The organism is Verticiella sediminum, assembly GCF_007558815.1.
GTDB lineage: Bacteria > Pseudomonadota > Gammaproteobacteria > Burkholderiales > Burkholderiaceae_B > Verticiella > Verticiella sediminum.
The window spans coordinates 222,317-278,779 of sequence record NZ_VLTJ01000042.1 but is presented as its reverse complement, the minus strand read 5'-3'; the positions used below and the strand labels follow the sequence as shown (position 1 = coordinate 278,779).

The 56,463-nt window shown below is 69.2% G+C and carries 51 protein-coding genes, 1 other RNA gene and 1 pseudogene (2 of these 53 only partly in view); 27 read left to right on the top strand and 26 right to left on the bottom strand.

The genetic code is table 11. The features are described 5' to 3' along the window. From FOZ76_RS25530 to FOZ76_RS25500, 7 genes are all read left to right on the top strand, one after another. Positions 1-1,058, top strand: the 3' portion of a protein-coding gene (locus FOZ76_RS25530; RefSeq protein ID WP_143951103.1) for a DUF445 domain-containing protein. 253 nt of this gene lie to the left of the window's left edge; the window shows 1,058 of its 1,311 coding nt (coding positions 254-1,311); its start codon lies off the left edge, out of view; its stop codon occupies positions 1,056-1,058. 137 nt (positions 1,059-1,195) lie between these two features. Then, positions 1,196-1,816: a TetR/AcrR family transcriptional regulator gene (locus FOZ76_RS25525; RefSeq protein WP_143951102.1), complete on the top strand. Its 621-nt coding sequence runs from the start codon at positions 1,196-1,198 to the stop codon at positions 1,814-1,816. 36 nt (positions 1,817-1,852) lie between these two features. Beyond that, on the top strand, positions 1,853-3,643 hold the full coding sequence (locus FOZ76_RS25520) for an acyl-CoA dehydrogenase C-terminal domain-containing protein (protein ID WP_143951101.1): 1,791 nt from the start codon (positions 1,853-1,855) through the stop codon (positions 3,641-3,643). 22 nt (positions 3,644-3,665) lie between these two features. Next, the gene (locus tag FOZ76_RS25515) at positions 3,666-6,068 is read left to right on the top strand and encodes a 3-hydroxyacyl-CoA dehydrogenase NAD-binding domain-containing protein (protein WP_143951100.1); all 2,403 of its coding nucleotides are present in this window, start codon (positions 3,666-3,668) and stop codon (positions 6,066-6,068) included. An 11-nt stretch (positions 6,069-6,079) separates the two neighbouring features. Next, positions 6,080-7,279, top strand: a complete 1,200-nt coding sequence (locus tag FOZ76_RS25510; protein WP_143951099.1) for an acetyl-CoA C-acyltransferase — start codon at positions 6,080-6,082, stop codon at positions 7,277-7,279. Between the two features lie 46 nt (positions 7,280-7,325). Continuing rightward, entirely contained in the window at positions 7,326-8,090 is a 765-nt protein-coding gene (locus FOZ76_RS25505) for an enoyl-CoA hydratase (RefSeq protein WP_143951098.1), read from the top strand. Between the two features lie 262 nt (positions 8,091-8,352). Beyond that, positions 8,353-9,741 (top strand): MFS transporter, encoded by a 1,389-nt coding sequence (locus tag FOZ76_RS25500; RefSeq protein WP_246129784.1) that lies wholly within the window; start codon positions 8,353-8,355, stop codon positions 9,739-9,741. Between the two features lie 59 nt (positions 9,742-9,800). Here FOZ76_RS25500 and FOZ76_RS25495 read toward each other — a convergent pair whose 3' ends face one another. Then, positions 9,801-10,373 carry an SRPBCC family protein gene (locus FOZ76_RS25495; RefSeq protein WP_143951097.1) on the bottom strand — a complete coding sequence of 191 codons (573 nt, stop codon included), beginning with the start codon at positions 10,371-10,373 and terminating at the stop codon, positions 9,801-9,803. 109 nt (positions 10,374-10,482) lie between these two features. Further along, positions 10,483-11,619, bottom strand: a complete 1,137-nt coding sequence (locus tag FOZ76_RS25490; protein ID WP_143951096.1) for a PQQ-dependent sugar dehydrogenase — start codon at positions 11,617-11,619, stop codon at positions 10,483-10,485. A gap of 72 nt (positions 11,620-11,691) precedes the next feature. Between FOZ76_RS25490 and rnpB the strand changes: the two genes are divergently transcribed. The 3 genes from rnpB (at position 11,692) to lpxC (ending at position 13,744) form a co-directional block, all read left to right on the top strand. Continuing rightward, an RNA gene (rnpB, locus tag FOZ76_RS25485) (RNase P RNA component class A) lies at positions 11,692-12,105 on the top strand. A gap of 32 nt (positions 12,106-12,137) precedes the next feature. Further along, positions 12,138-12,515: a glycine cleavage system protein GcvH gene (gcvH, locus tag FOZ76_RS25480; protein ID WP_143951095.1), complete on the top strand. Its 378-nt coding sequence runs from the start codon at positions 12,138-12,140 to the stop codon at positions 12,513-12,515. A gap of 305 nt (positions 12,516-12,820) precedes the next feature. After that, complete coding sequence (lpxC, locus tag FOZ76_RS25475) at positions 12,821-13,744, top strand: UDP-3-O-acyl-N-acetylglucosamine deacetylase (RefSeq protein WP_143951274.1); 924 nt, start codon at positions 12,821-12,823, stop codon at positions 13,742-13,744. Positions 13,745-13,820: 76 nt separating this feature from the next. On the opposite strand, the gene FOZ76_RS25470 is transcribed toward lpxC, so the two are convergent. Further along, on the bottom strand, positions 13,821-14,240 hold the full coding sequence (locus tag FOZ76_RS25470) for a DciA family protein (RefSeq protein ID WP_170235630.1): 420 nt from the start codon (positions 14,238-14,240) through the stop codon (positions 13,821-13,823). A gap of 79 nt (positions 14,241-14,319) precedes the next feature. On the opposite strand from FOZ76_RS25470, the gene FOZ76_RS25465 reads away from it, so the two are divergent. Beyond that, positions 14,320-15,471: a M23 family metallopeptidase gene (locus FOZ76_RS25465; RefSeq protein WP_143951093.1), complete on the top strand. Its 1,152-nt coding sequence runs from the start codon at positions 14,320-14,322 to the stop codon at positions 15,469-15,471. 179 nt (positions 15,472-15,650) lie between these two features. Beyond that, positions 15,651-18,383 (top strand): preprotein translocase subunit SecA, encoded by a 2,733-nt coding sequence (secA, locus tag FOZ76_RS25460; protein ID WP_143951092.1) that lies wholly within the window; start codon positions 15,651-15,653, stop codon positions 18,381-18,383. 93 nt (positions 18,384-18,476) lie between these two features. On the opposite strand, the gene siaD is transcribed toward secA, so the two are convergent. From siaD to siaA, 4 genes are all read right to left on the bottom strand, one after another. Beyond that, on the bottom strand, positions 18,477-19,265 hold the full coding sequence (gene siaD / locus FOZ76_RS25455) for a biofilm regulation diguanylate cyclase SiaD (RefSeq protein ID WP_143951091.1): 789 nt from the start codon (positions 19,263-19,265) through the stop codon (positions 18,477-18,479). Next, a complete protein-coding gene (siaC, locus tag FOZ76_RS25450; RefSeq protein WP_143951090.1) occupies positions 19,262-19,639 on the bottom strand; it encodes a biofilm regulation phosphoprotein SiaC in 378 nt (125 codons plus the stop codon). The genes siaD and siaC overlap by 4 nt, the downstream gene beginning before the upstream one ends. A gap of 147 nt (positions 19,640-19,786) precedes the next feature. Beyond that, positions 19,787-20,329 carry a biofilm regulation protein kinase SiaB gene (gene siaB, locus FOZ76_RS25445; RefSeq protein ID WP_143951089.1) on the bottom strand — a complete coding sequence of 181 codons (543 nt, stop codon included), beginning with the start codon at positions 20,327-20,329 and terminating at the stop codon, positions 19,787-19,789. A gap of 9 nt (positions 20,330-20,338) precedes the next feature. Beyond that, the gene (siaA, locus tag FOZ76_RS25440) at positions 20,339-22,330 is read right to left on the bottom strand and encodes a biofilm regulation protein phosphatase SiaA (protein ID WP_143951088.1); all 1,992 of its coding nucleotides are present in this window, start codon (positions 22,328-22,330) and stop codon (positions 20,339-20,341) included. Between the two features lie 221 nt (positions 22,331-22,551). Between siaA and FOZ76_RS25435 the strand changes: the two genes are divergently transcribed. Then, positions 22,552-23,415 carry an inositol monophosphatase family protein gene (locus FOZ76_RS25435; RefSeq protein ID WP_143951087.1) on the top strand — a complete coding sequence of 288 codons (864 nt, stop codon included), beginning with the start codon at positions 22,552-22,554 and terminating at the stop codon, positions 23,413-23,415. Between the two features lie 25 nt (positions 23,416-23,440). Here the strand turns inward: FOZ76_RS25435 and argB are convergent, their stop codons facing one another. Then, entirely contained in the window at positions 23,441-24,349 is a 909-nt protein-coding gene (argB, locus tag FOZ76_RS25430; RefSeq protein WP_143951086.1) for an acetylglutamate kinase, read from the bottom strand. Between the two features lie 263 nt (positions 24,350-24,612). Between argB and FOZ76_RS25425 the strand changes: the two genes are divergently transcribed. The 4 genes from FOZ76_RS25425 (at position 24,613) to FOZ76_RS25410 (ending at position 29,930) form a co-directional block, all read left to right on the top strand. Beyond that, a complete protein-coding gene (locus FOZ76_RS25425) occupies positions 24,613-26,010 on the top strand; it encodes a phosphomannomutase/phosphoglucomutase (protein ID WP_143951085.1) in 1,398 nt (465 codons plus the stop codon). Then, positions 26,004-27,539, top strand: a complete 1,536-nt coding sequence (gene pgi, locus FOZ76_RS25420; RefSeq protein ID WP_143951273.1) for a glucose-6-phosphate isomerase — start codon at positions 26,004-26,006, stop codon at positions 27,537-27,539. Before FOZ76_RS25425 ends, pgi begins: the two co-directional genes overlap by 7 nt. Before the next feature lie 97 nt (positions 27,540-27,636). Continuing rightward, complete coding sequence (gene waaC, locus FOZ76_RS25415) at positions 27,637-28,623, top strand: lipopolysaccharide heptosyltransferase I (RefSeq protein WP_143951272.1); 987 nt, start codon at positions 27,637-27,639, stop codon at positions 28,621-28,623. Further along, positions 28,620-29,930 (top strand): 3-deoxy-D-manno-octulosonic acid transferase, encoded by a 1,311-nt coding sequence (locus FOZ76_RS25410; RefSeq protein ID WP_143951084.1) that lies wholly within the window; start codon positions 28,620-28,622, stop codon positions 29,928-29,930. The genes waaC and FOZ76_RS25410 overlap by 4 nt, the downstream gene beginning before the upstream one ends. Here FOZ76_RS25410 and FOZ76_RS25405 read toward each other — a convergent pair. Genes FOZ76_RS25405 through FOZ76_RS25395 form a run of 3 tightly spaced genes read right to left on the bottom strand, consistent with a single transcriptional unit; the run spans position 29,927 to position 32,807 of the window. Beyond that, positions 29,927-30,673: a 3-deoxy-D-manno-octulosonic acid kinase gene (locus tag FOZ76_RS25405; RefSeq protein WP_143951083.1), complete on the bottom strand. Its 747-nt coding sequence runs from the start codon at positions 30,671-30,673 to the stop codon at positions 29,927-29,929. The two genes, FOZ76_RS25410 and FOZ76_RS25405, sit on opposite strands and share 4 nt — an antisense overlap. Further along, entirely contained in the window at positions 30,670-32,067 is a 1,398-nt protein-coding gene (locus FOZ76_RS25400; RefSeq protein WP_211366532.1) for a TolC family outer membrane protein, read from the bottom strand. The genes FOZ76_RS25405 and FOZ76_RS25400 overlap by 4 nt, the downstream gene beginning before the upstream one ends. A gap of 56 nt (positions 32,068-32,123) precedes the next feature. Next, entirely contained in the window at positions 32,124-32,807 is a 684-nt protein-coding gene (locus tag FOZ76_RS25395) for a protein-L-isoaspartate O-methyltransferase family protein (RefSeq protein WP_143951082.1), read from the bottom strand. Between the two features lie 184 nt (positions 32,808-32,991). On the opposite strand from FOZ76_RS25395, the gene thiD reads away from it, so the two are divergent. Continuing rightward, positions 32,992-33,834 (top strand): bifunctional hydroxymethylpyrimidine kinase/phosphomethylpyrimidine kinase, encoded by an 843-nt coding sequence (gene thiD / locus FOZ76_RS25390; RefSeq protein WP_143951081.1) that lies wholly within the window; start codon positions 32,992-32,994, stop codon positions 33,832-33,834. A gap of 151 nt (positions 33,835-33,985) precedes the next feature. After that, positions 33,986-34,138: a hypothetical protein gene (locus tag FOZ76_RS25385; RefSeq protein ID WP_425473355.1), complete on the top strand. Its 153-nt coding sequence runs from the start codon at positions 33,986-33,988 to the stop codon at positions 34,136-34,138. Positions 34,139-34,855: 717 nt separating this feature from the next. Here the strand turns inward: FOZ76_RS25385 and lptG are convergent. From lptG to mpl, 11 genes and pseudogenes are all read right to left on the bottom strand, one after another. Further along, positions 34,856-36,043 carry an LPS export ABC transporter permease LptG gene (lptG, locus tag FOZ76_RS25380; RefSeq protein WP_143951080.1) on the bottom strand — a complete coding sequence of 396 codons (1,188 nt, stop codon included), beginning with the start codon at positions 36,041-36,043 and terminating at the stop codon, positions 34,856-34,858. Then, the gene (gene galU / locus FOZ76_RS25375; RefSeq protein WP_143951079.1) at positions 36,040-36,876 is read right to left on the bottom strand and encodes a UTP--glucose-1-phosphate uridylyltransferase GalU; all 837 of its coding nucleotides are present in this window, start codon (positions 36,874-36,876) and stop codon (positions 36,040-36,042) included. Before galU ends, lptG begins: the two co-directional genes overlap by 4 nt. Before the next feature lie 133 nt (positions 36,877-37,009). Then, a complete protein-coding gene (mtgA, locus tag FOZ76_RS25370) occupies positions 37,010-37,792 on the bottom strand; it encodes a monofunctional biosynthetic peptidoglycan transglycosylase (protein WP_143951270.1) in 783 nt (260 codons plus the stop codon). Between the two features lie 8 nt (positions 37,793-37,800). After that, positions 37,801-38,646 (bottom strand): shikimate dehydrogenase, encoded by an 846-nt coding sequence (gene aroE / locus FOZ76_RS25365; protein ID WP_143951269.1) that lies wholly within the window; start codon positions 38,644-38,646, stop codon positions 37,801-37,803. Beyond that, positions 38,646-39,593, bottom strand: coding sequence for an energy transducer TonB family protein (locus FOZ76_RS25360; RefSeq protein WP_143951078.1), 948 nt, complete (start codon positions 39,591-39,593; stop codon positions 38,646-38,648). Before FOZ76_RS25360 ends, aroE begins: the two co-directional genes overlap by 1 nt. Positions 39,594-39,652: 59 nt before the next feature. Next, the gene (locus FOZ76_RS27770) at positions 39,653-39,916 is read right to left on the bottom strand and encodes a diacylglycerol kinase (protein WP_246129782.1); all 264 of its coding nucleotides are present in this window, start codon (positions 39,914-39,916) and stop codon (positions 39,653-39,655) included. 141 nt (positions 39,917-40,057) lie between these two features. Next, positions 40,058-41,059 (bottom strand): annotated as a pseudogene (locus FOZ76_RS25355) (glycosyltransferase family 4 protein); the annotation flags it as partial. Further along, a complete protein-coding gene (locus tag FOZ76_RS25350) occupies positions 41,056-41,901 on the bottom strand; it encodes a UDP-2,3-diacylglucosamine diphosphatase (protein WP_143951076.1) in 846 nt (281 codons plus the stop codon). The pseudogene FOZ76_RS25355 and the gene FOZ76_RS25350, both read right to left, overlap by 4 nt. A gap of 140 nt (positions 41,902-42,041) precedes the next feature. Continuing rightward, the gene (locus FOZ76_RS25345) at positions 42,042-44,027 is read right to left on the bottom strand and encodes an RNB domain-containing ribonuclease (protein ID WP_143951075.1); all 1,986 of its coding nucleotides are present in this window, start codon (positions 44,025-44,027) and stop codon (positions 42,042-42,044) included. Positions 44,028-44,073: 46 nt separating this feature from the next. Further along, positions 44,074-44,652, bottom strand: a complete 579-nt coding sequence (locus FOZ76_RS25340; protein WP_143951074.1) for a YqiA/YcfP family alpha/beta fold hydrolase — start codon at positions 44,650-44,652, stop codon at positions 44,074-44,076. Next, positions 44,649-46,037, bottom strand: a complete 1,389-nt coding sequence (mpl, locus tag FOZ76_RS25335; protein ID WP_143951073.1) for a UDP-N-acetylmuramate:L-alanyl-gamma-D-glutamyl-meso-diaminopimelate ligase — start codon at positions 46,035-46,037, stop codon at positions 44,649-44,651. Before mpl ends, FOZ76_RS25340 begins: the two co-directional genes overlap by 4 nt. Before the next feature lie 66 nt (positions 46,038-46,103). On the opposite strand from mpl, the gene FOZ76_RS25330 reads away from it, so the two are divergent. From FOZ76_RS25330 to FOZ76_RS25295, 8 genes are all read left to right on the top strand, one after another. Continuing rightward, a complete protein-coding gene (locus tag FOZ76_RS25330) occupies positions 46,104-46,706 on the top strand; it encodes a hypothetical protein (protein WP_143951072.1) in 603 nt (200 codons plus the stop codon). Between the two features lie 92 nt (positions 46,707-46,798). Further along, positions 46,799-47,257, top strand: coding sequence for a TlpA family protein disulfide reductase (locus tag FOZ76_RS25325; RefSeq protein ID WP_281283045.1), 459 nt, complete (start codon positions 46,799-46,801; stop codon positions 47,255-47,257). A gap of 69 nt (positions 47,258-47,326) precedes the next feature. Then, a complete protein-coding gene (gene aroQ, locus FOZ76_RS25320; RefSeq protein WP_143951070.1) occupies positions 47,327-47,770 on the top strand; it encodes a type II 3-dehydroquinate dehydratase in 444 nt (147 codons plus the stop codon). A 118-nt stretch (positions 47,771-47,888) separates the two neighbouring features. Further along, positions 47,889-48,344 carry an acetyl-CoA carboxylase biotin carboxyl carrier protein gene (gene accB / locus FOZ76_RS25315; protein ID WP_143951069.1) on the top strand — a complete coding sequence of 152 codons (456 nt, stop codon included), beginning with the start codon at positions 47,889-47,891 and terminating at the stop codon, positions 48,342-48,344. 5 nt (positions 48,345-48,349) lie between these two features. After that, positions 48,350-49,699, top strand: coding sequence for an acetyl-CoA carboxylase biotin carboxylase subunit (accC, locus tag FOZ76_RS25310; RefSeq protein WP_143951068.1), 1,350 nt, complete (start codon positions 48,350-48,352; stop codon positions 49,697-49,699). A gap of 130 nt (positions 49,700-49,829) precedes the next feature. Next, positions 49,830-50,726, top strand: a complete 897-nt coding sequence (gene prmA, locus FOZ76_RS25305) for a 50S ribosomal protein L11 methyltransferase (protein ID WP_143951067.1) — start codon at positions 49,830-49,832, stop codon at positions 50,724-50,726. 308 nt (positions 50,727-51,034) lie between these two features. After that, entirely contained in the window at positions 51,035-52,486 is a 1,452-nt protein-coding gene (locus FOZ76_RS25300) for a DUF3426 domain-containing protein (RefSeq protein ID WP_143951066.1), read from the top strand. Positions 52,487-52,567: 81 nt separating this feature from the next. Then, on the top strand, positions 52,568-53,503 hold the full coding sequence (locus FOZ76_RS25295) for a carbohydrate kinase family protein (protein WP_143951065.1): 936 nt from the start codon (positions 52,568-52,570) through the stop codon (positions 53,501-53,503). A gap of 60 nt (positions 53,504-53,563) precedes the next feature. Here FOZ76_RS25295 and FOZ76_RS25290 read toward each other — a convergent pair whose 3' ends face one another. The 4 genes from FOZ76_RS25290 to FOZ76_RS25275 all read right to left on the bottom strand — a co-directional run. Then, entirely contained in the window at positions 53,564-54,121 is a 558-nt protein-coding gene (locus tag FOZ76_RS25290) for a YggT family protein (protein WP_143951064.1), read from the bottom strand. A 161-nt stretch (positions 54,122-54,282) separates the two neighbouring features. Beyond that, complete coding sequence (locus FOZ76_RS25285; protein WP_143951063.1) at positions 54,283-54,777, bottom strand: histone H1-like DNA-binding protein; 495 nt, start codon at positions 54,775-54,777, stop codon at positions 54,283-54,285. Between the two features lie 291 nt (positions 54,778-55,068). Next, complete coding sequence (locus tag FOZ76_RS25280; protein ID WP_143951062.1) at positions 55,069-56,238, bottom strand: ribonucleotide-diphosphate reductase subunit beta; 1,170 nt, start codon at positions 56,236-56,238, stop codon at positions 55,069-55,071. Positions 56,239-56,255: 17 nt separating this feature from the next. Next, on the bottom strand, positions 56,256-56,463 hold the 3' portion of the coding sequence (locus FOZ76_RS25275) for a ribonucleoside-diphosphate reductase subunit alpha (RefSeq protein ID WP_143951061.1). Its footprint extends 2,702 nt past the window's final position; the window shows 208 of its 2,910 coding nt (coding positions 2,703-2,910); its start codon lies off the right edge, out of view — the gene reads right to left on this strand; it ends in the stop codon at positions 56,256-56,258.

Here is a 56,463-nt window from a genome sequence, read left to right as displayed (position 1 = left end):
ATACCGCCATCATCCCGCGCAGCAAGGCGCGCATCGCGGACAACCTTGCGGTCTTCGTGCGCGATCATTTCCTCAGCCGCGATGCGTTGCTGGCGCGCCTGCAGGTGTTCGACCCCGCAGCCAGGCTGGCGCAATGGCTGGGCGACGCCCGGCGCATGCGGGCGTGGGCCGTGCTCGGCCGTGGCTGGGCCCTGCAGATGCTCGAGCTTTTCGACGACGAGCGCCTGCAGTCCGCCTTGCGGCGCACGCTCATCGAGGCGCTGACGCGCTGGGATGCTGCGCGCTCCGCGGGCGACGTGCTCACTTTTCTCACCCGCGGCGGGCGGCACCAGGCGCTGCTCGACATCGCGCTCGAACGCCTGGGCGGCTACCTGGGCCAGGAATCGGTGCGCGCCCGCGTGGCCGCCGTGATGCTGCGCATCGCGCGCGAGGAGCATCCGCGGGTGGTCAAGGCCGTGGACCTGGTCACCTCGGTGGAGGACATCGCCGACGCCCTGGCCCGGCGCGTCGCGCGTGCGCTGGTCGATGAGCTCAAGGCCGTCCTGGAGAATCCCGAGCACCCCGCGCGCATCGAGTACGAGGCGCAGGTACTGCGCTTCATCGACCGGCTGCGCGAAGATCCGGAACTCGTGGCTCACGTCGGCCAGCTCAAGCAGCGGCTCATCGACAGCCCCGCGGTGCAGGACTACGCGCGCCAGCTCGCCGGCGACGTGCGCGACTGGCTGCACCGCGATCTGGCGCGGCGCGATTCGCGCCTGGCCCGCTACTGGCAGGATGGCGCGGTGGCCTTCGGCCGGCGGCTGGGCCAGGACGCCCGGCTGCGCGCGGCCATCAACGAGCACGTGCTGGCCGCGGCCGCGCGCATGGCGGAAGACCTGCGCGCCGGCGTCACCGAGCACATCGCCAACACCGTCAAGGGCTGGGACGACCGGCAGCTCGTGCGCGAGCTCGAACTGAGCATCGGCAAGGACCTGCAGTACATCCGCTTCAACGGCACGCTGGTGGGCGGGCTGGTCGGGCTGGCCCTGCATGCGCTGCTGAGCGCGCTGCCGGCGTAAGCCGGGCGCACGCTCCAGAGCTGGCAGGCTTGGCTGCTCGGAGCCCGGCGCGTGCGACTCAGGGGAAAACCCTGATAGCCCGCCTGTGGCCTGGTGCTTCAAAATAGCACGATCGTTCGTTTTATTTCTCGAGTCCCGTGTCCCCGCCGTCCCGCCACGCCTCCCGCAAGGGAGAACACACCCGCGTCATCATCCTCGACCACGCTCTGCGCCTGGCCGGCGCCGGCGGTATCGACGCGCTCACCATCGGCACCCTGGCCGAGAGCGCCAGCATGAGCAAGAGCGGCGTGTTCGCGCACTTCGGTTCGCGCGAGGACCTGCAGATCGCCGTGGTGCAGGAATACCACCAGCGCTTTCAGCAGCGCGTATTCGAGGCCGCCATGCGCGAGCCGCGCGGCCTGCCACGGGTGCAGGCGCTGTTCGACGGCTGGATTGCCCAGGCGACGGACGAGATCGAGCAGGGCTGCATCTATCTCGGCGGCGCCTTCGAGTACGACGACCGTCCGGGCCCCGTTCGCGATGCGCTGGCCGCTTCGATCACCGTCTGGCGTGGTGCCCTGGTGCGCGCCTGTGCCCAGGCCGTTGCCTGTGGACACATGCGCACCGATACTGATACCGAGCAGCTCGTGTTCGAACTCATGGGGCTGATCCTGGCGCTACACATGCATGCCCGCTTTCTGAAACACGCCGACGCGCTTGCCCGCACACGCCAGGGCGTGGCGCACCGCCTGGCCCAGACCCTCGCCACGCCGGCCTGACGGCACGGCGCAATCCATTCATCCCAGGAGACATTCATGCCGGTTTACCAAGCCCCCCTGCGCGATCAGCAGTTCGTGATCCATGAGCTGCTCGACGCTTGCGCCCAACTGGCCGCGCTGCCGCCCTATGCCGAGGTGGATGCCGGCACGATCGACCAGGTGCTTGAGGAAAGCGGTAAGTTCTGCGCCGAGGTGCTGTTTCCGTTGAACGCCAGCGGCGACGTCGAGGGCTGCCGCTATGACGCGCAAGCCCGTAGCGTGACCACGCCTCAGGGTTTCAAGCAGGCCTGGCAGCAGTTCCGCGATGCGGGCTGGGGTGGGGTGGCCGGCGATCCCGAGTTCGGCGGCCAGGGGCTGCCGGCGCTGATCCACACCGCGATCGGCGAAATGCAGTGCAGCGCCAACCAGGCCTGGGCCATGTATCCCGGCCTGACGCTGGGCGCCTACGAATGCCTGCACGCGCACGGCACGCCCGAGCAGAAGGCGCTCTACCTGCCCAAGCTGCTGTCGGGCGAGTGGGCCGGCACCATGTGCCTGACCGAGCCGCAGTGCGGCACGGACCTCGGCCTCATCAAGACGCGCGCCGTGCCCACCGGCGACGGCGCCTACAAGATCACCGGCAGCAAGATCTTCATCTCCGCCGGCGAGCACGACCTCACCGAGAACATCGTGCACCTGGTGCTGGCCAAGCTGCCCGACGCGCCCGAAGGCTCGCGCGGCATTTCGCTCTTCATCGTGCCCAAGTTCCTGCCCACGGCCGAGGGCGGCGTGGGCGAGCGCAACGGCATCTTCTGCGCCGGTATCGAACACAAGATGGGCATCCACGGCAACAGCACCTGCCAGATGGTGATGGAGAACGCCACCGGCTGGCTGGTGAGCGAGCCGCACCAAGGTCTGGCCGCCATGTTCGTGATGATGAACGGCGCGCGCCTGGGCGTGGGCATGCAGGGCCTGGGCCTGAACGAAGTGGCCTACCAGAACGCCGTGGCCTATGCCCGCGAGCGCCTGCAGAGCCGTGCGCTCAAGGGCGCGGCGGCGCCCGACAAGCCAGCGGACCCGATCATCGTGCACCCGGACGTACGGCGCATGCTGCTCACTGCCCGCGCCTATGCCGAAGGCGGGCGCGCGCTGGGCTACTGGGCCGGGCTGCAGATCGACATCGCCCACGCGCATCCCGACGCCGCGGTGCGCGAGGAGGCCGGGCAGATGCTTGCGCTCATCACGCCCATCGTGAAGGCCTTTCTCACCGACAACGGGCTCAGCTCGGCCATCGAGGCGCAGCAGGTGTTCGGCGGACACGGCTACATCCGCGACAACGGCGCTGAGCAGTACGTGCGCGATGCGCGCATCACCACCATCTACGAGGGTACCAACACGATCCAGGCGCTGGACTTGCTGGGACGCAAGGTGCTGCGCGACAACGGCGCGGCGCTGCGCAGGTTCGGCGCCAAGGTGCAGGCCTTCGTGCAGGAGCACGGCACGCGCGAGGACATGAACGAGTTCATCACGCCGCTGGCGGACCTGGGCGACAAGTTCACCAAGCTCACCATGGAGGTCGGCATGAAAGCCATGGCCGATCCGACCGAGGTGGGAGCGGCGGCGACGGACTATCTGCGCGTGGCCGGGCACCTGGTGTTCGCCTACTTCTGGGCGCAGATGGCGCGCGTCGCGCTGGACAGGCAGGGCAGTGGCGATCCGTTCTACGCCGCCAAGCTCGCCACCGCACGCTTCTATTTCGCGCGCCTGCTGCCCGAGGCGGGTGCGCGCATGCGCGCCCTGCGTGCCGGCAAGCAGTCGCTGATGGCAATGGACGCCGACTGGTTCTAATTCCCGCATTCAAGGAGACGACATGTCCCGATTCGTCATACGCAAGGTCGCGGTGCTGGGCGCTGGCGTGATGGGTGCGCAGATCGCCGCGCACTGCGCCAATGCCGGCGTGCCGGTGGTGCTGTTCGATCTGCCGGCCAAGGAAGGCCCGCGCAACGGCATCGTCGACAAGGCGATCGCAAGCCTGAAGAAGCTCAACCCGGCGCCGCTGGGCGCTGCCGATCTGGCCGATCGCATCGAACCGGCCAACTACGAAGACCACCTGGACCGGCTCGCCGGCTGCGACCTGGTGATCGAGGCGGTGGCCGAGCGCATGGACATCAAGCACGGCCTGTACAAGCAGGTCGCGCCGGTGCTGCCCGCGCACGCCATCTTCGCCACCAACACCTCCGGCCTGTCGATCACGGCTTTGTCCGAGGGCTTCGACGCGGATCTGCGCGCGCGCTTTTGCGGTGTGCACTTCTTCAACCCGCCGCGCTACATGCCGCTGGTCGAGCTGATCCCCACCGCCGATACCCGCCCGGACATCCTCGACGAGCTAGAGACCTTTCTCACCACCACGCTGGGCAAGAGCGTGGTGCGCGCCAAGGACACGCCGAACTTCATCGGCAACCGGGTCGGCATCTTCGGCATGCTCGCCACCATGGTCGAGGCCGAAAAGTTCGGCCTGAGCTACGACGTGGTGGACGATCTCACCGGCGCGCGCATGGGTCGCGCCAAGTCGGGCACCTTCCGCACGGCCGACGTGGTCGGGCTGGACACCATGGCGCACGTCATCCGCACCATGCAGGACAAGCTGCCGGACGACCCCTTCGCCGCGCATTTCGCCACGCCGCCGGTGCTGGCGGGCCTGCTCGACAAGAAGGCGCTGGGTCAGAAGACCGGCGCGGGCTTCTATCGCAAGCAAGGCAAGGACATCCTGCGGCTGGACCCGGCCAAGGGCGAGTACGTACCTGCCGGTGGCAAGGCAGACGAACTGGTCGGCCGCATCCTCAAGGTGAAGGATGCCGGCGAGCGCCTGCAGAAGCTGCGCGAATCGGGCAACCCGCAGGCGCAGTTCGTCTGGGCCATCCTGCGCGATACCTTCCATTACATCGCCGTGCACCTGGCGGACATCGCGCCCACGGCGCGCGACGTGGATCAGGCGCTGCGCTGGGGCTTCGGCCAGCAGCAGGGGCCGTTCGAGCTGTGGCAGCAGGCCGGCTGGGCGCGGGTGGCCGGCTGGATCGCCGAGGACATCGCGGCCGGCAAGACGCTGGCCGACACGCCGCTGCCCGACTGGGTCGCCTCAGGCCCGGTGGCCGAGCGCGGCGGCGTGCACACGCCCGAGGGGTCGTGGAACCCGCGCGAGGGCCGCTTCGAGCCGGTGCGCGAGCTGCCGGTCTACGCCCGCCAGGTCTTTCGCGAACGCCTGGCCGGCGAAGGCGGCGAGAACCCCGCCACGGCGGGCGCCACGGTCCACGAGGACGACGCCATCCGCCTGTGGACGGCGCCGGGTGAGGAACGCGTACTGATCGCCTCGTTCAAGACCAAGATGCACACCATCGGCCAGGCCATCGTGGCCGGGCTGCACAAGGCGGTCGGCCTGGCCGAGTCGGACTACGACGGCCTGGTCATCTGGCAGACCGAGGGCGCGTTCTCGGCGGGCGCTGACCTGGAGTCCATGCTGCCGGTCTTCATGAGCGGCGGCGCCAAGGCCATCGAGCCCGAGGAGCGCAAGCTGCAGCAAGCCATGCTGCGCCTGCGCTACGCCAACGTGCCGGTGGTCGCGGCGGTGGCCGGGCTGGCGCTGGGCGGCGGCTGCGAGTTGGCCATGTACAGCGCGCGCCGCGTCGCCTCGCTCGAGAGCTACATCGGCCTGGTCGAGGTCGGCGTGGGCCTGGTGCCGGGGGCGGGCGGCCTCACCTACGGCGCGCGGCGCGCGGCCGAGCTGCACCAGGCGGCACCCGACTCCGACCTGCTGCAGTTCCTCAAGCGCTTCGTGCTGCAGGCGGCCACTGCCGAGGTGTCGAAGTCGGCGATCCAGGCCGAACGCATGGGCTATCTGCAGCAGGGCGACGTGATCGTCATGCATCCGCGCGAGCTGCTGCATGTCGCGCTCGGCCAGGCCCGCGCCATGGCCGACGCCGGCTATCGGCCGCCTGCCCGGGAACGGTTCCCGGTCGCCGGGCGCGACGGGCTGGCCACGATCACCGCGCAGCTCGTCAACATGCGCGACGGCGGTTTCATCTCGGCCCACGATTTTCACCTCGGCCGCTCGATCGCCGAGGTCATGTGCGGCGGCGACGTCGATCCGGGTTCCGTAGTCGACGAGGCCTGGGTGATGGGGCTGGAGCGCCGCGTGTTCGTGAGCCTGCTCGATCACCCCAAGACGCAGGAGCGCGTCATGGGCATGCTGCAGACCGGCAAGCCGGTGCGCAACTGAAGGAGAACACGATGTCCCGACAAATTCAGGAAGCCTACATCGTCGCGGCCACGCGCACGCCCATCGGCCGCGCGCCGCGCGGCGTGCTGCGCCACACCCGGCCCGACACGCTGCTGGTGCATGCGATCCAGTCCGCGCTGGCCCAGGTGCCGGGCCTCGACCCGGCCCGCATCGAGGACGTGGTCGCCGGCTGCGCCATCCCGGAGGGCCCGCAAGGCATGAACGTGGCGCGCATCGGCGCACTGCTCGCCGGCCTGCCGCAGAGCGTGGGCGGCGTTACCGTCAACCGCTTCTGCGCTTCGGGCCTGACGGCGCTCGCCATGGCGGCCGACCGCATCCGCGTGGGCGAGGCCGACGCCATCATCGCCGCCGGCACTGAATCCATGAGCCAGGTGCGCATGGACAAGCTGCTGCCCTCGTTCAACCCGGCCGTCTTCGAGGGCGACGAGAACATCGGTATCGCCTACGGCATGGGCCTCACGGCCGAGAAGGTGGCCGAGCGCTGGAAGGTCTCGCGCGAGGATCAGGACGCCTTCGCCCTGCAGTCGCACCAGCGCGCGCTGGCGGCCCAGCAGGCGGGCGAGTTCGCGGACGAGATCACGCCCATCGAGGTCGTGCGCCGCACGCCCGGCCTGGACAGCGGCGAGGTGCGCGTCGACCGTATGGAGGTCGCGCTCGACGAGGGCCCGCGCGCCGATACCAGCCTGGAAGCGCTCGCGCGCCTGCGTCCGGTGTTTGCCGCCAGGGGCAGCGTGACGGCGGGCAACAGCTCGCAGACCTCGGACGGCGCGGGGGCGCTGATCGTGGTCTCGGAAAAGGTGCTCAAGGAATTCAACCTGACGCCGCTCGCGCGCTTCGTCTCGTTCGCCGTGCGCGGCGTGCCGCCGGAGATCATGGGCATCGGCCCGAAGGAAGCGGTGCCGGCAGCGCTCGCCAGGGCCGGCATCCGCCAGGAGGACCTGGGCTGGATCGAGCTCAACGAGGCGTTCGCCGCGCAATCGCTGGCGGTGATGCGTGATCTCGGCCTGGACCCCGCCAAGGTCAATCCCCTGGGGGGTGCGATCGCCCTGGGCCACCCGCTGGGCGCGACCGGCGCGATCCGTGCCGCCACGGTCGTGCACGGCCTGCGCCGCCGCCAGCTCGAATACGGTATGGTCACGATGTGCGTGGGCACCGGCATGGGCGCGGCGGGCATTCTGCAGCGCGTCTGAGCGCCCTGCAACGAGCGCGCTTGCATTCAACCAGGAGACTTCGTTCATGAGCATCGCAACCCGTACCGAAAACCGTGTGGCCTACATCGAGATCGCGCGGCCCGAGAAGAAGAATGCCCTGACCGGCGCGATGTACGGCGCGCTGGCCGACGCCATCGAGGCCGCCGAGGCCGACACCGACGTGCGCGCCATGGTGCTGCACGGCAGCCGCGCCATCTTCACGGCCGGCAACGACATCCAGGATTTCCAGGCCGCCGGGGGCGAGCGCACCGGCGAGCCGCCGTCGCGCCGCTTCATGCGCGCGTTGACGGGCGCGACCAAGCCGGTGATCGCCGCGGTCAACGGCCCGGCCATCGGCATCGGCACCACACTGCTGCTGCACTGCGACCTGGTCTACCTGGGCGAGGACGCCCAATTGAAGATGCCTTTCGTGTCGCTGGGGCTGTGCCCCGAGTTCGGCTCCAGCCTGGTGCTGCCGGCGCTGGCCGGCCACGCCCGCGCCGCGGAGAAGCTCATGCTGGGCGATGCCATCGCGCCGCAGGAAGCGGTCGATATGGGCATCGCCACGCGGGTGCTGCCGGCCGACGAGGTGCTGGATTTCGCCCGCCAGCAGGGCGAGCGCTTCGCCGCGCTGCCGCCCGAGGCCGTGCGCACCACCAAGCGCCTCATGCGCGGGCCGCGTCATGAGGCGATCTGGGCGCAGATCCTGGTCGAGTTCAACGATTTCGGCGAGCGCCTGAAGAGCGGCGAGGCGCAGGAGGCCTTCGCGGCCTTCATGGAGCGCCGTAAGCCCGACTTCAGCCGCTTCTGAGAGAGGTGGGACGGTTGCGCCGGGCGGCCGCGCCGGACTGCGTTGCGCGTCCGGCGCTGTCGCCTGCCGCGTTGTAAGGTATCCTCACGGGATGAATCCCGCGTCGTCATCCTCCAACGCTCACCCCGCCTCACCCCCTCCTCACAGCGGTTCGCCGCACACGCCGCGCGACACCGACACACCGGCAGCCGCGCCCGGCGACGATCCGATCTACGCCGACGAGGCGGGCCTGCAGCCGCCGAAAGAACTGCCCCCGACGGACATGCCGCCGCCCGAGCCGGTTGGCGCTGAGCGTTCCTCGCGCGACATCCTGTTCGCCATGCTGGGGGTGGCCGCGGTGTGTGTGCTGGTGGCCTTTGACGCAACCATCGTCAGCACCACCTTGCCGCGCGTGGCCGAGGCCCTGGGCGGGATGTCGCTCTATGCCTGGGTCGGTTCGGGCTACCTGCTCGCCACCGCCGTCACCATCCCGGTCTTCGGGCGCATCGGCGATCTCTTCGGACGCAAGCGGCTGATGCTGGCGTCGGTGATCGTGGTCGCGGCGTGTTCGATCGCCTGTGGTCTGGCGCAGAGCATGGCGCAGCTCGTCATCGCGCGCACGCTGCAGGGCGTCGGCGGCGGCATGATGATCGCGACCGCCTTCGCCGCGCCCGCCGACCTGCTGCCCGATCCCAGGCGCCGGGTGCGCTGGCTGGCCCTGCTGTCGGGCTCGTTCGCCCTGGCAAGCGGCGTCGGCCCGGTGCTGGGCGGCACCATCACCGAAGCCTTCGGCTGGCGCATGGCGTTCGCCGTGTTGCCGATCGCGGCGGTGCCGACATTCTTCACCATCCTGCGCTACTTTCCCGACCTGCGACCCGAGAAGCGCGCCTCGCTGCGCCAGCTCGACTGGCTGGGCGGCGTGTTGCTGGTGCTTGCGCTGGGTGCGCCGCTCATGGCCCTGCAGTACGGTTTTTCCAACGAAGGGCATCCGGTCGCCGGGCTGGCGCTGCTGGCGGTCGGCGTGCTGGCCCTGCTTGCGCTGGTGCCGTACGAAAGGAAGGTCAGTGTGCCGATGCTGCCCATGCGCGTGCTGGCGCAGCGCGACGCGCGGCTGCTCAACGTGGCCGGCCTGCTGGTCGGCGCGGTGATGTTCATCATGATCTATTTCGGGCCGTTGCTGCTGCAGAACGTCCTGCTGGTCACGCCGGCGGCCGCCGGTTTGCTGATGACCCCGCTGGTGCTGTGCATTCCCATTGCCAGCATGCTCAACAGCTACCTGTTCCCGCGCCAGTCGCAGCCGCAGCGCCTGATGGTCGCGGGCGCCGTGCTGCTCGCGCTGGGCTGCGCCGGCGCGATGGCGCTGAACGTGGGTGTCTCGCCCAATTGGGCCATGCTGGCGTTCGCGCTGTCCGGCCTGGGGCTGGGCCTGCTGCTGCCCAATCTCACGCTGTTCATGCAGATGATCGCCGACCGGCGTGACGTGGGCGTGGCCTCGGCGCTGATCCAGACCACGCGCGCGGTGGGCAGCGCGGCGGGCATCGCCGCCGTGGGGGTCATGGTGTCGCGCTGGTCGGTGCTGGGCGGCGTGCGCGCCGGCATGCTGTGCTGCATCGTGGCCTGCCTAGTGGTCGCCTGGCTGACCTACAACGTGCGCATGCGCAACCTGCGCTGACAACACGGGGCCTGCGCGCCCGTGGCCGGGCGCGCGCGCCTCGCGTCGCCGGCCCGTGGTCAGCGCAGAAAGGCGTAGTACAGCACCACCACCGTGACCACCGCGAGCAGGCCGATCCAGGACAGTGCGGTGCTGCCTTGCAGGGAATGGCCTTCCGCCTGGCCGCCGGCCAGCGCCGGCTGCAGCGACGGCGCGCGGGTCATGTCGTCCACGAAGCGGGTGAAGAAGTCGTCGATCATCCGCTGCACCGCCTGCTGCGCCGCGCGGGCACCGATCTCGCACAACTCGCCCGAGGCCGCGCCGTGCACCGTGTAGCGGATGCGAGTGCCGCCTTGCTGCGCCGGCTCGAGCTGGATCTGCACGTGGCCCAGCGCCATGCCGGCGTGTTCCTCCAGGCCTTCGAAGGCGAGATCGGCGCGGTTCGGCGCCTCCTCCTCGGTCACCAGAAGCCGGCCCTTGAAATGGTGGGTCGCGCCGGCCAGGCGGGCGTCCAGCTCCACCGCGTATTCCTGCGGCCGGACGCGGGTGACCTGGCGGCTGCCGAGGCAGCGGCGCAGGGTATCGGGGTCATGCAGGGCTTCCCAGGTCTGGGCAGGGGAAGTGGGCACCCAATGGCTGTCGGACAATTGCATGATGCGCTCCTCTCGTCGTTATTGTCATCGTCTGCACTCGTCGGGCGACGGCTCGCGCCGGCGTTGCTTTCGCAGGGCGCTCTTGGGCGCCTCAGGGCCTGTCAATGCACTAGTTCGGCTCCACGCGCAGCAACCGGCCGTCATCGGCGTCCGTCAGCAGGTACAGGTTGCCGTCGGGGCCGAAGCGCACGTCGCGGATACGTTCGCCGAGGCTCTGCAAGAGACGTTCCTCATGCACGATCTTATCGCCGTCCAGCTCCAAGCGGATCAATTCCTTGGTGGCCAGCGCGCCGACGAAGAGATTGCCGTTCCAGTCGGCGAGCTTGCCGTCCTGGTAGAACGCCATGCCGCTGATGGCCGGCGACTTTTTCCACACGTAGTGCGGCGGTTCCGTACCGGGCGCCTCCTCTCCCTTGGCCTCCGGAATAGGCAGGCCGGAATAGTTGATGCCGTGGGTGGCGAGGGGCCAGCCGTAGTTCTTGCCGGCCTCGGGCAGGTTGATCTCGTCGCCGCCGCGCGGGCCGTGCTCATGGGTCCAGATCACCCCGGTGGCGGGATGCAGGGCCATGCCCTGCTGGTTGCGGTGGCCGTACGACCAGATCTCCGCGCGCGCACCCTCCTTGCCCGTGAACGGGTTGTCGTCAGGAATGCTGCCGTCGGCGTTGATGCGCACGAGCTTGCCCGACAGCTTGTCCAGCTCCTGCGCGGTGGGGCGCTGGTTGTTGTCGCCCAGCGCGACGAACAGATGGCCGTCGCGGTCGAACGCCAGGCGCACGCCGTAGTGCTGGCCGGACGAGAGCTTGGGCTCCTGGCGAAAGATGACTTCGAAGTCCTCGATCGCGGTGCCAGCCTCGTTCAGGCGCCCGCGGCCCACGGCGGTGCCCGAGCGGCCGTCGCCGGCCTCGGCGTAGCCCAGGTAGACGAGCCTGTCCTGCGCGAAGCCGGGCGAGAGCGCAACCTCGAGCAGGCCGCCTTGCCCCTGGGCGTGCACGGCGGGCAGGCCCTGCAGGGGAGCGCCGACCTCGCCCGTGGCCGACACCTGGCGCAAGGCGCCCGGGCGCTCGGTGATCAGCATGTCGCCGTCCGGCAGGAAGGTCAGGCTCCAGGGGTGCGCCAGGCCGCTGGCGAGTTCTGTGACGCGGACCTCGCCGCGTTCGGTGGAGACGGTCTGGGCTTCGGCGGCGTAGGCCGGAGCGGCGAATACGGCGCCAGCCGCGAGGGCCAGGGTGGCGGCATACGGAGTCATAGATGCTTCCTATGGACAGAATTGGAAAGTGTTTCCCTGTCGACCATGAGTCCGGGCTAAAATTCCCGCCGCAGAGCGGGCCAGGCAATCGCGGAGCGCAAGCTTCGAGGAAGGTCCGGACTCCACAGGGCAGGGTGACGGCTAACGGCCGTCCGGATATAAACGCCGGTTCGCCGGCGGGAAACCGAGGAACAGGGCCACAGAGACGAGTCTGCCAGGCGGGCGGCACGCAAGTGCCGCACCCGTACGGCCATCTCCGTACGGCGCCGCGCGAAGCGCGGCGGCATGGCAGGGTGAAACGCGGTAACCTCCACCCGGAGCAACATCAAATAGGCATGCGCACGGCTTCGTGCCGGAAAGGGCGGCCCGCCCGAGCATGCGGGTAGATGGCCAGAGCCCGTCAGCAATGGCGGGCCCAGATGAATGATTGCCGGTGCGCGCTTCGGCGCGCATCTACAGAATCCGGCCTATCGGCGCGCTCTGCACGAATTCGCCTTCGACGCTCACGGAAACGCCACATGAACCTGCCCGACGATCTTCAATATGCCCCGACGCACGAATGGGTGCGCCCGCAGGGGGACGTGCTGCTGGTGGGCATCAGCGATCCCGCGCAGGACATGCTGGGCGACGTGGTGTTCGTCGAGGCCAGGGTAGGCGCCCGGCTGGGCGCCGGCGAGGTGGCCGGCACGGTCGAGTCGGTGAAGGCCGCCTCCGACATTCATGCGCCGGTGGCGGGCGAGATCGTCGCATTCAACGATGCGCTGGCCGCCGAGCCCGGTCTGCTGAACGGCGATCCCTACGGCACCTGGATCTTCCAACTGCGTCCGGACGACGCCGCTGCGCGCGCCGGGCTGCTCGACGCCGCGGGCTATCGCGCGGTCGTCGAGGCGGCCTGAGGCCTGTCGCTCGGCGTCCCGAGGCGCCCGAGCCGGCATTCCGGGGCGGGCCATTGATGCACAGCAGCAACGGTCTGTTTCCGCGCTGGTCGTTCCCCCCGGGGAACCACCGTACCCTGGCCGGGTCCGTTACGACATTTACGTTTCGTCAGTTGGCAGTCAGTTACACTACCGGCTGAGAGTGACCGCGAAACACCCGGGCAAAAGCTGGGTGCCAGCGGAGCCGGCGTACGTGTTGCGCCGCGGGGCCCGGGCAACGTCCGCGCTTCCATTGCAATCGATTCTCATTGACATATCCATCTGCCATGTTCCGTCAGCGCACCATCAAGAGCGTCATCCGCACGACAGGCGTCGGAGTCCACTCCGGCCGCCGTGTCGAGATCACGCTGCGCCCGGCCGCCGCAGACACCGGTATCGTGTTTCATCGCATCGACCTGCCGCAGGTCGTCGACCTGCCCGCCTCCGCGACGCAGGTCGGCGACACCCGCATGGCCTCGGTGCTGCAGCAGGGCGACGTGCGCGTCTCCACCGTGGAACATCTGATGTCGGCCTGCGCCGGCCTTGGCATCGACAATCTGCACGTCGACCTCAACGCCGAGGAAGTGCCGATCATGGATGGCAGCGCGAACACCTTCGTGTATCTGCTGCGCTCGGCCGGCCTGCAGGAAGTACCCGCGCCCAAGCGGTTCATCCGCGTCAAGCGTGCCGTCGAAGTGCGCGAAGGCGAGGGCAGCGCCGCCAAGTGGGCGCGCCTGGAGCCGCACGACGGCTTCGCCCTGGCCTTCTCGATCGACTTCCATCATCCGGCCATCGACGCGACGGCGGGCTACGCGGAAGTCGATTTCGCGCGGGATTCCTACACCCGCGAGATCGCGCGCGCGCGCACCTTCGGTTTCGTCAACGACGTGGAAGCGCTGCGCGCGGTAGGCCTGGCCCGTGGCGGCAGCCTGGACAACGCCATCGTCATGGACGAATACCGCGTGCTGAACAGCGACGGCCTTCGCTACGACGACGAGTTCGTCAAGCACAAGATCCTGGACGCCATCGGCGACCTGTATCTGATCGGCCGCCCGCTGATCGCCCGCTACGTCGCCCACAAGTCGGGACACGGCCTGAACAACAAGCTCGTGCGCGCCCTGCTGGCGGCGGAGGATGCCTGGGAAACGGTCACGTTCGATTCGCCGGCGCAGGCGCCGGCGGGCGTGCGCCTGGAGTGGCAGCCGGCCTGAGGCCGGTTTCACCCGGGTCGGGATTGCGCATATTCACCACGCTTTTTTGCGTTGGTGGCCTATTCTTCGGTAGCGCTCAGGCACGGCCCCGGCGTTGAAGCAATTTGTCCAGCGCGCGCGCCAAAGGCCCGTCAGTGCTGAGGTTTTTTCTTAGTGCTACAAAGGATTCCAAGCCGTTCTCATGGATTTCCGGCCGAGGGTCGCGCGGCGGAACGGGCACGTAGGGGCGTCCGCCATCGGCTTGTACGCGTACCCGGATTTCGTTAAGCTGCCAGCCGCTGCTCTGCAAAGACGCCGCCAGCCGGGGCAGTAGCTGCCTCAGCTTGGCGGAATGTGCCGAGGTCGGCACGCCCAGCGTCAATGTATCTTCCTGCCAGCGCAGCACTTGGCAGGACTCATTCAGCGGAGTCGGCAGCACCTTGCGGAGCTGCCCCTGCACTTCGAGCAGGCGCTGTGCCGTCGCCACCACGCTGGCGCCGCGCGTCGTCTGATTCAACCAGGATAGTGCGTCCGGCGATCCCGATCGTCGGCCCGCACGGCGTGTTTTTGCAGTTTTTTCCAAGGCAACCTACCGCGTGCAACTCATCATCAAGCATACACGGCGAGGCGAAGATCGGGAGATCCGGCTTCAGCCGCGCCACGCGATCTTGCTGACCAAGGCTTTGCTCATGACGGGCGGCGTCCTGTGGCTGCTGCAGCAAACGGTGCCCGCCTCGCCCCTGCCTGCCGAACTGCGGGTGGCGAACCCGCCGGCTTCGCTGGTCGCCCAGGCCCCCGCTGCCCAGCCCCAACTCGCAAACCCCGTGCCCGGGGGTACCGTACTCGAGGTTCCGGCCGACGAGCCGGTGGTCCAGGGCGAGACGCAGGACAACTGGCTGGTCGGCGCCACGCAGGCCTGGCTGGAGCGTACCGCACCGCGCCACGAACTGCCGCTCTCGGCGCACGATCCGAGCTTCGACGGCGGCGCAGCCGCTACGGCCGACGGCAAGGAAACCGAAGAGCGCCTGCGTGAGCACATCGACGTGCTCGCCCGCAAAGTGGGCGAAATGGAAGCCCGCCTGACCCAGATCGACGCATTGGGCGAGCGGCTCGCCGACATCGCCGGCGTGGAGCCGGAGGCTTTCGACTTCCGCCACGTGCCGGGGCAGGGCGGCCTGCTGGTCGAACCCTCCTCGCTGTCGGTCGCCGAGCTCGACCGCGAAATCGACACCCTGCGCGACCGGCTCTACGACCGCGGCGATTATCTCGACGTACTGGAGGCGCGATTGCGCTCGGAGATGGCCGAACGGGCGCGGACCCCATCGGCCATGCCGATCCGCGGCTACGCCTACAACAGTTCGTCCTACGGCCCGCGCGTCGACCCGATCACCGGGCGCCGGGCCTTTCACGAGGGTCTGGACTTCGCCGCGCCGCGCGGCACGCCGATCGTCGCCGCCGCGGGCGGCGTGGTCGTCTCCGCGCGTTACCAGACGGGGTATGGCCGCATGGTCGAGATCGATCATGGCAACAAGCTGGTGACGCGCTACGCGCATGCCCAGCAACTGCTGGTCAAGCCGGGCGACCTGGTCTATCGCGGCCAGCGGATCGCCACCGTGGGCTCCACGGGCCGCTCGACCGGGCCGCACCTGCATTTCGAAGTGCGTGTCGCCGGCCAGGCAGCCGATCCGCGGCTCTTCCTGGCCGGCGAGGTCAGCGCCGAGCGGCTGGCCGAACTCTCCACGCGCTGACGCTTTCTTCCCGCCCCCGCGGGCCTGGGACGCCCGGTAGCGCGCGAGCGAATCGTGCGCTACCGGGCGTTGCGTCGGCCCGGGCGCCGTTCGTTCAAGGGCCTGATACGGCCCAGCACGCGGTGCTACACTCGAACACTTGGTCACTGGAGCTTCGGCTGTGCCGGGGCGGTTCATAGATGGCATTCAACCTGCTCAAGAAGATTTTCGGTAGTCGCAACGACCGCCTCGTCAAACAGTTTCGCGGGCAAGTGGCCCGGATCAACGCGCTCGAACCGCAGATCGCTGCCTTGACGGACGTCGAACTCGCGGCCAAGACGGTCGAATTCCGCGACCGCATCGCCAAGGGAGCCACGCTCGATTCCCTGCTGCCGGAAGCCTTCGCCGTCGTGCGCGAGGCGGGCAAGCGGGTGCTGGGCATGCGCCATTTCGATGTCCAGATGATCGGCGGCATGGTGCTGCACAGTGGCCGCATCGCCGAAATGCGCACCGGCGAGGGCAAGACGCTGATGGCCACCCTGCCCGCGTACCTGAACGCGCTGGCCGGCAAGGGCGTGCACATCGTCACGGTCAACGACTACCTCGCCGCGCGCGATGCCGAGTGGATGGGCCGGCTCTACCGCTTCCTCGGCATGGAAGTCGGCGTGGTGGTCTCGCAGCAGCCCAACGACGCCAAGCAGCAGGCCTACGCGGCAGACATCACCTACGGCACGAACAACGAGTTCGGTTTCGACTACCTGCGCGACAACATGGAGTACCGCGTCGAGGATCGGCGCCAGCGCGGCCTGTTCTACGCCATCGTCGACGAAGTCGACTCCATCCTGATCGACGAAGCGCGCACCCCGCTCATCATCTCCGGCCAGGCCGAGGATCACACCGATCTCTATCGCGCCATGAACGCCGTGCCGCCGCTGCTCGCGCGCATGGCGAGCGAGCCCAAGCCGCAGGAGCCCGAACCCGAGGGCGACTACTGGGTCGACGAGAAGAGCCGGCAGGTCTATCTCTCCGAGGCCGGCCACGAGAAGGCCGAGGGCATCCTGGTGCGCATCGGCCTGCTGCCCGAGAACGAATCGCTGTACGAGCCGCGCCACATCTCGCTGGTGCATCACCTGATGGCGGCCCTGCGCGCCCACGCGCTGTACCACCGCGACCAGCACTACGTGGTGCAGAACGGCGAAGTCGTCATCGTCGACGAGTTCACCGGCCGCCTGATGGTCGGCCGCCGCTGGTCCGACGGCCTGCACCAGGCGGTCGAAGCCAAGGAAAACGCGAAGATCCAGAACGAGAACCAGACGCTCGCGTCGATCACGTTCCAGAACTACTTCCGGATGTACGAGAAGCTTGCCGGCATGACCGGCACGGCCGACACCGAAGCCTACGAATTCCAGGAAATCTACGGCCTGGAAACCGTCATCGTGCCGACCAACCGGCCGATGATCCGGATCGACCAGAACGATCAGGTGTTCAAGACCGATCGCGAGAAGTACGACGCGATCATCAACGATATCCGCGACTGCCACGAGCGCGGCCAGCCGGTGCTGGTGGGCACCACCAGCATCGAGAACTCCGAGCTGATCTCCGATCTGCTCACCAAGGCCAAGCTGCCGCACCAGGTGCTCAACGCCAAGCAGCACGCTCGCGAAGCCGAGATCGTCGCCGAGGCGGGCAAGCCCGGGCGCATCACCATCGCCACCAACATGGCCGGCCGCGGCACCGACATCGTGCTGGGCGGCAGTGTGGACAAGCAGATCGACCTGCTGCGCGCCGACGATGCGCTCGCCGCCGAGCAGCGCGAGGCGCGCATCGCCCAGGTGCACGAGGAATGGCGTCCGCTCAACGAGCAGGTCAAGGCCGCCGGCGGCCTGCGCATCATCGGCACCGAGCGCCACGAATCGCGCCGCATCGACAACCAACTGCGCGGCCGGGCGGGCCGCCAGGGCGATCCGGGTTCCTCGCGCTTCTATCTCTCGCTCGAAGATCCGCTGATGCGCATCTTCGCGGGCGATCGCGTGCGCGCCATCATGGAGCGCCTGAAGCTGCCCGAGGGCGAGCCGATCGAAGCCGGCATGGTCACGCGCTCCATCGAAACCGCGCAGCGCAAGGTCGAGGCCCGCAACTTCGACATCCGCAAGCAGTTGCTCGAGTACGACGACGTCGCCAACGATCAGCGCAAGGTGCTCTACGCCCAGCGCAACGAAGTGCTCGAAGCGTCCAACATCGGCGACACCGTGCGCGCGCTGCGCGACGCGACGTTCACGGAGGTCGTGCGCACCTATGTGCCGGCCGAGTCGATGGAAGAGCAGTGGAACCTGCCCGGCCTGGAGGCGACCCTGGCGGCCGACTGGCAGGTCGAGATTCCGCTCGCGCAAATGCTCAAGGACGAGCCCAATCTCACCGACGAGCAGGTGCTCGATCGTGTGCTGGCGGCTGCCGTCGAGCTCTACGATGCCAAGGTCGAGCGTGTGGGGGCCGAGAACTGGGCCAACTTCGAGCGCTCGGTCATGCTGCAGTCGATCGATACACAGTGGCGCGAGCACCTCGCCTCGCTGGATCACCTGCGCCAGGGCATCCACCTGCGCGGCTACGCGCAGAAGAATCCCAAGCAGGAATACAAGCGCGAGGCCTTCGAACTGTTCTCGGACATGCTCGAACGGGTGCGCAACGAGGTGGTGCGGGTGCTGATGACGGTGCGCATCCAGACCGCGGAACAAGCGCAGGAAAGTCAGGCGCCGGCACCGATGCAGAACGTGCAGTACCAGCACACCGACTACGATACGGCGCTGGCCACCAACGCCAGCGAGCAGGGTGCAGCCGAGCCGCAGCGCAACGCGCTGCCCAAGGTCGGCCGCAACGACCCGTGCCCCTGCGGCAGCGGCAAGAAGTACAAGCATTGCCACGGCGCCTTGAGCTGAGCACGCGCGCGGGTGCCACGACGGCGGCCCTGGGCCGCCGTCGTCGTTTCAGGGCGGCGCATCGCGCGTCGGCCGCCCTTCGTCCCGCATCGGCTAGGCCGCGATGACGATGCGGTCGCGCCCTTCGTGCTTGGCCTGGTAGAGCGCCGCGTCGGCCCGCTCCAGGGTGCTCGAGATGGGTTCGTCGACGCGGTGTGCGGTCAGGCCCGCACTCATGGTGAGCGACAGCTCGCCGGCATCGGTGCCGACGCGCAGCAGGCGCACGGTGTCGAGCTTGGCCTGCAGGCGCCGGCGGGCGGCGGCGAGGTCGGTGTCGCACAGCACCATCAGGAATTCTTCGCCGCCCCAGCGGCCGAGAATCTCGGTGGCGGCCAGTTCCTGGCCCAGCGACTGGGCGACGGCGACGAGCAGGCGGTCGCCGGTATCGTGGCCATGCTGATCGTTCACCTGTTTGAAGTAGTCCACGTCGAGCATGGCCACCACGACACGCGTCTCCCCGCGCGCGGCCCGTCGGCATTCATGGCGCAGGCGCTCCATCAACGCACGCCGGTTGGGTGCGTCGGTGAGGGGGTCGCGGTTCGAGCTGTCGGCCAGGCGGTTGTTCGCCTCGCGCAGCATGATCTGATACTTGTCCGAGATCCGCACGATGCGCGAGACCCGGCGCAATTGCCGGTCCAGGCGATCGTGCAGGCCGCGCTCGCGCTCGAGCACGAGCGACTGGTAGGAGTCGGACAGCGAGGTGACGCGTTCGAGCCGGTGCAGGTAGTCCTGCAGCAGATCCCACACCTGTTCCAGGGTCTGTCCCAGAGGCGAAGCCGCCTGCTCGGGATCGGCCAGCAGTTGTTCGACGCGTGCTTCGAGCGCGTTGCGGCGCTGTTTCATGATCGCGGGATGATGGCGAAGGGAAACGTGTAGTCTTCCTTGAATTCCTCGGCCAGTTCGCCCACGCGGCCGTTCTCGGCGTCGAAGTACCAGTTCACGGCCACGTCCCCGTCGCACCCGTGGGCCTCTTCGAGCAGGTCGAAGATGTCCATCATGGCCTTGATGCTGCTGGTGTTGAGATACATCAGCTCGAGTTCGAGCACCAGAGGGGCGTTGCTGGCTTGCAACTGGGCCTCGACCCACTCGATGATCGGTCCGAAGAGTTCGAGCGCGTTCTCGGGGTAGGAATCCCCGCGCATCGTCAGCGTGCGGGTTTCGCTGCTGGCGATGATGGACGGCGTGGAACGGCCGCCGATGATGTTGAGGTCCTTCATGTTGAATCCAGTCTGCGCTGTCTGTGGGTCACTCCCGCTGGAGGGCGGGGCTGGCCCGCCACCAGAAGGGGGCGCCTGCGGCGCCAGGGGGTAGGTCTGCCTTGCTCGAGCCCGCCCCGAAGGGCGAGGCCTGCGCTGGGCCCGTGGTCAGATCGTGACGCTCAGCCCGAAGAATGCTTCGTCGCCCGGCTGCTCGACCAGGGTGGCCTGCATCGGGGCGGTGGCGCGCCGTGCGATCTCGAGCAGGCCGAGGCCGGCCGAGTCGGGGTTGGCAGGGTCGCGCGGTTCGCGCCGCTGCTGCTTGTAGAGTGCCTTGAGTTCGGTCTTGTCGCGGCCGGCGAGCGTCTCGATGCGCTCGACCAGCGCCCGGCCATGCTGCCGCTGCACGATGTTGCCGGCGGAAATGACGTAGTGGCCGTCGGCCGCACGGGAGATCACGACCGTCGCCGCTCCGCGCGCATCTTCATAGTTCTGTGCGGCCACATAGCGGCGGATGTTCTGCGTGATCTCGATGTAGACGGAGAACACGTCCATGGCCTCGGCCGACTTGCCGGCGTCGGTGGCGAGATAGCTTTTCAGCGCCAGGCCGAACTCCTCCAGCAGGCTGCGCGAGATGGGCCCGTTGAAGCACAGCAGCGTCTTGGCTTCGAACAGGCGGGTACGCAGGGCGTACAGGTCGTTGGCATTCATGACATGGGCTCAATGGAAGCGGAACGACAGCAGCGTGATGTCGTCGCGTTGCGGGTTGTTGCCCTGGTAGGCCGCGAGTTCCCGGGTGAAAGCCTCGGCCTGTTCCGCGGGCGGGCGCCCCGCGTTGCGGCGCAGCAGCGCTTCGAAGCGCTCGTCGCCGAAACTCCAGCCGCGTTCGCCGCCGGCCTGGTCCAGGAAGCCGTCGGTGACGAGGTAGTACGTCCACTCGGGTCGCAAGGGAAGTTGCAGGTTGGTGTAGGCGCCCTGGCGCCGGTCCATCAGTGCTCGCCGCGCGGCGCGATGGCGCTGCACGTCGGCACCATCGCTGGCGTACAGGTCGATGCGCGCGCCTGCATAGACGAGCCTGCCGGCGGAGCGGTCAATATATACCAGCGCGGCGTCGGCGTTGGTGGCGAGCGCGCGCGGCAGATGGGCGTCGGCCAGCATGGTGCGCATCACCGCATCGCAGCGGGCGAGGATGCCGGCCGGATCGGCCGGGCCGGCGGCGTGGATCGCGTGGTCCACCGCCGCCCGCGCGAGCATCGTCATGAGCGCACCCGGCACGCCGTGTCCGGCGCAGTCCATCAGGCCCAGCAGGCAGTTCTCACCGTCCTGGTGGAAAATGTAGAAGTCGCCACCGACGACGTCGCGGGGCCGCCACATGACGAAATGCTGCTCGCCCAGGAACTGCGTGAGCTGGCGGTCGGGCAGGATGGCGCGCTGGATCAGGCTGGCGTAGTCGATCGATGCATTGATCTGGCGCTGGGCGGCCGACATCGCGTCGTTGGCCTGCTGCAGCGCCAGCGTGCGCTCGCGCACCCGGCACTCCAGATCCTCGGTGTGCGAACGCACGCGGCGGGCCATCTCGCCGAAGGCGCGGCCCAGATCGCCGATCTCGTCGTCGCTCGCGTCGGGCAGCTCGACTTCGTAGCGACCGTCCGCCACGGCGCGGGCGGAGGTCTGCAGTCGGCGGATGGGCCGCAGCACCAGGCGCTCGGCCAGCAGCGCGGCGATCAGGAGCAGGGCGAGCAGGGTCGCGGCGAGCGCGCCGAGCGCCGGCCACAGCCACTGGCGCATGGCGTTGCCGCTCCAGCGCGCCGGGTCGACGGCGACCGCCGCATACCAGTCCAGACGCGGGATGTAGGCGAGCGCAACGTGCTGTCGCTCCCCGTGCAGGGCTGCGTGCAGCTCGACGGCGTGGCTGGGGTCGCGCGCGGCTTGCTGCATCGCCGTGCGCACCGCATCGGCGCCATCGGCATCGAGCAGCGAATACACCGTGTGCTCCCCGTCGCTGCCGCTGGCGCCGGAGTTGTATGCGATCAGCGCCGGGTCGGGGTGGGCCTGTATGGCCCCCATCCTGTCGAACACGATGGGCGTGACACCGTCCTCGTCGCGGCCGCGCAGCCCGTCCAGAAAGCTCGTCAGGTTGATGCTGGAGCCCGCCACGCCCAGCGGCGTGCCGTCCTCGTCGCGCACGGGGACGTTGATCCACACGCGCGAGATCTCCAGGATGCGGTCGGGGTTGACGTTGACGTTGTATTCGGCGTTCGATGCCAGCGTGTCGTAGAACCAGGCGTCGGCCGGCTCGGTCGGCGAGAGCACGTAGCGCGGCTGCCGGTCGGCGAGCGCATCGCCGTCGCTGAAGTAGTAGTTGCCGCTCGCGAGGCTGGAGATCGAGTAGGTCTGATCGTGCACCGCGCGCCGATAGGTTTCCGCCTCCAGAAAGAACAGCCGGGCGGCCTCGGGGTCGGACTCGTTGCGCAGCCAATGGCGCGTTGCTGCCGAGGCAGCCCATTGGCGCGAGAGCGCAAGCTCCACCGATAGCGGCGCCATCATGTGCTGCTGGTTGAGGATGGCGAGGTTCTGCGCGTGCGCCGAGCCGAATTCCTCGCGCAGCCGATCCACGCCCAGCCAGACGATGACCGCGGCAGGGACCAGTACGATGAGGCAAGCGAAGGCCAGCGCCGCCAGCGACTTGCCGCGCAGACTGAAATGAGCCATGAGGAATTCCGGAGCAGACGCTCGTCGGGCGCCCAGGGGGTAGGCGCGAGGCGCAAAGTTAAAGCAAATTCTGTTGCGAATGCAATATTTGTTACGCCATTCTGTATGGCTTTGTAATGCCGCGCCCGAGCCGTCAGGCGCCTGCCAGGGAACCATGGGCTACACTGGCATCGAGCTTGCAAGCAACGCAAATCTCTTGCGTCGATCCGTCACCCCATGCCATGAGCCCTGCACCTTTTCCTTCATTCGCTCTCTCCCTGTCGGATGCGTTGGATGCCGCGGTGACGGCGGCGCATTGCGCCGCGGGCGTCCTGCAGTCGTACGCCCGCAACCGGGGCCAACTGGTGATCGACCACAAGGCGCGCAACGACCTGGTGTCCCAGGCGGACCGCGAGGCCGAATCGGCCATCCTCGAGGTGCTGCGCGAACGCACGCCGGAGTTCGGCATCGTCGCCGAGGAGTCGGGCGGCAGCGAATCGGGCCCGGCGAGCTGGTACATCGATCCGCTGGACGGCACCACCAACTTCCTGCACGGCCTGCCGCACTACGCGGTCTCGATCGCTCTGGTGGCCAAGGCCGGCACGGTGCTGCCCCCGGGCGAGGTGCTCAGCGAGGACACGCCGGTGGTCGCCGTGGTGTACGACCCCTCGCGCGAGGAACTTTTCACAGGGGTGCTGGGCGGAGGCGCCTGGCTCAACGGGCACCGCGTACGGGTGTCGCGCCCCGCGGGCTTTGCCGACACCTTGCTCGCCACCGGCTTTCCGTTCCGCGACTTCTCGTTTGCCGAGGAGTACATGCCGATGTTCCTGCACGCCATGGAATCCACGCGCGGCGTGCGCCGGTTCGGCTCGGCGGTGCTGGATCTCGCCTGGACCGCCTGCGGTCGCTACGACGGCTACTGGGAGATGGGGCTGGCGCCCTGGGACGTGGCCGCCGGCGTGCTGCTGGTGCGCGAGGCGGGCGGTGTGGCCTCCGACCTGCGCGGTAGCCAGCCCTGGCCGCGCGGCGGCAACGTGGTGGCCGGCTCGCGCATGGTGGCCGGCGAGATGCTGGCGCGCTTCGCGCCGCACCTGGCCGGCGGCTGAGCCCGGGGCCCCGGCCCTGGCGGGCTCAGGCCGAGCGGATCATCGTGCCCACGCCCTGATCGGTGAGGATCTCGAGCAGCAGGCAGTGCTCGACCCGGCCGTCGACGATGTGCACGGTGTTCACGCCGTTCCTGGCGGCGGCGAGAGCCGACGAAATCTTGGGCAGCATGCCGCCCGAGATGGTGCCGTCCTCGAACAGCTCGTCGATGCGGCTGGCGGTCAGGCCGGTGAGCAGATTGCCTTCCTTGTCGAGCACCCCCGGCGTGTTGGTCATCATGACCAGCTTCTCGGCGCCGAGCACTTCGGCCATCTTGCCCGCGACCACGTCGGCGTTGATGTTGTAGGCCATGCCGTCGTCCTCGCCCACGCCGATGGGCGAGATCACCGGGATGAACTGGTCGTCCTGCAGCGCCTTCACCACGGCGGCGTCCACGCGCACGATGTCACCCACGAAGCCGATGTCCAGTTCCTTGCCGGGGTTCTCGCGGTCGGCCATCAGCAGCTTGCGCGCGGTGATGAGCGCGCCATCCTTGCCGGTCAGGCCGACGGCCTTGCCGCCGAACGAGTTGATCATGGTGACGATGTCCTGCTGGACCTGGCCGCCCAGCACCCACTCGACCACTTCCATGGTTTCCGCGTCGGTGACGCGCATGCCCTGCACGAAGGTGCCCTGCTTGCCCAGGCGCTTGAGCGCGGCGTCGATCTGCGGACCCCCGCCGTGCACGACCACCGGGTTCAGACCGACCAGTTTCAGCAGCACGACGTCATGCGCGAAGCCGCGTTGCAGGTTCTCGTCGGTCATCGCGTTGCCGCCGTACTTCACGACGATGGTCTTGCCGTGGAAGCGGCGGATGTACGGCAGAGCCTCGGCGAGTACGGCGGCCTTCAGGCTGGGGGAGAGCGTGGCGAGCGCGGTGGCGGTGTTCTCGGACATGGCGGCGGGTCTGTGAAGAAGGGCGCGCACGGGGCGCGGTCAGGTACAGATTGTAGCGGCGTCGCCGTCCAGCCTCGCGGCGTATCGGTGATAATGCGCAGCAATGCCCCGGCACCGTCGGTGTGCCGGGGCATCGGGACGGCGTACTCCTTGCGAAGCGCCCGCCCGTGCCCGCATGCCCGGGATTTCTGTATGCCGCCGCGACCGTTGCCGGGGGGGTCCGCTACGTTCGCGGCCGGCGCTCACCATGACAGGATGATGCTGTGACAACTGGCAATTCGCCCCGCCCCGCGTGGCCCGCTTCGGTCTTCAAGGCCTACGACATCCGCGGGATCGTCCCCGACACCATCAACGCCGGCTTCGCGCACGCGCTGGGCCAGGCCCTCGCCGCGCATGCCCGCGACGCCGCCGTGCGCGCCATCGTGGTCGGCCGCGACGGCCGGCTCTCCGGGCCCGAGCTGTCCGAGGCCCTGCAGAACGGCATTCTGTCCGGCGGCGTGGACGTCATCGACATCGGCATGGTGCCGACGCCGCTGGTGTATTTCGCCACCAACACGCAGAACACCGGCTCCGGCGTGGCGATCACGGGCAGCCACAATCCGCCGCGCTACAACGGCTTCAAGATGATGCTGGCCGGCGAGACGCTGTATGGCGACGACATCCAGAAGCTTGCCCAGACCATGGCCGATCCCAAGGCGGCCGCCACGCCCGGCATCCGCCGCGAACTCGACGTGGTGGGCGACTACATCGCGCGCATCACCGGCGACGTGAAGCTCGCCCGCCCGCTCAAGATCGCGGTCGATTGCGGCAACGGCGTGGCCGGCGGCGTGGCGCCGCAGCTCTTTCGCGCGCTCGGCTGCGAGGTCGTCGAACTGTTCTGCGAAGTCGACGGCAACTTCCCGAACCACCACCCCGATCCCGCCGATCCGCACAACCTGGAGGACGTCATCCGCGCGGTCCAAGAGCAGGGCTGCGACCTGGGCCTCGCCTTCGACGGCGACGGCGACCGCCTCGGCGTGGTCACCCGTTCGGGCGAGATCATCTGGCCCGATCGCCAGCTCATGCTGTTCGCGCGCGACGTACTCTCGCGCAATCCCGGCGCGCAGATCATCTACGACGTCAAGTGCAGCCGCTACGTCGCCGAGGTCGTGAAAGAGGCCGGCGGCGTGCCGCTGATGTGGCGCACGGGCCACTCGCTCATCAAGGCCAAGCTGAAGGAGACCGGCGCGCCGCTCGCCGGCGAGATGAGCGGCCACGTGTTCTTCAAGGAGCGCTGGTACGGCTTCGACGACGGCCTGTACGCGGGCGCGCGCCTGCTCGAGATCCTGTCGCGGCACGACGACCCCTCGGCCGTGCTCGAAGGCCTGCCGCAGGCCGTCTCTACGCCGGAACTCAAGCTCGAGACGCAAGAGGGCGGCCAGTTCGAGCTGGTGAGCGAGCTGCAGGAAAAGGGCGAGTTCCCCGACGCGCGCGAGGTCGTCACGATCGACGGCGTGCGGGTCGAGTACGCCGATGGCTTCGGCCTTGCCCGGCCGTCCAACACCACCCCCGTGGTCGTGCTGCGCTTCGAGGCAGACGACCAGGCCGCCCTGGCTCGCATCCAGGACGATTTCCGCCGCCAGATCCTCAAGGTGGCGCCCAACGCGGAGCTGCCATTTTGAAAGGATTCGCCCAGACACCCCAATGGAAGGCCTTTGCCGAGGCCGCATACAGCGCCGATAGCCGCGCGAGCAACGTGCGCGTGCTGGACGCCGCTGGTCTGAAGATCGACGTCAGTGCGCAGCGCATGTCGCCCGAGCTCGACCGGGCCGCGGCCGAACTGCTGGGCTTTCGTGGCCTGGACGCCGCGCGCAAGGCGCTCTTTGCCGGCGAGAAGGTCAACAGCACCGAGGATCGCGCCGCCTGGCACACCATCCTGCGCGATCTCGCGCCGCCGCCCGCGGTCGCGCTCGAGCGTGAGCGGGTGCGCGCCTTCGTGCAGCGTGCCGACACCGAGCGCCGCTGGCGCAACATCGTGCACATCGGTATCGGTGGCAGCGACTGGGGGCCTCGCCTGGCGGTCGAAGCCTTCGGCTACACCGGCCGCTGGCGCTCGATCCGTTTCGTCGCCAACATCGACGGCCATGCCATCGAAGGCGGCCTGGCCGGCCTCGATCCGCACGACACGCTGGTGGTGGTGTCGTCCAAGTCGTTCACCACGACCGAGACCCTGCACAACGCCGAGCGCGCGCTGGCCTGGCTGCGCTCGGCCGAGCTGCCTGATCCCTACCAGCACTTCGTGGCGATCACCGCCAATCCCCAGCGCGCCATCGAGTGGGGCGTGCCGGAAGCCCACGTATTCCGCTTCTGGGACTGGGTCGGCGGACGCTATTCCCTGTGGTCGTCGATCAGCCTGCCGGTGGCGCTGGCTGTCGGTTCCGAAGTGATCGCCGGCATGCAGGCGGGCGCGGCCGAGATGGACGAGCATTTCCGCCAGGCCCCGCTGCTCGAGAACGCCCCGGTGCAGCTCGCGCTTGCGGGCGTCATCAACCGCAGCGTGCTCGGCTACGCCTCGCTGGCCGTCGTGCCCTACGACACGCGCCTGTTCTACCTGGTCTCCTACCTGCAGCAGCTCGAAATGGAGTCGCTCGGCAAGTCGGTCGACAAGGACGGCGATGCGGTCGATCTGCCCACCGGCTCCGCGGTCTGGGGTATGCCGGGCACCGATGCGCAGCACACCTTCTTCCAGTGGCTGCACCAGGGCAGCGACGGGGCGCCGGTGGATTTCATCGTCTGCCGCCATCACGACCATCGCTGGCCCGAGCACCATCGCCAGCTCCTGGCCAATTGCCTGGCCCAGCGCGCCGCGCTGCTGCGCAGCAAGACGGTCGAGGAGTCGCGCGACGGCGTCACGCCGGACGAGCTGGCCATGCACAAGGCCACGCCGGGCGGCCGGCCGTCCAACCTCATCGTGCTCCCGCGCCTCACACCGCACGCGCTGGGCGCGCTGCTCGCCCTCTATGAGCACAAGGTGTTCGTGCAGAGCGTGATCTGGGGTATCAACCCCTTCGATCAATGGGGCGTGGAATACGGCAAGACCATGGCGAACGGCGTGGCGCGCGAGCTGGCGGGCGATCGCCAGCGGCCGGGCCAGCACGACCCGTCCACCGCGTTCTGGATCCAGCGCCTGGCCGCCAAGTCCGGATCATGATGTTGCGCCCGTTCGACGCGGGGCCGTCGACGGCCCCGCGTGTCGCGAGGGTACCCCGGTGAGCGTTCGTCGCATTCTGCTCGTGCGCACCACCTCGATGGGCGATCTCATCCATACGCTGCCGGCGGTGTCCGACATGGCCGCGCATCTGCCGGGCGTGCGCGTCGACTGGGTCGCCGAGCAGAGCTTTGCCGAAATCCCCACTTGGCACCCCGCGGTCGAACGCGTGGTGCCGGTCGCCCTGCGGCGCTGGCGCAAGGCGTGGTGGACCAGGCCCGTGCGCACCGAATGGAAGGCCTACCTGCGGCTGTTGCGCGAGCGCCGCTACGATGCGGTCATCGACTCGCAGGGCCTCATCAAGTCCGCCGCCCTGGTGGCCGCTCGCGCGCACGGCCCGCGCCATGGGCTCGATTGGCATTCGGCGCGCGAACCGCTGGCCTCTGTGTTCTACCAGCACAAGCACCGCGTGGAGCCCATGCAGGCCGCGGTGACGCGCTACCGCAAGCTCGCCGGGTTGGCGCTGGGCTACGCACCCAGCGGCCCGCCGCAGTTCTCGCTGCAAGCCTTGCAGGAGCCGCCCACGCCGCTGCGGCTGGACGACGGCCGGCTATGGCCGGGGCCCGAGGGCGTCGGCGAGTTCGCCGCGATCATGCCCTCGGCCAGCCGGGACCCCAAGCTCTGGCCCGTGGACGATTGGCGCGCGGTGCTGCGCTGGCTCGCCGGCGCCGGCTGCCCGCCGGTGCTGTTCGCCGGCAACGCCGAGGAGCGCGCACGCGCGCAGGCGCTCGCCGAAGGCATTGCCGGCGCCTGGGTCATGCCGCGCATGCCGCTGGCCGATACGGCGCGCGTGGTCAACGCCGCCACCGTGACCGTGGGCCTGGACAGCGGCATCACGCACCTGTCCGCCGCGCTCGGCCGGCCGACGGTCGGCATCTATTGCGCCACCCCGGTGGTCCGCACGCCCATGACGGGGCCCGGCTTCTGCCTGAGCCTGGGCGACCGCGGGCGGCCGCCCAGCCGCGCCGAGGTGCTTGCCGGCGCCGAGCAGGCGCTGGCCACGGCGCGCGGCCAGGCCGCGGCATGATGCGTGCGCTTTACTCGGCGGCGCTGGCGCTGGCCGCGCCGCTGCTCTGGCTGGGCCTGGCCCGTCGCGCACGGCGCGAGGGCGGCGACTGGCAGATCCTCGGCGCCGGCCGCTTCGGCCGCTACGATACCCCTGCCGAGCAGGGCCGCTTGTGGGTCCATGCGGTCAGCCTGGGCGAAACGCGGGCGGCCGAGCCCCTGCTGCGCCTGCTGCTCGATGCTGGGGTGCGTGTGCTGCTCACGCAGACCACGGCCACCGCGCGCGGCGAGGTTCGGCGCGGTTTTGCCGCCGAACTGGCCGAAGGCCGGCTCGCCGTCGCCTGGCTGCCCTATGATTTCCCCGGCGCGGTGCGGCGTTTCCTGGCGCATTTCCGGCCGTGCGCCGGCGTGCTGATCGAGCGCGAGATCTGGCCCAACCTGATGGCGGCGGCCGAGGCCGCGCAGGTGCCCGTGCTGCTGGTCAGTGCGCGCCTGTCCGCGCGTTCGCTGCGTGGCATGGCGCGTCTGGCGCCGCTGATGCGCCCGGCCTTCGCGCGCCTGTCCGCCACCCTCGCGCAAACCCCGGCCGATGCCGAGCGCCTGCGGGCGCTGGGTGCCCGCGATCTGTCGGTGATGGGCAACCTGAAGTTCGATCTGGCTGCGCCGCCGGCGCTGCTGGCGCGCGGCCAGGCTTGGCGCGCGCATTGGCGCCGGCCGGTGATCGTCCTCGCCAGCACGCGCGACGGCGAGGAGGCCATGTTCATCGATGCCTGGCAGCAGCAGCTCGCCGGCCACGCATGCGCGCCCTTGATGCTCCTGGTGCCACGGCATCCCCAGCGCTTCGACGCCGTGGCGGCCTTGCTCGCCCAGCGCGGCCTGCGGTTCCATCGACGCAGCCAGGCGCAGGCCGATGCCGCGCCGCAGGCCGACGCGTCGATCGACTGGCTGCTGGGCGACAGCGTGGGCGAAATGCCGGCCTATTACGCCAGTGCGGACGTGGCCGTCATCGGCGGCAGCTTTGCGGATTTCGGTGGTCAGAACCTGGTCGAGGCGAGCGCGGTCGGTACCCCCGTTCTGGTCGGGCCATCGACCCGCAATTTCGCGCAGGCGGCCGAGGACGCCATCGCCGAAGGCGCGGCGCAACGCGTGCCGGACGCGGCGGCGGCGCTGGCGCGCGCGCGCGAACTGCTGGCCGACGATGCGGCGCGCGCTGCCATGCAGTCCGCCGCGGCGCGCTTCATTGCGGCGCACCGGGGGGCCAGCGCGCGAGCCTGCGCAGCGATCCTGGCGCAAGTGCCCACGGGATCGAAGCCGCCGGGTAGCCGCTAGGTGCCACGCCCAGGCCAGGCCGTCAGGCCGCCTGCCGCCTGCCAGCCGTCCTGCACCCGGGCATAGGCGGCACGGCCTTGCCTCTCGCCTCCCAGTTTGACCAGCGAGCGCGCCAGCCGCTGCAGATTGGCCTGCGCCCGCCGGGCGTCGGGCCGGCCCAGCGTGCAGCGGTCGAAATCGATCAGCCACAGCGCGCCTTCGGCGTCGCGCATCAGGTTGTTCGCGTTGAGGTCGGCGTGGTCCAGCCCCACCGCGTGAAAACGCGCGATCAGGGCGCCAACCGCGCGCCAGGGCAGATCGGGCGCTCCGTGCCGGAGCAGGGCACCCAGGGGTTCGGCGCCCGGGATGCGGCCGGTCAGCAGGGCTTGTTCGTAGACCGGGCCGTGGCGCCACCAGGCGGCGGCCAGGGGCGCGGGCACGGGCAGGCCGAGCTCGCGCAGGCGCAGGGTCAGGCGAAATTCGCGCACGCAGCGGCTGGCGTGCACGCCGCGCCAGAGGTAGCTGCGGCGCACGAACCGGCCGAACAGGCCGCCGCGCCGATACTCGCGCAGCACCGCCTCGCCGCAGGCGCTGGGCACGATCCAGGCGGAGCCGCGCCCGCCGGCGCCGATGCGCTGCGCGGCGTCACCGTAGTGCGCCGCGCGCAGGGCGTCGGTGGTGTCGATGGCGCTGCAGGCCGCAGCGACGAGCAGGCCGCCGCCGGCCTGGCGGCGCAGCGTCGGTGCGCCCGGCGAGCGGCTCATCGCACCAGCGGCCGGGGCGGGGGAGGCGGGCGCGTGTCCACCTCGCTGGCCGGCCGCAGCAGGCGGTTGAGCGCGTCGATGTCGTCTTCGGCCAACTGGCCTGCGGCCGCCTTCAGACGCAGGCCCGCGAGCAAGGTGTTGTAGCGGGCGGCCGCCAGGTCGCGCTGGGTGGCATAGAGCTGCTGCTGGGCGTTGAGCACGTCCAGGTTGATGCGCACGCCCACTTCGTAGCCGGTCAGGTTGGCCTGCAGCGCCTGGCGGCTGGAGGTCTCGGCCGCCTCCAGGGCGCGAATCTGGGCCAGGCCGGTGTTCACGCCCAGGAAGGCCTCGCGCGTGGCGCGCACCGCCTCCCGGCGGGCGTCCTCGTAGTCGTAGCGCGCAGCCTGTTCGCGGGCGGCTTCCTCGCGCACGCGCGAGGAGACGTAGCCGCCCGTATACAGCGGGATCGACACCTGCACGCCGATGCTGCTGGCGGTGTTGCGCGCGCGCCCGTCGCTGATGCCCTGGGCGGCCTGGGCCGTTTCAGGCCGGTAGCGGTTGTCGGCCTGGCCGAATGTGCCGACAAGGTCCACCTGCGGATAATGCGCGGAACGCGCGATGTCGACCTGCTTGGACGCCAGCGCGGTCTGGATCTGCGCCTGCACCACGCCCAGGTTGTCGGTTTCGGCGCGTTCGAGCCAGGCTTGCGCTTGGGCGGGCTGCGGCGGCGGGGCCGGCGTGCCGGCCGGCAGCACCGACAGCGTGCCGGCCGGCTCGCCGATGATCTTCTCGAGCGCTGCGCGGCGCACCTGCAGGCTGTTTTCCGCCTGCAGCAGTTGGGCGCTGTTCAGGTCGAAGCGCGCCTGCGCTTCATAGGTGTCGGTGATGGTGGCCGTACCGATCTCGAAGTTGCGCCTGGCCGATTGCAGTTGCTCGCCGATCGCGCTGCGCTCGGCCTCGAGCGCGGTGAGCACATCCTGCGCGGCCAGCACATCGAAATAGGTCTGCGCCACGCGCAGCATCAAGTCCTGGTGGGCGTACTGCAGGCCGAGCTCGGTCAGCGTCACGCCGAGCTTGGCCGCCTCGTACGTCTGCCAACTGGTCCAGTCGAACAGCGGCTGGCTGAGCACGAGCTGGTAGCCGTAGTCGTCGGTGTAGACGTTGCGGCGCGGCAGTTGATTGGTAAAGCGCGTGCGCGTGTCGTTGTAGGTCGCACTGGCGCCCGCGGTGACGAACGGCAACAGCGCCGAGCGGGCCTGCGGAAGCTGCTCCAGCCCCGCCGTGTACTGCGCGCGCGCCGACGCGAATATCGGGTCGTTGGCGAGCGCGGTCTGGTAGGCCTGGACCAGGCTCAGGGCGGCCGCACTCTGGCCGAGGCCGAGTGCGACGAGTGCGGCGGCCAGACGCAGCCGCAGCATGGCGCGGCGCCCGGGCCGCTGACTGCCAAAGCGCTTTGCCATCCTGGACTTCCTCAGAACTTGAACTTGGAGGCCGTGACGCCGCGCAGCGGACGGATCAGGGTTTCGAAGAGATTTTCGGTCTCGAAGGTGGCGGCGCTGGTGCGCGTCACGCGCTTGACGGTCATGACCGGCGCCGTGCCGACCACGATCACCAGGCGGCCATTGACGCGCAACTGGTACTTCAGGCCGTCCGGAATGGTCTCGGGGACGGAGCCCGTGACCAGGATGGCGTCGTATTCGTTCGAGCCCCAGCCGTTGTGGGCGTCGCCGGTCTCGACGTGCACGTTGGTGACGCCGTTGCGCTGCAGGTTCTGCGCGGCAAAGGCGGCCAGGCGCGGATTGATCTCGACGGACGTGACCTGGTAGACATGGTACGCGAGCAGCGCGGCCTGGTAGCCCGAACCCGTGCCGATCTCGAGCACGCTCTCGGTGTGCGAGAGCTTCAGGGCTTCGGTGAGCTGGGCTTCGAGCTTGGGGGTGAGCATGCTCTCGCCGGTGTCGGCGCCATCGAGGCGCAGCGGGATCTCGATATCGGAGAACGCAAGCGCGCGCATGGCCGGTGCGACGAACTGCTCGCGCCGCACGGCGAACAGGGAGTCGAGCACGGCCTCGTCGAGCACGCCGGCGGGGCGGATCTGTTGCTCGACCATGTTGAAGCGGGCTTGTTCGATATCGGAAAGAGTGGCGGCGTTCATCGTGGTTCCGGTGACAGACAGGGACCGGCCAGGCTGGCGGAGCAATGGCCCCGGCCAGGCGGGGCGGCGGCGGACTGCGCCGGATTTTAGCCTTTGGACATCGTATAGTGTGGGCTGCCGGGCGCTGCGCCGGCACCGCCCTGTGGGCGGCAGCGCCACCCTCCGCACCTTCCGGTCGTCCCGCATGATAAACGATTCATCCTCACGCGCGCCGCGCGCGATCCCCAACGTCCTGACCATCGCCGGCGTCGACCCGTCGGGGGGCGCCGGCGTGCTGGCCGACATCAAGGCGATGAGCGCCCTGGGAGCCTACGGCTGCGGCGTCGTCGCGGCGCTCACCGCGCAGAACACCCAGGGGGTGACCGGCGTCATGCCCGTGCCGCCGGCGTTCGTGCGCCAGCAGATCGAGACCCTCTTCGCCGACGTGCGCATCGACGCCGTCAAGCTCGGCATGCTCGGCCAGGCACCGGTGATCGAGACCGTGGCCGACAGCCTCGTGCGGCACATCCCCCCGCACCTCGTGCTCGACCCCGTCATGATCGCCAAGAGCGGCGACGCCCTGCTCGAGGACGACGCCGTCGGCACCCTGCGCGAAGCCATCCTGCCGATCGCCACCGTCATCACGCCCAACCTGCCCGAGGCCGGCGTGCTGCTCGGTGGCCGCCAGGTCGAGACCCTGCCCGAAATGCGCCGCGTCGCCGAGCGCCTGCGCGAAGCCATGGGCACTCACGGCCACCGCTGGGTGCTGCTCAAGGGCGGCCACCTGCCCGGCGACGCCGCCATCGACCTGCTGCACGACGGCGACCGCATGATCGAAATGGCCGCTCCCCGCGTGGACACCAAGAACACCCACGGCACCGGCTGCTCGCTGGCCTCCGCCCTCGCGGCCCTGCTGCCGCAGGCGCCCGACGTGCCCGCCGCCGCGCGTGCCGCCAAGGACTATCTGACACAGGCCCTGAAACATGCCGACCGGCTCCAGGTGGGCAGCGGGCACGGGCCGCTGCAGCATTTCTGGCGGTGGTGGTAGGGGGGCGCTTAGTGATGGCGAGGCGTCGCGTGGTAGCCGTTTCAGGCGTCCGGCGTTTTTCGTCGCTGGCGCCGGGAGCCGGAAGTGGAGACGTTGGCCTGACGTAAATCCCCTGTGCCGGCTATGTGAGTTTGTGCTACATAGCTGAGGCATGGACGACATTGCCGCCTCCGATCTCAAGACAATCCTGCATTCGAAGCGGGCCAATATCTACTACCTGGAGCATTGCCGGGTGCTCGTCAATGGTGCTCAGAAAGATCTGCGCATTGCTCAGCGTGTGTCCGATCTGTTCGCTGCCGCATAGGCAGCTCAGAAAAGGACATCGTCGTGCTCGATCGCCTGCCACACGTTCGCTGCCGCATAGGCAGCTCAGAAATCTACCGGCGGCGCGCCAATCGCATCACGGATGTTCGCTGCCGCATAGGCAGCTCAGAAAAGAGAGCGGCCTGTCCCATGAGATATCGTTTTGTTCGCTGCCGCGCAGACAGCTCAAGAAGCGCCGAGCCGGACGGGGGCAGCCACCCCTGCGCCGCTCCAGCCAACGCAACACACTACAAGGCCAGCGCCAGCAGCCCGCCTCCTGCCTGGCCGCGTTCAACCAGGCCTCAACTCTCGCCCCATATAACAAGCCCCTTCCCCGTACCCCGCGAGCTTCTTCTGCAGAGGCTGCGTCAACCCCGGTTCGGCGGCGGCATAGCCCAGTTGCTTCCGGAACCCGGCGGCGTCGGCGAGGGCGACCAGGGCGGCGCGCTGCAGGCCGTGCTGCGCGGCCTCTGTGCGGCGGTGGTGCGCCACCGGCCCAGGCCCAGGTCGCGGCCGTCACGGCGCGCCGCCGTGCCGCCACGGATAGGACACGAGGTAGGCGACGACGCTGCCGCCGCGAGAGCCGATCCAACAGTGGGTGGCGGCGAGCTGTAGGCGGTTGCGGTAGAAGGCTGGCTTTCGAGCAGGCTGCCCGGATAGACCTGGGCCTGGATGTCGAGGATGTCCGGGATGTCGTCCGCCCGCATGGGGCGCACGTTCACGCCCCGACTTCCCCCGGCACCCGCGCCCAGGGCCACCAGTATCGCCACACCAGGCTCAGGCGGTTGCGGTTGTCGAGCAGCAGCAGGGCGGCCAGGGCGATGCCCAGGGCCAGCAGGTTGGGCACCAGGGCGGTGGTCCAGGGCTGCCAGCCGTACAGCATGCCGGCGTTCAGCGAGAGCTGGTTCGCCATGAAGTAGGTGACGCCGGCGAGGATGCCGATGAACACCTTGCCGCCGACGCCGCCGCGGCGCGTCTGCATGACGCTGATGGGCGCGGCGATGGCGATCATGATGAACAGGGTGAACGGGTAGACGGCCTTGCGCCAGAGGGCCACCACCTGGCGGTCGGCCACCAGTTGGTTGTCTTCGAGGTAGTCGATGTAGCGCCACAGGTTGAACATCGACATGCGCTCGGGGGTGAGCACGCGCGAGAGCAGAAGTTCGGGCGTGAGCCCGGTCTGCAGGTCGCGTGCGTCTTCCTGGACGAGGCGCACGGGACTGTCCTGGGTGGGCTGGCCGTCGGACAGCGCGCTGGCCGCGTCCGCGGCGATCTCGTTCGCACGCACGTCTGCCAGTGTCAGGACGCCGTTCGCGAAGGTGCCGCGCTCGGCCTGCATCAGGGCGCGCAGGTGCTGGCGGCGGTCGAATTCGTAGATCACGACGTCGCGCACGTTGCCGCTGGGCAGCAGGGTGGCGACGTTGATGACGCGCTCGCCCTCGGGCGTGCGCTCCTTGAACCAGTAGCCGCTCTCGAGGCGTCCGCTGGTGCTGCGTCCGAGCATGGTGAGGTTGGCTTCGCTCAGCTTGATCTCGGTGGCCGGCACGATGAACTCGGCGAGCAGCACGGCGATGATCACGAGAGGCAGCACGATGCGCCAGAGCATGCGCATCAAGCCCATGGCGCTCACGCCGGACACGCGCAGGATGACCAGTTCATGCCGCTGGGCGAGCCCGGCCAGTGCCAGGATGGCGCCGATGAGCAGGCCGATGGGAAGCAGGTCGTACAAGCGCGTCGGCAGGTCGAGGACTTCCAGGTAGAGCAGGTGGATCAGGCGGAAGTCGTCGCCCACGCGGTCGAGCTTGTCCACCAGGGAGAAGAAGGTGAACAGCCCGACCAGCGCGACCACCACCACCGCGCAGGAGCGATAGATCTCCTTTGCGATGTAGCGGCGGGAAGTTCTCACACTGTCAGTCCGTGGTACTTGCGGCCGATGGCCACGGTGGCCTCGAAGAAGCCGGCCTTGCTGCCGCAGTCGTAGCGCGTGCCTTCGTAGCGGTAGGCGAAGACCTTGCGTTCGTTGAGCAGGGCGGCGATGGCGTCGGTGAGCTGGATCTCGCCGCCCACGCCCTGCTGGGTGCGCCGCAGCATCTCGAAGATCTGGGGCTCGAGCACGTAGCGGCCGACCACGGCGAGGTTGGACGGCGCGTCCGCGGGCTTGGGCTTCTCGACGATGCTGGTGATCTGCTCGGTGCGCCCGTCGACCGGCTCGGCGGCGACGATGCCGTACTTGTCGGTGTCCTGCTTGGGGACTTCCTGCACGCCGATCACGCTGCCGTTCTGCGCATGCGCGGCCTGGATCAACTGGCGCGTCACCGCCACGTCGGCGTCGATCAGATCGTCGGCGAGCAGCACGGCGAAGGGTTCGTCGCCCACCACCGGGGCGGCGCACAGCACGGCGTGGCCCAGGCCGAGCGGGCTGGCCTGGCGGATGTAGATGCAGTTCACGTGCGGCGGCAGGATGTTGCGCACCGAGTCCAGCAGTTCGTGCTTCTGCTTGGCCTCGAGCACGGCCTCGAGTTCGGGGGCGGAATCGAAGTGGTCCTCGATGGCCCGCTTGTTGCGGCCGATGATGAAGATGAGGTCGGTGACGCCTGCCGCGACGGCTTCCTCGACGGCGTACTGGATCAGCGGTTTGTCAACCACCGGCAGCATTTCCTTCGGGCTGGCTTTGGTCGCGGGAAGGAACCGCGTGCCCAGGCCGGCCACGGGAAAAACGGCTTTGCGAACAGGTTTCATAGTCTAGTGTCGGATGGTCGTCGGAATCGGGAGGCGCCTGCCCAGGGCCGGCGCGAGCGCGCAACGCAAGATTGTCGCAGAAGCGGGTCGGACGGGAACGCAATTTTCCTGCCCGGCCTTCTTCTATCCTACCTTACGGAATGCTGACTTGTCGCATGCGCAGCATAATCGTATTGGTACGAGAGTTCAGATAGCGGGTTGCGCCGCGCTGGTCATAGAAGCGCGGGTTGGGCAGCATGGCCGCGAGCTGCGCCGCCTGGCGCTGGGCCAATCCGGACGCATTCGTACGGAAATGGTGCTGTGCAGCAGCCTGCGCGCCGAAGACGCCTTCGCCCCATTCGGCCACATTCAGATACAACTCCAGGATGCGTTCCTTGCTCATCACGTGCTCGATCATCCAGGTGATGACCAGTTCCTGCCCTTTGCGCGCATACGAGCGCGAGTTCGACAGGAAGAGATTCTTCGCCAGTTGCTGGGTGATCGTGGAACCGCCGCGCATCACGCCGGATACGCGTGCGCCCTCCCCGGCGCCGGCGCGGCGCTCGGCCAGCGTGCGGTTGTGCTCCCAGGCAGCGCGCACGGCGTTCCACTCCACGCCGCCGTGGTTGACGAAATTGCTATCCTCGGCGGCCACCACCGCGCGCTTGAGCGAGCTCGATATGCGCTCGTAGGGCACCCACTGGTAGCGCAGCTCGGCATCGGGCCTGGTGGTGTGCAGCTCGCGCATGGCCGAGCGCATGATGGGCGTGCTGGCGGGCGGGTTGCTGCTGTACCAGACCACCCAGCACAAGTACCAGAACTGGGCGAGCAGGATGAACGCGAGTACGGCCATCACGGTGCCGAGCACGACCTTGCCCCACGGGATGTCGCGCCCGCGCACGCTGCCGCGGTTGCGTGTATTGCGCGCCTTGGCCATGCGCGCCGTCAACGGGCCAGTTCGGCGCGCAGGCGGGCGATGGTCTGGGCCGTGCTCGGCCGCACGCCATGCCAGATCGCGAAGCTCTCGGCAGCCTGTTCGACCAGCATGCCCAGCCCGTCGGCGGTCCGCGCGCCGTGCTGCGACGCCTCTCGCATGAAGGCGGTGGGCTGGGCGCTGTAGACCATGTCGTAGGCCAGGACGCCGGGCCGGTAGACGCCCTCGGGCAGCGCGGGCAGTTCGTCGGCCAGGCTGCTTGCCGTGGCGTTGATGACGATGTCCCAGCCGGTGGGGTCGGCCGCGGCGCCGAAGCCGCCGGCCTCCAGTGTGGCGTTGTGCGTCTCGCTGGCGAAAAGGCGCGCCAGTTCGACCGCGCGGCTTTCGGTGCGGTTGGCGACGCGCACGCGCGCGCAGCCCGCTTCGATCAGGGCGGGAATCGCGCCGCGCGCGGCGCCGCCCGCGCCCAGTACCAGGATGCTTGCGCCGGCCAGCGGGGCCTCGAGCCGTTCGAGATCGCGCACCAGGCCGATACCATCGGTGTTGCAGCCGTAGAGCTCGCCGTCCTGCCACCACAGCGTGTTGACCGCGCCGGCCAGGCGGGCACGGGGCGACAGGTGGCGGCTGGCGCGCTGCCAGGCCTGTACCTTGAAGGGGACGGTCACGTTGGCGCCCGCTCCGCCCGCGGCATGCAGGCGGTCCAGGGTGTCGTCAAAGCCGTCGAGCGGTGCGAGCAGGCGTTCGTACTGCAGCTCGACGCCGGTCTGGCGCGCGAAGTCGGCATGGATGGACGGCGATCGGCTGTGCGCGATCGGGTTGCCGATCACAGCGTAGCGCTTGGGCGGGCGGGCGGCCATCAAGGGGTCTCCGGGTTGTTGCTGGGTAGCGCCGGGGGCGTTGCGGCCGCGGCGCCGGGTGATGCGGCGTCCGACGCCTGACTCGTCGTCACTGCATCGTTCTGGAAATGCCAGGTCCGCGTGATCGCGATGACGTCGGTGTCCTGGCGCACGGCATCGGGAAACGGCGCGAACGGCGCGGCGCGCTCCACGATGTCGCGCGCGGCTTCGTTGAGCACGGCGTGCTCCGAGGGCTGATCGATCACCATGCTCTCCACGCTGCCGTCGGCGCGCACGAACACCGTCATGCGCAAGGACCCGTACAGCCGGCCGCGGGCCGCCTCCGGGTACTCGCGGTTGCCCACCTCCTCGACGCGCTCGCGCCAGGCTTCGACGTAGGCGGCGTAGGGCCAGGCCGAGGCCGAAGGCGCGAAGTAATGGCGCCGGGGCTGCCGATTGTAGGCTTCGATGCGCGCGGCGATGGCGGCGTATTGCTGCGCGAGCTGCGCCATCGTGGCGTCGTCCTGGCCTTCGGCCGAGCTGGCGCCGCCGCCGGCGCCCGCGCGCTGCTCGGCGGCCTGCGCATAACCCGCACGCAGCGCCACCATGAGATCGCGCTGCAGGGCTTCGAGTTCCTGCTGGCGTGTCTGCTCGCGGGCCAGCAGGATGCGCGTCTCCTCGGCCTGCGCGGGCAGGGGCGAGCGCGCGGCGCCGGCGCTGTGCTCGCCGCCGCCGTCCATGTCGGCCTGCGCGAGCACGGTCGGCTCGACCGGCTTGTCCTGCGTCAGGGTGTTGAGCAGGACCACGTCCAGGCGCGCATCGGCCGGGCTGCGCGGCGCGGCCGGGGCATGAAAGCGCAGCGCCAGGACGAGGATGTGCACGGCGAGCGACACCGCCACGCCGATGTACAGATAGCGGCGTGCGGCGGCTGGCCAGTGCGGCCCGGAAAGGGGGGCGGCGTGAATCACGCCGGCATTGTATGGCGAGAGGGCGGCCGCCTCCAGCGCGAGGAGCCGGCGGGCGCGCCTCAGAGCAGCAGTGGGCCGGCCAGCGTCAGCCAGGTCGTTGCGCACAGGGCCAGGGCGAGCAGCACGGCCGCGCTGCCATAGTCCTTGGCGCGTCCGGCGAGGCGGTGCGATTCCAGCGAGATGCGGTCCACGGCGGCCTCGATGCCGGAGTTGAGCAGTTCGACGATCAGCACGAGCAGCACCGAGCCCGCCAGCGCGAGCCGGGCCACGGGCTCGATCGGCAACAGGGCCGCGACCGGCAGCAGCACCGCCGCGAGCGTCACTTCCTGACGGAACGCGCTTTCGTGGCGCCAGGCCTGGCGCAGCCCGCGGCGCGAGTGATGCCAGGCGTTGAGGATGCGGCGCAGTCCGCGCGCGCCCTTGTACGGGCTGACGTCCTCGCCACCGCCCGGCGCGTCCGGGTAGCGGATGGGTTGCAGGTTGGCGACGAAGGTCTCGGCGGCGGCGCGCCAGGAGAAGGTTTCGGCATGCGCCCGGGCGCGCTCGCGCGGGATGGTGAGGGCCTGCAGACAGGCGCTGCGCAAGTCCTCGGACAGCACGCCGGCGTCGGAGTCGCCGATCACGTCCACCGGGCCGCTCACCGGATAGGCCGCGACCGGGCAGCCGCAGGCCATGGCTTCGAGGAGCACCAGGCCGAAGGTGTCGGTGCGGCTCGGGAAGACGAACACGTCGGCGGCGTTGTACAGGCTCGCCAGTTCGGCTTGCGAGAGCACGCCGGTGAAACGCGCCTCGGGATAGCGCCGCCGCAGATCGGCCAGGGCCGGGCCGTCGCCGGCGACCCACTTGGTGCCCGGCAGCTCGAGCGACAGGAAGGCGTCGAGGTTCTTCTCCACGGCGACGCGGCCCACGCACAGGAAGACCGGCGGCTTGGCGTCGTTGGGCAAGGGTGGGCCCGGGCGGAAGATCTCCAGGTCCACGCCGCGCGACCAGATGACCAGGCGGGCCGGATCGAAGCCGTGGCGCGCAAGATCCTCGCGCACGACGCGGGTGGGCACCAGGACCGCGCTCGCCGCGCCATGGAACCAGCGCAGAAAGCGGTAGCTCACCGTCAGCGGCAGGCGGATGCGCGCGTGCACGTACTCCGGAAAGCGGGTGTGGTAGGCGGTGGTGAAAGGCACCTTCAGGCGGCATGCCCAGGCGCGGGCCGCCAGGCCGAGCGGGCCTTCGGTGGCGATGTGCAGCGCATCCGGACGCTGCTCGTCGAGAAAGCGCCGCACGCGCTGCCCCGGGAACAGGGCCAGCCGGATGTCCGGGTAGGTCGGGCAGGGCAGGGTTGTGAAGTCCAGCGGCGTCAGCAGCCGTACCTCGTGGCCCATGGCTTCGAGCTCATGGCGAGTCTGCTTGAGCGTGCGCACGACGCCGTTGACCTGCGGCTCCCAGGCGTCGGTGACGATGACGATCTTCATTCGTGCAGCGCTCCTTCCGGCAAGGCATAGGGAGCGCTCTCGAGCGAAGGCGTGGCGCGCAGGGCCGGCGTGCCGACCCAGTGCACGATCTCCAGCCGGCCGTCCCAGTGTTCGACCAGGGCGGTCAGGCTCTCCACCCAGTCGCCGTCATTGCAGTAGAGGATGCCGTCGATCTCGCGGATCTCGGCCTTGTGGATGTGGCCGCACACCACGCCGTCGAAGCCGCGCCGGTGCGCCTCCTGCATCAAGGCCTCCTCGAAGGCGGTGATGAAGGCCGCGGCGTCCTTGACCTTGTGCTTGAGGAACTGCGAGAGCGACCAGTACTCGAGCCCCATGCGCGCACGGGCGCGGTTGAACCAGGCGTTGGCGAGCAGGGCGGACTGGTAGAGGCGATCGCCCAGGTAGGCGAGCCAGCGCGCGTAGTGCATGACGCCGTCGAACAGGTCGCCGTGGGTGATCCACAGGCGCTTGCCCTGCAGCGTGGTGTGCTCGGCCTCGTACTGCACGTCGATGCCGCCGAACTGCAGGTCGACGTAGTCGCGGGCGAAGGCGTCGTGGTTGCCCGGGATGTAGACGACCCGGGTGCCGCGGGCGGCCTTGCGCAGGATGTTCTGCACCACGTCGTTGTGCGCCTGCGGCCACTGCCAGCGGCGTTTCAACTGCCAGCCATCGACGATGTCGCCCACCAGGTAGAGCGTGTCGGATTCGTGTGACTGCAGAAAGTCCAGCAGGGGCAGGGCCTGGCAGCCGGCGGTGCCCAGGTGCAGGTCGGAGATCCAGATCGCGCGATAGCGGCGCGTCGTGGCGGCGGAAGGATCGGCAGCTATCCTGGCGTCGTGCATGGCACCTCTCTGGGGTTGCTCGGCGCGCAGCCCCCTGGCGGGGCTGCGTCGCATTGCACGCCATTACGCCATGCCCTCTTGACGGCCGCGTGACAGTGTCGCGGCGGCGCGACGCGGCGGGCGGCGCCCGCCGCTCGGGCTCAGACCGCGGTGTCCGGGCCGTGCACCGGGCTCTCGCCCTGGCCGGCTTCCGCCGTGGCGCTCATGGCCACTTCGAGCGATGCCGCACCATCCAGCAGCGCGCTGGCCGCGCCGTCGCCCAGATAGCGGCATTCCAGCGTCAGCTCGACCTCGTCCATGCCGAGGATTTCGAGCGCGACCACCTCGCCGCGTTGCAGCATGGGCATGCCGGCCACCCGCGTGTAGAAGGGGATGTCGGCCAGGCGGACCACATCGTCGCGCACGACCACCGCGTCGCTGCGCGTCACACCGTGCTGGCGCAGCCAGCGCAGGCACCAGTAGCGCTCCATCGAATCCTGGAAACTCTGGTAGGCGGTGTACTTGCTCTCGAAGGCGCCGATCACCGCGAAGAGATCGGCGTCCTTGGGCTTGTAGGGCGCGGCCAGGCGCGCCGAGACGCCGTGCTCGGCGATGGCGATCAATTGCTGCTGGTTGACCAGGTCGACGTAGCGGCGCAGCGGCGAGGTGCACCAGGCGTACTGCGGCACGCCCATGGCCTCGTGCGGCAGGGCGTGGGTGCTCATGCGCACACGCCCCATCTGCTGCGAGCGGTAGATGCCGGGCACGCCGTGCTGCGCGAGCATGCCTCCCCACACGCTGTTGGCGAGGATCATGTATTCGGCGACCATGCGGTCCAGCGGTGCGCCGCGCTGGCGCGGCACGATGCGCACGACCGACTCCGGGTCGGTGGGATCGCCGTCGACGTAGAAGCTGTACTCCACGCGGTTGTTGAGCTCGGGCCGCCCGCGCACGGTTTCGCGCACGCGCAGCAGGGCCTTGGCGCCGCGCCAGAGCGGGCGCAGCAGTTCGGCGTAGGGCAGCTCGCGCGTGTCGTCCTCCATCGCGGCCTCGGTCACCAGCGGCTCCAGCTCGTGGTGGCGCAGGTTGGCCGCGATGGTGATGGTCTCCAGCCGGGTGTCGGTCTCCAGCACCTCGCCGCTCTGGGTGTCGATGGTGGCGTACAGCGAGAGCGCGGGCACCGGCTTGCCTTCGTCCAGCGAGAAGGTGCGGATGACCGGATCCGGCTGCATCGGGATCTTGTCACCCGGCATGTAGACCGTGGACATGCGCTGGCGCGCGATCTGGTCGAGTTCGCTGTCGCGGCTCACCGCCAGGGCCGGCGCGGCGATGTGCACGCCGACCCGGATGCGGTCGGCGGCGAGATCCGTCACCGAGAGCGCATCGTCGATCTCGGTGGTCGAGATGTCGTCGAAGGAATAGGCGCGCACCTGGGCCGCCGGCGGCGCCGCGAAGCTGGGCGCAGCCATGTCGGCGAAACCGGTGCCCTTGGGAAACTGCTCCAGCAGGAAGCGGCGGCGCAGCAGCGCGAGCGGGCTGGCCCAGGCGCCCAGCTCCAGCAGCAGGCGCACCGGGTTCTTCTGCGCCTGGGTGCAGGCGAGATCGAGCGCCTTCCACTCCATGCTGTTCTTGTCGGGGCGAAACGCCAGCACGTCGGCCTGGCGCGCGATGGATTCGGGCAGCGTGCCGGCAAGCATCTGGTCGGCCCAGGCCTGCTGCTGCTCGGCCTGCAGCCGTTTCTTCTCGAGCGCGGCAAGGGCGGCCTGCAGGATGTCGGGCGGGGCCGGACGATAGCGCCCGCGCCCGCGGCGGTGAAAGTACACCGGCGCGCCGTGCAGGCAGAGCAGCAGGGCGGTTTCCTCGACGGCGCTGGGCGCGTGGCCGTGGTATTCGGCGGCGAGATCGGTCACGCCGAATTCTTCCTGCGGCGCGACTTCCCACAGGAACGCGGGGTCCAGTTCAGCGCCCGCGGCCTCGGCCTCGCGCATCAGCGTGGCCGGGTCCGGGTTGGCAAAGCGCAGCACGACATTCGACTTCTTGATCTTGCTGCGCTTGCCGCTGGCGGCCTCGACCTGGAGGCTGGCCTCGGCTTCGCTGAAAATGGTGGCGGCCTTGAAGCCGCCATCGTCTTCGTACAGAACGTGCATGGATGGTGTGCGGGGCCCGCGTCGAGGCAGGCCCGGGTATCGGTTGTCAGGAGGCGCGTTCGCGCACGCCGGCAAAGGCCAGGACTTCGGGCATCCAGCGCGCGAAGCCGGAGATGGCGTGGTCGCCGCCCTCGATGATGCGCTGGCGGGCGCCAGGATAGAAAGCGACCATGTCCCGGAAGTCGAGCACTTCGTCACCGGTGGCGGCGACGAGGAAATACCGTTCGGGCCGTGTGATGCGATCCACCGCCAGCGCCGCGAGCTCGTCGACGTATTCGGCCCGGAATACGAACGGCGCGTCGCTATGGTACATGGCGTGCTCGCCGACGTGGGCCGCCAGCTCGCGTGTGGGATGCACCGCCGGATTGAGCAGGACGGCGCGGCAGCCCAGGCGTTCGGCCACCCAGGTCGCATAGTAACCGCCCAGCGAGGAGCCGATCACGGTGATCGCGCTGCCGTGCGGCTCGGCCAGCGAGAGCGCCAGCGCGGCCGCTTCGCGCGGGCTGGCCGGCAGTTGCGGACACATCCATTGCGCGAGCAGGCCGCGCTCGCGCATCGCTTCGGCGAGCAGGCGGGCCTTGTACGAGGCCGGGCCCGAGCGAAAGCCGTGCAGGTAGAGGATCATCGCGCGTCTCCGTCCAGCGCCGCGAGCAGGCGTTCGTGGACGCCGCCGAAGCCGCCATTGCTCATGACGAGAACGTGATCGCCGTCGCGCGCCGCGCGGGCCACCTCGGCGACCAGGGTATCCAGGTCGTCGAAGGCCCGGGCGCGCTCGCCCAGCGGCGCCAGGGCCTCGGCCGGGTTCCAGCCGAGCGCATTGCGGCCCTCGCGGGCGCCATAGCAGAACACTTGGTCGGCCGCCTGCAGCGCGTCCGGCAACTGGGCCTTCATGGCGCCCAGCTTCATGGTGTTGGAGCGCGGTTCGAGCACGGCGAGGATGCGCGCCGCGCCGACGCGCTCGCGCAGACCCGCCACGGTGGTGGCGATCGCGGTGGGGTGGTGTGCGAAGTCGTCGTAGACCGCGACCCCGCGCACGGTGCCGCGCAGCTCCATGCGGCGGCGCACGCCGACGAAGGCACTGAGCGCTTCGATGCCCACCCGGGCATCCACGCCCACGTGCTCGGCCGCCGCCAGGGCGGCCAGCGCATTGGCCCGGTTGTGTTCGCCCTGATGGGCCCAGCGCACGGTGCCCAGCTCGGCGTCGCCGCGCAGCACGGCGAAGCTGCCGTCGGCTGCCACCGGCCCGGCCTGCCATTCGCCGCCCGCGCCCGTGCGCACCAGGCCGGACCAGCAGCCGCGGGCGAGCACCCGCTCGAGTGCGGCGTCGGCCGCCGGCGCCACGATGCGGCCGCTCGCGGGGATCGTGCGCACCAAATGATGGAACTGGGTTTCGATCGCGGCCAGATCCGGAAAGATGTCGGCGTGATCGTATTCCAGGTTGTTGAGCACGGCGGTGCGCGGGCGGTAGTGCACGAACTTCGAACGCTTGTCGAAGAAGGCGGTGTCGTACTCGTCGGCCTCGATCACGAACAGGCCGCGCGAACCCTCGGCCGGCGCCGGGCCCAGGCGCGCGGATACGCCCAGGTCCAGCGGCACCCCGCCGATCAGGAAGGACGGCTCGCGTCCGGCGTGCGCCAGGATGTGCGCCAGCATCGACGAGGTGGTCGTCTTGCCGTGCGTGCCCGCGACCGCGAGCACGTGGCGCCGGCCGAGCACGTGTTCGCCCAGCCATTGCGGGCCGGAGGTGTAGGGCAGGCCGGCATCCAGGACGGCTTCCATCAGCGGGTTGCCGCGCGTGACCACATTGCCCACGACGTACAGATCCGCGCCCAGGCCGATCTGCCCGGCATCGAAGCCGTCGATGAGGCCGATTCCCTGTTCCTCGAGCTGGGTGCTCATGGGGGGGTAGACGCCCGCGTCGCAGCCTGTGACGCGATGGCCGGCCGCGCGCGCGATCAGCGCGAGCCCGCCCATGAACGTGCCGCAGATGCCGAGAATGTGTAGGTGCATGGCGCGCATTGTAGACCGGCCACTTCGCGCCCGGGGCCCGCGCGCCGCGCGTGGCACAATACCTCCATGGCCTTACCGAATCTGCGCGACGAGATCGCCCATGCTGCCGCCCGGATGATCGCCGAGGACGGCCTCGACTACAGCACCGCCAAACGCAAGGCCGTGCGCCAGTTGCTTGGCCAGTCCGCGCCGCCGCGGCGCGAATACATGCCCGACAATACCGAGGTCGAGGAGGCCTTGCGCGACTATCTCGCCATCTACATGGGCGATACCCAGCCGCAGCGCCTGCGCGAGCTGCGCGAATCGGCGCTCGGCCTGATGCAGTGGCTCGAATCGTTCCAGCCCTATCTCACCGGCGCGGTCTGGAACGGCACCGCGGGCGAGCACAGCGACATCGTGCTGCAGTGCTTCACCGATTCGCCCAAGGACGTCGCCATCTTCCTGCTCAACGAGGGCATCGACTTCGACGTCGAGGAGCGCCCCGATTTCCGCGGCCGCGGCACGGTGGAAGCCATGCATTTCGAGCGCGACGGCGAAGGCGTCGTGCTTGCGGTGTACGACCACGACGCGCTGCGCGGCGCGCTCAAGCCAGGCCCCGACGGCCGGGCCGAGCGCGGCGACACGCGCGCGGTGGGCCAGTTGCTGGCCGTGGACGAGGGGCAGGCGTGATGGCGGGTGAACGACAGGATGCGCCGCGCCGCGGCGCAGCTTGGTCGCGCCGGGCATGGCTGGGCGCGGCGACGGGCCTGGCATGCCTGGCGGTGGCCGGCTGTTCGGGGAAGGCCGACGAGGCGGCCGGCGCCGACGCCTTCTTCGAGCGGCGCTTTGCCGATCTGCAAGGCGTGTCCGCCGCCATGTCGGACTATCGCGGCAAGCCCGTGCTGGTGAATTTCTGGGCGACCTGGTGCGCACCGTGCGTGAAGGAAATGCCCGACCTCGATGCGCTCCAGAGCGAATTCCCGCAGGTCGCCTTTGTCGGGATCGGCATCGATTCTGCGGCGAATCTCTCGCAATTTGTGCAGAAGATTCCAGTGCGCTACGATCTGTACGAAGCTCAGGCCAGCGGCCTGGAGCTGATGCGGGCGCTGGGCAGCAATACGGGCGGCCTGCCCTATACCGTGCTGATCGGCGCAGACGGCCGCATCCTGCAATCTTTTGCCGGGCAGATATCCAAAGAAGCGCTGCGGCCGCAGTTGCGGCGCATGGCCGCCGGCACCTGACGGCCGCGTCATTGGACAAGAGCGCCGTTTTGGCGCGAAAATCGCGGCCTTTGATCTTTTTAGTGCGCTATGGCCAGGAACATCCTCGTGCTGCATGGCCCCAACCTCAACCTGCTCGGCACGCGTGAGCCCGAGGTGTATGGCTCCTTGACCCTGGCCGACATCGACGCGCGCCTGGGCGGTATTGCCGACGAGGCGGGCGCGCGCCTGAGTACGTTCCAGAGCAACCACGAAGGTGCGCTCGTCGACCGTATCCAGGCGGCACGCGGCGATGGCACGGATTTCATCGTCATCAACCCGGCAGCCTATACGCATACCAGCATTGCCATGCGGGACGCCCTGGCTGCCGTGGAGATCCCTTTCATCGAAGTTCATCTGTCCAATATTCACCGGCGCGAGCCGTTCCGGCACCACTCCTACTTTTCCGACCTGGCGGTCGGGGTGATCGTGGGCCTGGGCGCGGACGGCTATGTGGCGGCCCTGCGCTGCGCGTTGGCGCGAGGCGCGGCCTGAGGGCGCGCCGATGGGCACAGGTTTGGTCCTCGCCCGTCGTTTTCATCGACCAAAAACACCCAGAGCTGCGCGCCCCGGCGGTGCCGCGGAATCTATCGAACCGGGAAGGTAACAACCCATGGATCTCAGAAAACTCAAAACGCTGATCGACCTCGTCGCAGAATCTGGCATCGCGGAACTCGAAATCACCGAGGGCGAAGGCAAGGTGCGCATCGTCAAGAACACCCAGCCCACCGTGACGCCGATGCAGTGGGCGCACGCGCCCACGCCGGTCGAGGCGCAGGTGCCGACGGCGCCGGCCCAGGCCGCTGCCCCGGCGCCCGCGCCTGCGGCGGTGTCGGGCCACGTGGTCAAGGCGCCGATGGTCGGCACCTTCTACCGCGCGCCCAACCCCGGCGCCGCGCCGTTCATCGACGTCGGCCAGGCGGTCAAGGAAGGCGACACCCTCTGCATCATCGAAGCGATGAAGCTGCTCAACGAGATCGAGGCCGATCAGGCCGGGGTCATCAAGGAAATCCTGGTCGAGAACGGCCAACCGGTCGAATACGGCCAACCGCTATTCGTCATCGGCTGAACGCTATGTTCGAAAAAGTCCTGATCGCCAACCGGGGCGAGATCGCCATGCGCATCCAGCGCGCATGCCGCGAGATGGGTATCAAGACGGTAGTCGTCCACTCCGAGGCCGATCGCGACGCCAAGTACGTGCGCCTGGCCGACGAATCGGTCTGCATCGGTCCCGCTCCGTCGCGCGAAAGCTATCTCAACATGCCGGCCATCATCTCGGCGGCGGAAGTCACCGACGCCGAGGCGATCCACCCGGGCTACGGTTTCCTGTCCGAGAACGCCGACTTTGCCGAGCGCGTCGAGCGCAGCGGTTTCGTGTTCATCGGCCCCAAGTCCGAGACCATCCGCCTGATGGGCGACAAGGTCAGCGCCAAGCAGGCCATGATCGCGGCCGGCATCCCGGTCGTGCCCGGTTCGGACGGCGCGCTGCCCGAGGATCCCAAGGAAGTCATCGAGATCGCGCGGCGGGTCGGCTATCCGGTCATCATCAAGGCCGCCGGCGGCGGCGGCGGGCGCGGCATGCGCGTGGTGCACACCGAGGCTGCGCTGCCCAACGCCGTGCAGATGACGCGTTCTGAAGCCGGTGCGGCCTTCAACAACCCCGAGGTCTATCTCGAGAAGTTCCTCGAGAACCCGCGCCACATCGAGATCCAGGTGCTGGCCGACGGCCAGAAGAACGCCATCTGGCTGGGCGAGCGCGACTGCTCCATGCAGCGCCGCCACCAGAAGGTGGTCGAGGAGGCGCCCGCGCCGCACATCGCGCGCCGCCTGATCGAGCGCATCGGCGATCGCTGCATCGACGCCTGCCGCAAGATCGGCTATCGCGGCGCCGGCACTTTCGAATTCCTGTACGAGAACGGCGAGTTCTACTTCATCGAGATGAACACGCGCGTGCAGGTCGAGCATCCGGTGTCCGAGATGATCACCGGCGTGGACATCGTGCGCCAGCAGATCCTGATCGCCAGCGGCGAGAAGCTCGCGCTGCGCCAGCGCGACATCCAGTTCCGCGGCCACGCCATCGAGTGCCGGATCAACGCCGAGGACCCGTTCCGCTTCACCCCCAGCCCGGGGCGCATCACCAACTGGCACATGCCGGGCGGGCTGGGCATCCGGGTCGATTCGCACGTCTACAACGGCTACTTCGTGCCGCCCAACTACGACTCCATGATCGCCAAGATCATCGCCTACGGCGATACGCGCGAGCAGGCGATCGCCCGCATGCGCGTGGCGCTGTCCGAGGTCGTCGTCGAAGGGATCGTCACCAACGTGCCGCTGCATCGCGAACTGATGCAGGATGCGCGCTTCGTCGAAGGCGGCACCAGCATCCACTATCTCGAGGAGCGCCTGGCGCAGCGCCCGGCCTGAGCCGTGGTGCTTCCGGCGCGGGCCCCTCGCCCGGCGACGGGACCAGATCCATCCAGCGCCCACCGGCGCTGCCCCGGGTGGCGCAACGCCGCGCCACCCGGCTTTCTAGAGTCATTGGAGTGTCGTAGCCATGCGTGAGCTGGTCTTCGAATGTCCGCAGGAGCAGGCCGAGCCCTGGTCGGAAGCGCTGCTCGAAGCCGGCGCGCTGTCGGTATCGGTAGCGGATGCCGACGACGGTACCGACGCGGAAAAACCGTTGTACGGCGAGCCGGGCCTGGAGCCCGAGACGAATGCCTGGGATCGCAACCGCGTGGTGGCCCTGCTCGACGACGAGGAGGACGCCGGCGCCCTGGTGTCCACCGCCTGCGCGGCGCTGGGCCTGGCCGCCGCGCCGTCCTGGACGGTGCGCGAGGTGGCCGATGAAGACTGGGTGCGCCTGACCCAGGCGCAGTTCGACCCGATCGCGGTCGACGGCCGCATCTGGATCGTGCCGAGCTGGCACGAGGTGCCCGCGGACGCCGCCGGCGCCGACGTGTGCATCCGCCTGGACCCCGGGCTCGCCTTCGGCACGGGCAGCCATCCCACCACCCACTTGTGCCTGGGCTGGCTCGCCGAACATCTCACGCCGGGCGCCAGCGTGCTCGACTACGGCTGCGGCTCCGGCATCCTCGCCATCGCCGCGGGCAAGCTGGGGGCGGGCGCGGTACTGGGCGTGGACATCGACGCCCAGGCCGTGCAGGCCACGCAGGACAACGCCCAGGTCAACGGCGTCGCGCTCGACGCCATGCTGCCGGAGGCCATGCCGGCGGGCCAGTTCGAGTTCGTGCTCGCCAACATCCTGTCCAACCCGCTGAAGGTGCTCGCGCCCATGCTCTGCGGCCGCGTGGCTCCGGGCGGGCGCTTGGTGCTGTCCGGCGTGCTCGAGCGCCAGGCCGAGGAAGTCGCCGCCGCCTATGCGCCGTGGATCACGCTGTCGGTCTGGCGCGCGCTCGACGGCTGGGTCTGCCTGCACGGTCAGAAACCTTGAGATGAGACCCACCCCCTACGCGCTGACGCGCGCCCCCTCAAGGGGGCGGCACTGGCGGACCGGCAAAGCCGGCTCCGCTGTGCCCTGGATCGTATCGCCGCCGTGTCATACGTCGGGGTGGCGCGCAGCGCCGTGGATAACTGAGATGAAACTGCCCACGCTCACTGCGTTCGCTGCCCCCGAAGGGGGCTTCAGCCTCCTTCGGGCGGCCGGGCGGAGGCTGACATGAAACCACCCCCACGCTCACTGCGTTCGCTGCCCCCCGAGGGGGGCTTCAGCCTCCTTCGGGCGGCCGGGCGGAGGCTGACATGAGCACCTCGCTGATTACGCGCTGTCCCAATTGCTCGACGGCGTTCCGGGTGGTGGCGGAGCAGTTGAGACTGCGCGGCGGCCGTGTGCGCTGCGGCATCTGCCACCACGTGTTCGACGCCACGGCCCACGCTGTGTCGCCTGGCGCGCCGCGTGCCGGCGCGCCGGCTTCGGCGGGCGAGACGGCGGGCGCTACGTCCGGCGCAGGCCGGGAGCCCATCGTCGCCGCCCCCCGGGCGCCGGCGCGCGAGCCGGGCGGCGTACCGACCGGCAGCGTCTGGACGCGCCGGGAGCCGACGGCCGCGCCCCCCGTCCCCTCGCCCGACAGTTCACGCGTGCGCTATGCGCATCTGGAGGTCGAGGCCACCGAGGCAAACGACGAGCCCGCCCCCGCGCCCGAGCGTCGCAGCAGTGTCGGCGGCCGAGCCGAGCCGGGCCTGGGCCGGCATACCCCCTTGCCGACGACGGCAGCGCGCAGCGAGCCCCGTTTCGCCGCGGACGAAGCCGGCCGCGGCCAGACCTCCGGCGCCGCTCGCCACGAGCCTCGATTCGTCACGCAGCCCGCGGGCCGTGCTGCAGCCGCACCGCCTGCCGAGCCACGACTGGGCGCCGCAGCGCCGCTGCCGGACGACGAAGGCGACGCGCCTGCGTTCGTCGCGCGGGAACCCGCACGGCCGCGCGAGCCCAGCCTGGGCCAGTCGCGGCCGATCCCGCCTGCCGCGGCGCCGCACGACGACGCGCGCGCCGATGCGCGCCTGGCCGATGCGCAGGAGGACGACGATACCGATGACGTGTTGCGCGCAGCGTCCTCCGATGCACATGAGGCCGGCTGGGGCGACGCCCGCTGGCGGGAGGAGGATCCGCTCCTGCGTCATCCCGGGGTGGATGGGCCGGAGTACGCCGCGGCGCGCGGCGCGCCCTGGCCGCCCCCGCTGCTGTCGCGCACGCGGCGCCGCCATTCGGTGGCCATCCGGCTGTTCGCCCTCGGGCTGCTGCTGGCCCTGCTCCTGCTGGCCTTGCAGGCCGTGTGGTGGTGGCGCAAGCCGCTGGCCACGCATGTGCCGTCCACGCGCCCCGCGCTGGAGATGGTGTGCGGCTGGTTCGGCTGCGAGATCGGCTACGTGCGTGCGCCGCAGCGCCTGTCGATCGAATCCTCGTCGGTGCAGCCCGATACCTCCGCCCCCACCGGCGACACGTCGCAACGCCTCACCCTGACGGCGGTGCTGCGCAACCGCGCGAGCCACGACCAGCCGTGGCCCTCGCTCGAGGTCAGCCTGACCGACTACTCCGATACGGTGGTGATCCGGCGCGTGCTGCCGCCATCGGCCTATCTGCCGCCGGCGGCGCTCGAGCAGCCGTTCGCCGCCGGCAGCGAGCGCAAGATCGAAGTGGCCCTGCGCGCGCGCGGCGTGCCCATCAGCGGCTACCGGCTGGCCCTGTTCTTTCCTTGATTTTACGGTGCGGGCCGTGCCGCCACGGCCCACGCTGCTCCTCAAACCATTGCACGCCCGCGGGCGATACAGGTTAACGGCATGACTGCTCCCGTCATCGTATGTGGTTCCATGGCTTTCGACACCATCATGTTGTTCGATGGGCACTTCAAGGACCACATCCTGCCCGACCAGATCCACACCCTGAGCGTGTCCTTTCTGGTGCCGGGCATGCGCAAGGAGTTCGGCGGCTGCTCGGGCAACATCGCCTACAGCCTGCGCCTGCTCGGCGGCAATCCGATCCCGGTGGCTACCGTGGGGGTCGACGCCGAGGACTACCTGGCGCGCCTGCGCGGCCTGGGCATCGAGACGCGCTGGGTGCGCGTGGCCGGCGAGACCTTCACGGCCCAGTGCTTCATCACCAACGATCTGTCGGACAACCAGATCACGGCCTTTCACCCCGGGGCGATGGCGCTCTCGGCCGGGAACGACCTCACCGAGGCGCCGGGCGAGTGGGGCATCGTCGCCCCCGACGCCAAGGACGCCATGTTCGCGCATGCCGAGCGCCTGCACGCGCGTGGCATCCCGTTCGTGTTCGACCTGGGCCAGGCCATGCCGTTGTTCGACAAGGCCGACCTGGAGCGCATGCTGGGCCTGGCCCAGGTGCTCACGGTCAACGACTACGAGGGGCATGTCGTGGAGCAGCGCATCGGACGCAGCATGCGCGAGATCGCAACCGGGCTGCAGGCCGTGGTGGTGACCCGCGGCGCCGAGGGCGCCACGCTGTACGAGAACGGCGAGCAAGTGCAGATCGCCGCCGTCAAGCCGGATGCCGTGGTCGATCCGACCGGCTGCGGCGACGCGTATCGCGCGGGCCTGCTGTATGGCGTGACCAACGGCTGGCGCTGGGCCGACGCCTGCCGCCTGGCCAGCGTCATGGGGGCGATCAAGGTGGCGCACCGCGGCCCGCAGAACCACCAGCCCACGCGCGAAGAGATCGCCCGGCGCCTGAAGGACGCCTACGGTCTGGAAATGTGAGCCCGTTGTGGCGGTGGAGGCCCTGCACCGCCCGCCCGGGCAGCCCGGGCGTTGACGGGCCTAGGCCAACAACAGCGCGTAGCTCATGCGGGCGACGATCATCAGGGCCACCTGGGCCAGGATGATGACGACCAGCGGCGAGAGGTCCAGGCCGCCCATGCGCGGCAGGATGCGGCGCACAGGGTCCAGGATGGGCGCGGTGAGCGCGTAGAGCAGGCCCATGGCGGGGGCCTGCGGATTGATCCAGGACATGATGGCCTGGATCAGCGTGACCCAGACGATCAGGTTCAGCGTCCATTTCAGGACCAGCAGCGCGGCCACGCCCAGGCTGACGGGCAGGGCGGCGAGTACGCCGATCCCGCTGGCGGCCACCAGCAACAGGGTATAGACCAGCCCCGTCAGCCATGCGCCCACCACGCTCGCCCAATCGACGCCGCCAAAGCCTGGAACGACGCGGCGCAGCGGTATCACCAGCCAGTTGGTGGCCTGGGCGATGCCGCGCGTGAGCGGATTGAAGGGGTGGACTCGCGCAGCCTGCATCCAGGCGCGCAGGATGAACGCTGCGCCGTACAGCGTGAAACCGATTTCGAGCAGGAAGCGGAGGATGTCGCCGAACATGCGTGTGCGTAGGCCTGGAGTCGGTTGAAAAAGGAAAGCGGCATTGTCGCATGTGGGGACAGGCCGCGCGGGGGCAAGCCGCAGGTGGCTGGCCCATCACGAGAAAACGGCGCCGCCCCGAGGGGTGGCGCCGTCATGGCCTGGCTGGCAGGTCCGGACGCTTACGGACGACCGCCGGTCGGGAACGGCCAGGCCGCGATCGGATTGGTCGCGGTCTTGGCCGGTGCTGCCGGCGTCTTCTTCACGGCCGGCTTCTTGGCCGCGGGCTTCTTGGCGGGCGCCTTCTTGGCCGGCGCAGGCGTGCTCGTCTTCTTGGCCGGGGCCTTCTTGACTGCTGCCTTGGTCGCAGGCGCCTTCTTGGCTGCCGCCTTCTTCACCGCAGCCTTCTTGGCCGGGGCCTTCTTGGCGGCAACCTTCTTCACAGCCGCCTTCTTGGCTGCGACCTTCTTGACGGCTGCCTTCTTGGCCGGAGCCTTCTTGGCTGCAACCTTCTTCACTGCGGCTTTCTTGGCCGGCGCCTTCTTGGCGGCGACCTTCTTCACCGCAGCCTTCTTGGCGGCGACTTTCTTCACTGCGGCTTTCTTGGCTGGCGCCTTCTTGGCGGCCGCCTTCTTTGCCGCGGCCTTCTTGGCGGGGGCTTTCTTGGCTGTTGCCATGGTTTACTCCTAAAAGTCAGGGCCCATAACACATGCCCGACGGACACCTGCCCGGCGGACCCTCCACGGTTTCGAACCAGCCGCCGCAGGTGCGGCGACCTGCGCAGGTTCTGGCCATGGAGGCACTACAGCCATCTGAGATGGCCCGCACCGCAGGGTGTGAGCCATATCAGATGGCACCGCGCACGGCCGCAGAAAACCCGCGGTTCGCACGCGTTTACCGAAGTGTCATGAGCCCAGGCTCGGGAGCATGGAGCAGGGAGGGAGCCATGGCCGGCACCGGCCATCGCGTCAGTCCCAACTCAGCGCACCACCCGTCTGATACTCGATGACACGGGTCTCGAAAAAGTTGCGCTCCTTCTTGATGTCGATCATTTCCGCCATCCAGGGGAAGGGGTTCTCTTCCTGGCCGAACAGCGGCTCGAGACCGATCTGCTGGCACCGCCGGTTGGCGATGAAGCGCAGATAGGACTTGAACATGGGCGCATTCAGGCCGAGCACGCCACGCGGCATGGTGTCCTCGGCGTAGGCATATTCCAGCTCGACAGCGGTCTTGAACAGTTCGCGGATCTCTTCGCGGAACGCCGGCGTCCACAGGTGCGGGTTCTCGAGCTTGATCGTGTTGATGAGGTCGATGCCGAAGCTGCAGTGCATGGATTCATCGCGCAGGATGTACATGTACTGCTCGGCGGCGCCCGTCATCTTGTTCTGCCGGCCCAGCGCGAGGATCTGCGTGAAGCCCACGTAGAAGAACAGGCCTTCCATCAGGCACGCAAACACGATCAGTGACTTCAGCAGCTTCTGGTCGGCCTCGGGCGTGCCGGTGACGAAGTTCGGATCGGCGATGGCGTCGATGAAGGGGATCAGGAACTCGTCCTTGGCGCGGATCGACGGGACTTCGTTGTAGGCGTTGAAGATCTCCGCCTCATCCAGGTCCAGGCTTTCGACGATGTACTGGTACGCGTGCGTGTGGATGGCTTCCTCGAAGGCCTGGCGCAGCAGGAACTGGCGCGCTTCGGGTGCCGTGATGTGCCGGTAGGTGCCCAGCACGATGTTGTTCGCCGCGAGCGAGTCGGCCGTGACGAAGAAGCCCAGGTTGCGCTTGACGATGCGCCGCTCGTCCTCGGTGAGGCCGTTGGGGTTCTTCCACAGCGCGATGTCGCGCGACATGTTGATTTCCTGCGGCATCCAGTGGTTGGCGCAGGTGGCCAGGTACTTCTCCCAGGCCCACTTGTATTTGAAGGGGACTAGCTGGTTGACGTCGGTCTTGCCGTTGATGATGCGCTTGTCGGCCATGCGCACGCGCTGGCTGGCGCCGGCCGCAGCCGCCGCCTGCGGCGGCTGGGCGACGTCGTTGTCCATGGCGTGCGCGGCCAGGCGGGGCTCGCCGCCCGTCGCGCCGGTGGCGGACGGGTCGTGGGTGGGCTTGGGTGTCGGGGTGTCTTCTTCCCAGGAAAGCATGTCGTTGATCCTCGTGATTACTGGCAGGCCTCGCACTCATCGAACCCGGGATCACCCGGTCGCATGGTGCATGCCGCCCCGAGGACTTCAGGCTCGGGCAGGGACATCGGCGCAGCGCTGGCGGCTGCGCCAGCTCCTGCTGCCATGGACACCGCGGTCAGTTCGCCGCCGCGGCCCGTGGACTTCTCGGCGCTGGTCGCACCCAGCGTGCGCAGATAGTAGGTG

Coding starts and splice junctions, on each gene's coding strand:
- FOZ76_RS25520 (WP_143951101.1), top strand. CDS start 1,853: ATGCCGGTTTACCAAGCCCCCCTGCGCGATCAGCAGTTCGTGATCCAT.
- FOZ76_RS25515 (WP_143951100.1), top strand. CDS start 3,666: ATGTCCCGATTCGTCATACGCAAGGTCGCGGTGCTGGGCGCTGGCGTG.
- FOZ76_RS25510 (WP_143951099.1), top strand. CDS start 6,080: ATGTCCCGACAAATTCAGGAAGCCTACATCGTCGCGGCCACGCGCACG.
- FOZ76_RS25505 (WP_143951098.1), top strand. CDS start 7,326: ATGAGCATCGCAACCCGTACCGAAAACCGTGTGGCCTACATCGAGATC.
- FOZ76_RS25500 (WP_246129784.1), top strand. CDS start 8,353: ATGCCGCCGCCCGAGCCGGTTGGCGCTGAGCGTTCCTCGCGCGACATC.
- FOZ76_RS25495 (WP_143951097.1), bottom strand. CDS start 10,373: ATGCAATTGTCCGACAGCCATTGGGTGCCCACTTCCCCTGCCCAGACC.
- FOZ76_RS25490 (WP_143951096.1), bottom strand. CDS start 11,619: ATGACTCCGTATGCCGCCACCCTGGCCCTCGCGGCTGGCGCCGTATTC.
- gcvH (WP_143951095.1), top strand. CDS start 12,138: ATGAACCTGCCCGACGATCTTCAATATGCCCCGACGCACGAATGGGTG.
- lpxC (WP_143951274.1), top strand. CDS start 12,821: ATGTTCCGTCAGCGCACCATCAAGAGCGTCATCCGCACGACAGGCGTC.
- secA (WP_143951092.1), top strand. CDS start 15,651: ATGGCATTCAACCTGCTCAAGAAGATTTTCGGTAGTCGCAACGACCGC.
- siaD (WP_143951091.1), bottom strand. CDS start 19,265: ATGAAACAGCGCCGCAACGCGCTCGAAGCACGCGTCGAACAACTGCTG.
- siaC (WP_143951090.1), bottom strand. CDS start 19,639: ATGAAGGACCTCAACATCATCGGCGGCCGTTCCACGCCGTCCATCATC.
- siaB (WP_143951089.1), bottom strand. CDS start 20,329: ATGAATGCCAACGACCTGTACGCCCTGCGTACCCGCCTGTTCGAAGCC.
- siaA (WP_143951088.1), bottom strand. CDS start 22,330: ATGGCTCATTTCAGTCTGCGCGGCAAGTCGCTGGCGGCGCTGGCCTTC.
- FOZ76_RS25435 (WP_143951087.1), top strand. CDS start 22,552: ATGAGCCCTGCACCTTTTCCTTCATTCGCTCTCTCCCTGTCGGATGCG.
- argB (WP_143951086.1), bottom strand. CDS start 24,349: ATGTCCGAGAACACCGCCACCGCGCTCGCCACGCTCTCCCCCAGCCTG.
- waaC (WP_143951272.1), top strand. CDS start 27,637: ATGGGCGATCTCATCCATACGCTGCCGGCGGTGTCCGACATGGCCGCG.
- FOZ76_RS25410 (WP_143951084.1), top strand. CDS start 28,620: ATGATGCGTGCGCTTTACTCGGCGGCGCTGGCGCTGGCCGCGCCGCTG.
- FOZ76_RS25405 (WP_143951083.1), bottom strand. CDS start 30,673: ATGAGCCGCTCGCCGGGCGCACCGACGCTGCGCCGCCAGGCCGGCGGC.
- FOZ76_RS25395 (WP_143951082.1), bottom strand. CDS start 32,807: ATGAACGCCGCCACTCTTTCCGATATCGAACAAGCCCGCTTCAACATG.
- thiD (WP_143951081.1), top strand. CDS start 32,992: ATGATAAACGATTCATCCTCACGCGCGCCGCGCGCGATCCCCAACGTC.
- FOZ76_RS25385 (WP_425473355.1), top strand. CDS start 33,986: ATGGACGACATTGCCGCCTCCGATCTCAAGACAATCCTGCATTCGAAG.
- galU (WP_143951079.1), bottom strand. CDS start 36,876: ATGAAACCTGTTCGCAAAGCCGTTTTTCCCGTGGCCGGCCTGGGCACG.
- mtgA (WP_143951270.1), bottom strand. CDS start 37,792: ATGGCCAAGGCGCGCAATACACGCAACCGCGGCAGCGTGCGCGGGCGC.
- aroE (WP_143951269.1), bottom strand. CDS start 38,646: ATGGCCGCCCGCCCGCCCAAGCGCTACGCTGTGATCGGCAACCCGATC.
- FOZ76_RS25350 (WP_143951076.1), bottom strand. CDS start 41,901: ATGCACGACGCCAGGATAGCTGCCGATCCTTCCGCCGCCACGACGCGC.
- FOZ76_RS25345 (WP_143951075.1), bottom strand. CDS start 44,027: ATGCACGTTCTGTACGAAGACGATGGCGGCTTCAAGGCCGCCACCATT.
- FOZ76_RS25340 (WP_143951074.1), bottom strand. CDS start 44,652: ATGATCCTCTACCTGCACGGCTTTCGCTCGGGCCCGGCCTCGTACAAG.
- mpl (WP_143951073.1), bottom strand. CDS start 46,037: ATGCACCTACACATTCTCGGCATCTGCGGCACGTTCATGGGCGGGCTC.
- FOZ76_RS25330 (WP_143951072.1), top strand. CDS start 46,104: ATGGCCTTACCGAATCTGCGCGACGAGATCGCCCATGCTGCCGCCCGG.
- aroQ (WP_143951070.1), top strand. CDS start 47,327: ATGGCCAGGAACATCCTCGTGCTGCATGGCCCCAACCTCAACCTGCTC.
- accB (WP_143951069.1), top strand. CDS start 47,889: ATGGATCTCAGAAAACTCAAAACGCTGATCGACCTCGTCGCAGAATCT.
- accC (WP_143951068.1), top strand. CDS start 48,350: ATGTTCGAAAAAGTCCTGATCGCCAACCGGGGCGAGATCGCCATGCGC.
- prmA (WP_143951067.1), top strand. CDS start 49,830: ATGCGTGAGCTGGTCTTCGAATGTCCGCAGGAGCAGGCCGAGCCCTGG.
- FOZ76_RS25300 (WP_143951066.1), top strand. CDS start 51,035: ATGAGCACCTCGCTGATTACGCGCTGTCCCAATTGCTCGACGGCGTTC.
- FOZ76_RS25295 (WP_143951065.1), top strand. CDS start 52,568: ATGACTGCTCCCGTCATCGTATGTGGTTCCATGGCTTTCGACACCATC.
- FOZ76_RS25290 (WP_143951064.1), bottom strand. CDS start 54,121: ATGTTCGGCGACATCCTCCGCTTCCTGCTCGAAATCGGTTTCACGCTG.
- FOZ76_RS25285 (WP_143951063.1), bottom strand. CDS start 54,777: ATGGCAACAGCCAAGAAAGCCCCCGCCAAGAAGGCCGCGGCAAAGAAG.
- FOZ76_RS25280 (WP_143951062.1), bottom strand. CDS start 56,238: ATGCTTTCCTGGGAAGAAGACACCCCGACACCCAAGCCCACCCACGAC.